The 51113-nt window shown below is 63.3% G+C and carries 37 protein-coding genes and 1 pseudogene (1 of these 38 only partly in view); 8 read left to right on the top strand and 30 right to left on the bottom strand.

The genetic code is table 11. The features are described 5' to 3' along the window. Window positions 1-121, top strand: a pseudogene (locus ACYVL5_RS08105) (IS1595 family transposase); the annotation flags it as partial. Window positions 122-631: 510 nt separating this feature from the next. Here the strand turns inward: ACYVL5_RS08105 and ACYVL5_RS08100 are convergent. From ACYVL5_RS08100 to ACYVL5_RS07995, 22 genes are all read right to left on the bottom strand, one after another. Beyond that, on the bottom strand, window positions 632-5494 hold the full coding sequence (locus tag ACYVL5_RS08100) for a hypothetical protein (RefSeq protein ID WP_460595055.1): 4863 nt from the start codon (window positions 5492-5494) through the stop codon (window positions 632-634). A 108-nt stretch (window positions 5495-5602) separates the two neighbouring features. Then, entirely contained in the window at window positions 5603-6499 is an 897-nt protein-coding gene (locus ACYVL5_RS08095; RefSeq protein WP_460595054.1) for a cytochrome C, read from the bottom strand. 450 nt (window positions 6500-6949) lie between these two features. Continuing rightward, the gene (locus tag ACYVL5_RS08090; protein ID WP_460595053.1) at window positions 6950-11794 is read right to left on the bottom strand and encodes a hypothetical protein; all 4845 of its coding nucleotides are present in this window, start codon (window positions 11792-11794) and stop codon (window positions 6950-6952) included. 109 nt (window positions 11795-11903) lie between these two features. Then, window positions 11904-12776: a cytochrome C gene (locus ACYVL5_RS08085; RefSeq protein ID WP_460595052.1), complete on the bottom strand. Its 873-nt coding sequence runs from the start codon at window positions 12774-12776 to the stop codon at window positions 11904-11906. Between the two features lie 645 nt (window positions 12777-13421). Beyond that, a complete protein-coding gene (locus ACYVL5_RS08080) occupies window positions 13422-15347 on the bottom strand; it encodes a cytochrome C (RefSeq protein WP_460595051.1) in 1926 nt (641 codons plus the stop codon). A 5-nt stretch (window positions 15348-15352) separates the two neighbouring features. After that, window positions 15353-16462 carry an NHL repeat-containing protein gene (locus ACYVL5_RS08075; protein WP_460595050.1) on the bottom strand — a complete coding sequence of 370 codons (1110 nt, stop codon included), beginning with the start codon at window positions 16460-16462 and terminating at the stop codon, window positions 15353-15355. Next, the gene (locus ACYVL5_RS08070) at window positions 16462-18357 is read right to left on the bottom strand and encodes a hypothetical protein (protein ID WP_460595049.1); all 1896 of its coding nucleotides are present in this window, start codon (window positions 18355-18357) and stop codon (window positions 16462-16464) included. The genes ACYVL5_RS08075 and ACYVL5_RS08070 overlap by 1 nt, the downstream gene beginning before the upstream one ends. Window positions 18358-18418: 61 nt before the next feature. After that, the gene (locus ACYVL5_RS08065; protein WP_460595048.1) at window positions 18419-18997 is read right to left on the bottom strand and encodes a cytochrome c3 family protein; all 579 of its coding nucleotides are present in this window, start codon (window positions 18995-18997) and stop codon (window positions 18419-18421) included. Window positions 18998-19082: 85 nt separating this feature from the next. After that, window positions 19083-20312 carry an NHL repeat-containing protein gene (locus ACYVL5_RS08060; protein ID WP_460595047.1) on the bottom strand — a complete coding sequence of 410 codons (1230 nt, stop codon included), beginning with the start codon at window positions 20310-20312 and terminating at the stop codon, window positions 19083-19085. Between the two features lie 78 nt (window positions 20313-20390). Continuing rightward, entirely contained in the window at window positions 20391-21716 is a 1326-nt protein-coding gene (locus ACYVL5_RS08055; protein ID WP_460595046.1) for a cytochrome c3 family protein, read from the bottom strand. 596 nt (window positions 21717-22312) lie between these two features. Then, window positions 22313-22942 carry a hypothetical protein gene (locus tag ACYVL5_RS08050; protein ID WP_460595045.1) on the bottom strand — a complete coding sequence of 210 codons (630 nt, stop codon included), beginning with the start codon at window positions 22940-22942 and terminating at the stop codon, window positions 22313-22315. Window positions 22943-22999: 57 nt separating this feature from the next. Continuing rightward, a complete protein-coding gene (locus ACYVL5_RS08045; RefSeq protein WP_460595044.1) occupies window positions 23000-23695 on the bottom strand; it encodes an ABC transporter ATP-binding protein in 696 nt (231 codons plus the stop codon). A gap of 132 nt (window positions 23696-23827) precedes the next feature. After that, entirely contained in the window at window positions 23828-24988 is a 1161-nt protein-coding gene (locus tag ACYVL5_RS08040) for an ABC transporter permease (protein ID WP_460595043.1), read from the bottom strand. Between the two features lie 90 nt (window positions 24989-25078). After that, window positions 25079-25555, bottom strand: a complete 477-nt coding sequence (locus ACYVL5_RS08035) for a Fe-S-containing protein (protein WP_460595042.1) — start codon at window positions 25553-25555, stop codon at window positions 25079-25081. A gap of 51 nt (window positions 25556-25606) precedes the next feature. Beyond that, a complete protein-coding gene (locus ACYVL5_RS08030; RefSeq protein WP_460595041.1) occupies window positions 25607-26011 on the bottom strand; it encodes a heavy-metal-associated domain-containing protein in 405 nt (134 codons plus the stop codon). Between the two features lie 245 nt (window positions 26012-26256). Then, window positions 26257-26715: a hypothetical protein gene (locus ACYVL5_RS08025; protein WP_460595040.1), complete on the bottom strand. Its 459-nt coding sequence runs from the start codon at window positions 26713-26715 to the stop codon at window positions 26257-26259. A gap of 44 nt (window positions 26716-26759) precedes the next feature. Further along, window positions 26760-29897 (bottom strand): efflux RND transporter permease subunit, encoded by a 3138-nt coding sequence (locus ACYVL5_RS08020; RefSeq protein WP_460595039.1) that lies wholly within the window; start codon window positions 29895-29897, stop codon window positions 26760-26762. 96 nt (window positions 29898-29993) lie between these two features. Continuing rightward, window positions 29994-30377: a GxxExxY protein gene (locus ACYVL5_RS08015; RefSeq protein WP_460595038.1), complete on the bottom strand. Its 384-nt coding sequence runs from the start codon at window positions 30375-30377 to the stop codon at window positions 29994-29996. 110 nt (window positions 30378-30487) lie between these two features. Continuing rightward, complete coding sequence (locus ACYVL5_RS08010; RefSeq protein ID WP_460595037.1) at window positions 30488-31888, bottom strand: efflux RND transporter periplasmic adaptor subunit; 1401 nt, start codon at window positions 31886-31888, stop codon at window positions 30488-30490. Window positions 31889-31960: 72 nt separating this feature from the next. Next, window positions 31961-33229, bottom strand: a complete 1269-nt coding sequence (locus ACYVL5_RS08005; RefSeq protein WP_460595036.1) for a TolC family protein — start codon at window positions 33227-33229, stop codon at window positions 31961-31963. A gap of 179 nt (window positions 33230-33408) precedes the next feature. After that, window positions 33409-34506, bottom strand: a complete 1098-nt coding sequence (locus ACYVL5_RS08000; RefSeq protein ID WP_460595035.1) for a two-component system sensor histidine kinase NtrB — start codon at window positions 34504-34506, stop codon at window positions 33409-33411. A 16-nt stretch (window positions 34507-34522) separates the two neighbouring features. After that, the gene (locus tag ACYVL5_RS07995; RefSeq protein WP_460595034.1) at window positions 34523-34717 is read right to left on the bottom strand and encodes a ferredoxin; all 195 of its coding nucleotides are present in this window, start codon (window positions 34715-34717) and stop codon (window positions 34523-34525) included. A 371-nt stretch (window positions 34718-35088) separates the two neighbouring features. On the opposite strand from ACYVL5_RS07995, the gene ACYVL5_RS07990 reads away from it, so the two are divergent. Then, window positions 35089-35892: an alpha/beta fold hydrolase gene (locus ACYVL5_RS07990; protein ID WP_460595033.1), complete on the top strand. Its 804-nt coding sequence runs from the start codon at window positions 35089-35091 to the stop codon at window positions 35890-35892. A 227-nt stretch (window positions 35893-36119) separates the two neighbouring features. Next, complete coding sequence (locus ACYVL5_RS07985) at window positions 36120-37322, top strand: hypothetical protein (RefSeq protein WP_460595032.1); 1203 nt, start codon at window positions 36120-36122, stop codon at window positions 37320-37322. Window positions 37323-37620: 298 nt separating this feature from the next. Here the strand turns inward: ACYVL5_RS07985 and ACYVL5_RS07980 are convergent, their stop codons facing one another. After that, window positions 37621-38382 carry an NRDE family protein gene (locus tag ACYVL5_RS07980; protein WP_460595031.1) on the bottom strand — a complete coding sequence of 254 codons (762 nt, stop codon included), beginning with the start codon at window positions 38380-38382 and terminating at the stop codon, window positions 37621-37623. A 47-nt stretch (window positions 38383-38429) separates the two neighbouring features. Further along, window positions 38430-39110 (bottom strand): PilZ domain-containing protein, encoded by a 681-nt coding sequence (locus ACYVL5_RS07975; protein ID WP_460595030.1) that lies wholly within the window; start codon window positions 39108-39110, stop codon window positions 38430-38432. Between the two features lie 314 nt (window positions 39111-39424). Between ACYVL5_RS07975 and ACYVL5_RS07970 the strand changes: the two genes are divergently transcribed. After that, window positions 39425-40726: a transporter permease gene (locus ACYVL5_RS07970; protein WP_460595029.1), complete on the top strand. Its 1302-nt coding sequence runs from the start codon at window positions 39425-39427 to the stop codon at window positions 40724-40726. Window positions 40727-40833: 107 nt separating this feature from the next. Here the strand turns inward: ACYVL5_RS07970 and ACYVL5_RS07965 are convergent, their stop codons facing one another. The 3 genes from ACYVL5_RS07965 to ACYVL5_RS07955 all read right to left on the bottom strand — a co-directional run bounded on the left by ACYVL5_RS07965 (window position 40834) and on the right by ACYVL5_RS07955 (window position 43275). Beyond that, a complete protein-coding gene (locus ACYVL5_RS07965; protein ID WP_460595028.1) occupies window positions 40834-41310 on the bottom strand; it encodes a GreA/GreB family elongation factor in 477 nt (158 codons plus the stop codon). Window positions 41311-41328: 18 nt separating this feature from the next. Further along, complete coding sequence (locus tag ACYVL5_RS07960; RefSeq protein WP_460595027.1) at window positions 41329-42072, bottom strand: surface-adhesin E family protein; 744 nt, start codon at window positions 42070-42072, stop codon at window positions 41329-41331. A gap of 198 nt (window positions 42073-42270) precedes the next feature. Then, window positions 42271-43275 carry a PilZ-like domain-containing protein gene (locus tag ACYVL5_RS07955; protein ID WP_460595026.1) on the bottom strand — a complete coding sequence of 335 codons (1005 nt, stop codon included), beginning with the start codon at window positions 43273-43275 and terminating at the stop codon, window positions 42271-42273. 197 nt (window positions 43276-43472) lie between these two features. Between ACYVL5_RS07955 and ACYVL5_RS07950 the strand changes: the two genes are divergently transcribed. From ACYVL5_RS07950 to ACYVL5_RS07935, 4 genes are all read left to right on the top strand, one after another. After that, a complete protein-coding gene (locus ACYVL5_RS07950) occupies window positions 43473-43781 on the top strand; it encodes a cytochrome c3 family protein (RefSeq protein ID WP_460595025.1) in 309 nt (102 codons plus the stop codon). Window positions 43782-44019: 238 nt separating this feature from the next. Then, the gene (locus ACYVL5_RS07945) at window positions 44020-46023 is read left to right on the top strand and encodes a molybdopterin oxidoreductase family protein (protein WP_460595024.1); all 2004 of its coding nucleotides are present in this window, start codon (window positions 44020-44022) and stop codon (window positions 46021-46023) included. A 137-nt stretch (window positions 46024-46160) separates the two neighbouring features. Further along, on the top strand, window positions 46161-47099 hold the full coding sequence (locus ACYVL5_RS07940) for a chemotaxis protein (RefSeq protein WP_460595023.1): 939 nt from the start codon (window positions 46161-46163) through the stop codon (window positions 47097-47099). A 20-nt stretch (window positions 47100-47119) separates the two neighbouring features. Further along, a complete protein-coding gene (locus tag ACYVL5_RS07935; RefSeq protein WP_460595022.1) occupies window positions 47120-48142 on the top strand; it encodes a glycosyltransferase family protein in 1023 nt (340 codons plus the stop codon). On the opposite strand, the gene ACYVL5_RS07930 is transcribed toward ACYVL5_RS07935, so the two are convergent. The 3 genes from ACYVL5_RS07930 to ACYVL5_RS07920 form a co-directional block, all read right to left on the bottom strand. Further along, entirely contained in the window at window positions 48123-48845 is a 723-nt protein-coding gene (locus tag ACYVL5_RS07930) for a response regulator (protein WP_460595021.1), read from the bottom strand. The genes ACYVL5_RS07935 and ACYVL5_RS07930 overlap by 20 nt on opposite strands. 280 nt (window positions 48846-49125) lie before the next feature. Continuing rightward, complete coding sequence (locus ACYVL5_RS07925) at window positions 49126-49995, bottom strand: diacylglycerol/lipid kinase family protein (protein ID WP_460595020.1); 870 nt, start codon at window positions 49993-49995, stop codon at window positions 49126-49128. Window positions 49996-50200: 205 nt separating this feature from the next. Beyond that, window positions 50201-51113 carry the 3' end of a Lon protease family protein gene (locus tag ACYVL5_RS07920; protein ID WP_460595019.1) on the bottom strand. The gene runs 1523 nt beyond the window's last position, so 913 of the gene's 2436 nt are visible here — the last part of the coding sequence; its start codon lies off the right edge, out of view — the gene reads right to left on this strand; its stop codon occupies window positions 50201-50203.

Genomic DNA, 51113 nt, shown 5'->3' with positions numbered 1-51113 from the left:
TCAGTACCGCTTTAACCGTCGTTTCGATCTTGCTGCTATGCTTCCCCGCCTCGCTGCTGCCGCTGCCCGGACTGGCAGCCGACCAGAGCGGTGGTTACGCCTAGCGGAAGATTGGCGCTAATCAGGAAAAGGAAAGGTAGTAGGAATAACTAGATAACGGATCGGATCTCTAGCAACGGACTGAGAGAACAGTTTCCCCTCTGGATAAAGCTCCCAACCGTGTACTCTCTAACCGGCCGACGGCGGACAAAAAAAGGCCCCGCTCCTTCCGGGGCGGGGCAATCGCAAAAGGTGAAGCTTTTCTGCTGCAGCTGTTGTGGCAGTGTCCGGTGTTGATTGAACACTGGGATTTGATTTAATTCCTGCAGGATACAGGCCATTTTGGACCAAAGTTAATTTCAACGCACCATTTTTGTCATTCTTTTGTAATTTGGAGGTTTTATGACTGTAATGCAATCTGCCTTCTTTCAACAACCACGCCTCGCTGCCGAGAGATGACGTTCTTTCGCGTACCATCTACGCCAAACCGCGCAAAAGCCCGCCCGAGCATCACTCCCACAGCCAACCGAGCGAAAAAAACCCCGCCTCTTTCGAGGCGGGGCCATTACATACGGATTAGAAGGTTAATGGACTACCTTCTAGCGCCGTTCCTGATCAGGTACCCCTTCAGGGCAGTGATGCTCACGCTGGAGCCGGACTGGCCTGCCGCGATCCGGTCGGAGTTCGGAGCGGAAATCGCGGTGGAGTAGTTGGTGAAGTTGATGATGTTGTTCGGATCGGCGGCGACGGTCCTTCTGTCGGCGTCGATGCCAGCCTGGCCTTTCTGCAGGTACACGAGGGAGTCGGTGATGAGTGCACGCATGAAGGCGCGGTTGTGGACGTGGGAACCCTTCTCAGCTTTGAGCAGTTTGAGGTTGAGTGCTGCACCCATGGTCTGCTTGCCGGTGACGGTTACGCTGTTCGGGTTGGCGGTCCAGTTGGTGGCGCTGGTGCCGAAGGCCGCGTCGGTGAAGAAGTACGGGTTCTTGTCGTTGTTGAAGTACAGACCGTATTTCTCGAGCTCGTAGGCGAGCAGGTCGAGAGACCTGTCGACCAGTGCCTTCTCGCCGATGGCGACTTCTTCCATGTCCTCACCGCTGTGGCAGCCGAAGCAGCCGTTCGGCGCGGTGTTGGTACCCCAAGTGGCCTTGGCAGCTTCAAAGGCATTGAAGGTGTGGGTGTTGGTGGGTCCGAGGTGGCAAGCCACGCACTGACCTTTGTTCCCGGAGCCGCGGATGTTGCCGGTGTTGGCGGCTTTCAGGGTGGAGGTGGTGTAGTTGTCCATACCAAGCTTGCCGTGGCTCCAGTTGGCGTTACGGCCAACCTTGCCGGCGGCGCCGTAGGTGTTGTAACGAACACCCGAGGTGTAGAACTGGAAGCCGCCTTTGCCGTAGAAGACAGCGGCTGCGGCAAGGTAGTGCGGGTTCTTGAAGCCGGTGTTGCTGAAGTCTGCAGTCGAAGCGTTGATGGAACCGCCGTTTTCGCGGCCAGCGTGGCACGGGATGCAGACGTTGGACTCGCCCATGTTCTCGTAGGCGGTGTAGGCAGGAGCGGTCAGGCTGAAGCCGCCCTGAGCTGCCTGGTAAGTGTTGCTCATGGTACGGATGCTGGTTTTCCAGCTGGTGCTGCTGTGGCAGGCGGTGCAGCCCAGGACCTGTTTGGTGGTGTCAGCAGCGTTGCCGATGAAGGCCGGGGTAGCGATCTTCCCGCCGTTGGCGTTGACGCTGCTCATGGCGTTCACGAAGCCCTTGGTGGTGTGGCACGGGGTGCAGCCGGAGCGGCTGGAGAGGTTGAGGAAGTTGTAGTCGGTCCATGCCAGACCGTTGATGTCGCCGTGAGCGGACTCAGCGTAGTTGGCGTTGATACCTTTACCCTGAACACCGGAGATGTTCGGGAAGGCAGCCTTCGAAGCGGAGTAGCCCGGGCTGTCGGTGCCGTGACCGTAGCCGTGGCAATCGTTGCACTGCGAGCCGGCAACTACGAACTGAGCCTGGGTGAAGGTCTGGCCAGGGACGTTGGTAGCGGCGGTGTTGTAGTGCGGAGCACCCTGGACACCCGGGATGGCTTCGCCGTTGAGGTTGTTGGTGGTGGTCCCGAAGTGGCAGCCGAGGCAGCCCGGGTCGTTGGTGGCGGTAAGTGCGTTAGCCACGTCGAGGTTGGCGTTGTACAGAGCGTTGCCATTGACACCCATGGCCTGGACGGTCGCTGCGGCAGAGCCGTTCAGGGTGTTGTCGTCGAGGATGTCGATGGAGTCGGTCAGCAGCCTGCGGGCGTAGGACGGGTTGTGGGCGTAGGCAGCCGGGTCGGTGGTGTTGAAGAGGTACCAGTTGAACCAGGCACCCATGTTGCGCTGAGCAACGACGTTGTCCTTGGTGCCAAGGCTCATGTCGAAGGCTTTGCGCTCGGCCAGCGGAGTGACGCCGTCCTGGGTGATCCCCTTCTTGACGAGGAGGTTGCCGAGGGCGTCGACCAGTGCCTTGAACTCGCCCTTCCGGGTGTTCAGGTTCTGGTAGGTGAAGTCGCTCGGGTGGCACTTGGCGCACGCGGTGCTGGTGATGGAGGTGAAGTTGCCGTTGGCATCCTTCGCGCCGATCTCCAGGTTATGGGTTGCCCCGGCGGTGTTCATGTGGCAGCCAACGCAGGTGCCCTGGGTGACGCCGGTGTTGTTGTAGCCGGTGCCGGTGCCGTAGTTACCGATCCTCTGGTGGCGGGCACGATCCTGGTAAGCGAAGCCGTTGTTGGTGGAGCCGTTCTGGACGGTGAACTCGTAACCACCCATGCCGGCCACGATGGCGGCAGGCTGTGCGGCGTGCGGGTAGATTGCGCTGCCGGCGGAGTACTGCTTGAAGTTGCCGAGAGCGAACACGTCTTTGATCTCCTGGCCGGAAGCACGCTGGCTGTGGCAGGGGAGGCAGAGGTTGGAGTTCTTGTTGTCCGGCAGGGTCAGGGTGCTGTTGACCAGCACGTTGTTGGCCAGGGCGTTTTTGTAGCCGTAGCGAGCCATGTACTTCGCGCCGCCCAGGTGCTGGGAGGTGAAGTTGGCCAAACGCAGGGTGCCTTTGTCCACGCTGTTGTGGCAGGCGGAGCAGACGATCGGCTCGGAGGTGTTGTCGGAAGCGAGGCCAACCGGAGCGATGTTGGTGAAGCCGGAGTCGACGAACTGGGCGAAACCGTTGGCGGTATGGCAACGGACGCAGTTACGCTGGCTCGGATCGACCTGGTAGTTGACGCCAGCAACACCCATGGTTTTGAAGTTTTCGCTCGGGCTGCCGTCGAAGGCCGGGGTGGTGGTGGAGCCGTGGCCGCCTTCGGCCCAACCGGCGTTGATGGTGTTGTTGTGGCTGTGGCAGGAAGCGCAGGTGGTGCGCGGGGTCATGTAAGCAGTGGTGTTGTCGGTCTTGAAGTGCGAGGCTTTGCCGATCCCGTTGGAGCTGAAGATCGAGTAGGCAGAACCAGGAGTGTGGCACTTCTGGCAACCGGTAGCCAGGCCAGCGGTGTGAAGCTGGTTGGCGGTGGAGAGGTTAGCGAACTCGGCCTCGAGGGAGTGCGGGTTGTGGCAGGCGATGCAGGATTCGCCGGTCGGGCCGCCGATACCGTCATAGATGGCGTAGGTGCCGGTGTAGTGGCTCGATTTCTCGAAGAGTGCGACGCTGAAGCCGTGCTTGCTGCCGGTGTGGCAGGTGTAGCAGGTAGAGCGTGCGGTCGGGAGGTTGGTGCCGCCCGGGTTGTGGGTGTCGTGGCAGGCGATGCAGCCGTCGCCGCCAGGACGGGTGTAGGTGATCTTCTGGCCGCTCGCGCGGGAAGAGTAAGCGACGTAGCCGATGGAACGGCCGTTTTTCACGTAGCCAGGCACGTTGCGGGAGGGACCCATGCCAGGTTTGAAGTGGCAGCGGAACGCGCAGGTGGTGGCTGCACCGAACTCGGTGGTAGTCCAGCTCTCGTTCGGGTTGATCTGCTCCGGCACGGCGCCACCGGCAAACTCAGGACCGTACTCGAAGGAGTTGTTCCAGTGCTTGGACCCGAGGAACTCGTCGGTCGGGCCGCCGTGCTTGCCACCGGAAGCATGGCAGACGGTGCAGGTGGTGTCGAAGTCGAGGATCTGGACATCGTGGGCAACCGCGGAGGAGTAAACCTTCTGGGTGAAGGCCCCGCCAGTTACCAGAGCGCCGGAGTGGCAGGTAGCGCAAGACGGTGCGGCATTGCTCTTGAAGTGGCACTTCTGCGAGCAGCCAGCGTTGGCGCTGGTGTTGTTTGCGTTGGTCCAGTGTGCGGACTGGTTGAAGGTAGCCGCAGTCGAGTTGGCGTGGCAGGTGGTGCAGTAGATGGAACCGTCAGCCTGCTGCATGGTGAAGCGGTTCACGGTGCTCTTGGTCACGTCGCCCGGCATGGTGCTGTGGCAGGAGACGCAGTCGATTGCATTCTGCTTGTGGACGGAGTTGCTCCACATGGTGGCGGTTGCCTGAACCTGAGCCGAAGCCTGGGCGTGGCAGGTGCTGGTGCAGCCCTGCATCTGGCCGGTGTTGTCGGTGCCCGGGGTGTAGCCGAGGGTCAGCGGCCCGGTGACGGCAGAGATGGTCACCACCACGGAACCTTTCCAGGGAGCCGAGGTGTTGCCCTGGGCGTCGATCATGGTGACGGCGCCGTGGCCGGTGCCGGTCAGGGAAAGGGCGGTGATGCTGTTGTAGGGAGCCATCGGGGAAACGACCAGTTTCACGTCGTTACCGTAGGCAACCTTCGGGTTCACCGGCAGGATGCCGTTGGCTGCGGAGCCGGTGTTGGTGGTCACCGTGTTGACCAGCTTCTTGTAGTTGGCGGTGACATTGAAGACTCTGCCTGCCTGGGAGGGATCCACGTTGACGGTGTAGGTTCCGTCGGCGGCCGGGGTCAGGGTGGACAGAATGTTGGTGCTGTTCTTGTAGATGCTCGCCACCTCGAAGCCGGTGGAAGCCTTGACGGTCACCGGAATCGTCGTGGTGTCGGAGTAGTTGTACATCTTCATCCCGTAGCTGCCGATCGACGGCTTGCCGGCAACCGAGATGGTGCCGCCGGCGCTGCCGTTTTGCAGCTGGAGCTGCCAGGTCTTGCCGGCGGAGGTGTTGGCGTTGAGCCCGACGAAGCCCGCGAAGACTTTCACGGTGTGGTTCGGGGTCGTGACCGGGATGGTAAAGGTCGCGGTCGGATCGGCAACTGTCTGGACGACGTTGTCGACGGTAACCGTCGAGATCTTGTAGTTAGCGGCCGGCTGGACGTACACCGGAACCGCATTGGCAGTCGTGAAACTGCTGAATTTGATGGCCCCGACACCGGAAAGTGCGGTGCCGTTCGCAACCTTGATGCTACCACCGAGGGAGGTAGTTTTGGTCTCCACCCAGTAGGTCGAGAAGGCTGTGGCTGCCCACGCCCAAACGACCGCTACAAGGGTGAGAGAGACCATTGTTGCCAGTCCTTTTCTCATGTCGTAAGTCCCCTTTAAATTAGAAATTCAAATCGCATCAAAAGTGCCCATTGAACATGTGGTCCGTTCGGGGCTCTCAAACCGGCAGGGAGCGCCCCGAGGGTCCTACTACTTCACGTGGCAGGAGAGGCAGATGAGCGACTCGCTCTGCTTGGCGTAGAGGAAGTAGTTCGGGGCCGCCATGGGGTACGTGGTGCCGCCGACGGTGAGGTTCTTCGGACCGTCGGTGAAGTTATCCTGGGTGGCGTTCTCTTTGTTGTGAACCTCGTGGCAGGTGGCGCAGGTCATGATGTTGGCGCCGTAGAGGTTGTCGACGATGCGCTTGCCGCCCACGTTACGCTGAACGTAGTTGTACTTGCCCTGGGTGGTGTTTTCCACGGTGATGGAAAGGGCGTACCCTTTGTCGGCGGAGACGATCTCGGTGTCGCCGGTCGGGTTGTGGTTGGCGTCGAGGGCGCCGTTCTGGGAGTTGGAGTTACGCCAAGCGGCCAGTTCCACGTAGTCGAACCCGATCGGGTGGGTCTGGGTGAGGTCCTTGCCCAGCGCCCCGCGGCCCTGCTGGTTGGTGTAGGTGGTCACGTTGGCGATCGAGGTGGTTGCCTGGCTGGCGTCTTTGCCGAAGGCGGAGTTGTGCTCGTCAACGGCGATGGCGCCGTCATGGCAGCTCATGCAGAGACGGCTCGGGCCGGCCAGCGGATCGGTGATGGTGAACTCGCCGTTGTTGGAGTTCATCGGGGTGGCCCAAGCATAGGGGGTGTAGGTGGTGACATCGGGAATGTCATGGTTCCACAGCGGGAGGTTGTAGCCGCCATCCGAGGACTGGGCGTGGTGAGGGGTGTGGCAGAAGACGCAGACTCGGGCCATCGAGTCTGCCTGGCTCCCAACCACCAGCGTCATGTCGTGCAGGGAGCCGTTGACCCCCGTGGCGGCCGGAAGACCGCCAAGAGCGGTACTAGCTGCCGCAAGACAACCAACTGCTGCGACTGTTGCCAATACTTTTTTCATGTTGCCTCTCCTTTTGTACTACTGAAGATATGAAACACTGACAGCACTTTGTGCAAAAATTGATCCCTCCGGGTAATCTCTGTGTAATTTTTATCGACAGTCATGTTCGTTTTTTGTTTAACGTTCCGTCATTTTTACGTAATTTTTTGTACAGCGATACGTAATCGGCATGAGGCAGGAGAGGGCGCCGGCTCATACCAACGGCTTAGGTCAGGCTATTTCACCGGGATGAAGGTTATTTCACGGAAGGGGGCGGCGGTCATTTCGCGGAAACACCGGTTAAGGGATCGACGGCAAGCGAGGTGGCGGGAGAGAGAGGCAGAGGAGAGGTGGGGATGGGGTAAAGGGGAAGGGACGCGTAGCGGAAAGATCATCGCTGATCGGCTATAAAAAAGCCCCGCCTCTTGCGAGGCGGGGCAGGTACTGCATTGCAGAAGACTTCAGGAGCTACTACGGACGCTCAAGCGGAGAGTTGGCGACGGCGTCGTAGTTGTTCCAGTTGCCGTAGGTGCGGTTCCAGTTGAAGAGGAACAGCGAGGCTTCGGTGGTGCCGGTGCCCATCACGTCCAGGTTGCTCTGGATGATGCCGGTGGTGGCGTTGGCGGAGCCGTCCTGGGTGTAAGCAACGGAGCCGATGCCGTACACGGCGGGCATCATGGTGGTGGCGGTAGCGCTGACCGAGAAGTTCATGGCGCCATCATCGAGGAAGTCGATGGTGTCGTACAGCGAACGACGGGTAGCGGTACGGGCGTGGGCGAAGGCAGCCTTGTCCTGGTAGCTGTAGAGGGCCACGTTGTAAGCGGCACCCATGAGCTTGGCGGCGGCGGCGTTGGTCAGCCAGTAGTTGCCGTTGCCGTCGGTCTGTACTGCGGCACCGAGGGACTGGGCGATGGTCGGGTTGGCGGTCAGCCAAGCCTTCCTGGTGTAGTCGGTGACGGTGGTGATGCCGTCCATTTCCTTGGTGTTGTCATCGACGGTGGTGATGCCGTAGTTCTGGGCGAGCAGGGTGCTGGCCAGGGTGACGGCGCTGTTGTAAGCCTCTGCCTGAGCATCGAGGAAGTAGGTCTGGAAGTCGCTGAAGGTGTTGAGTGCGTGACCGTTCTCGCTGGTGTGGCAGTTGATGCAGACCTGGTTGAAGGCGTCTGCGTTGATGTCGAGGCTGTGACCGCCGTCTGCGCGGTGAGCCAGGGAGGTGCCGTTACCCTGCATGTGGCAGGTGACGCACGGACCGCCGGTGGAGAGGACGCCAGCGGCGAGGCCGTGGCCGACAGCGGTGGAACCGAGCAGCCTGTGGGTGCTGGTCACGCCACCGGTCAGGTCGAGGCTGGAGGTGACGGTTTTGGCGTAGGTGGTAGCGGTACCGACCGAGGTGTAGTTCTTGAGGGTCGGGTAGGAAGCGCTAGCCGAGGTGAAGGAAGCGAAGGCGACCTTCATGTACATCACGCCGGCGACCGGGAGGTTGTGCAGGGTCGGACGGCTCTTCACGTTGGAGATGGTGAAGTTCGGGTTAGCAGCGATGGTAGCGATGTGCTGACCGGTGCCGCGGCCGGAGTGGCAAGTCACGCAGAGGTTGGAGTCCTGGACATCCGGGAAGTTAGCCTGGGTGCGTGCGCGGTAGGTCAGGTGGGTGCCGTTGTCGACAGCCGAGATGTTGTAGAAGATGACTGCGCCAACGCCGGAGGTGCCGTTGCCGGTACCAGCGGTCTGAGCGATGCTGCGACGGTCGTTGCCGGTCGGAAGCGGGCTGACGTGGCAGGCGTTGCAGTTGAGCGGGGAGTTAACCTTGCCGGCGTCGGTCCTGGTCAGCGGAGCAACGCTGGCGTAAGCGCCACCGTTGGTGAACTGGAGGAAGCCGTCCACGGTGTGGCAGCGGACGCACTCAGCGCTCGGGATTGCGGTCCCGTTGTAGGGGGTGGCGCTACCGCGGGTGGAGGAGGAGAGGCTTGCGCCCCAGCCGGCTTCCGAGGTGAGGCCATGGTCGGACTCGGACCAGGCGACGCGAGCGGCAGCCTGGAGAGCGGTTTCGTTCGGGTTGTGGCAGTCGGTGCAAGAAGCAGTGCTGATCATGTACTGGGTCTTGGTAGCACCGGCGGCGTAGTGGTTGTTGGCGTTGTTCAGCGCGGTGATGGCGGCATCCTGGGTTGCGGCGCTGAAGCCGGGGAAGTAACCGTCAGCCGAAGCGTTGTCGTAACCGAGCTGGCTGATGGCGTCGGCGACCGAAGCGGTGCTCGGAGCGCGCAGGGCGTTGATGGTGTCGTTAACGAGCTGCTTCAGGTACTGCGGGTTGTGAGCGTAGGCACCTTCGTCGGTGGTGGAGAAGGCCACGCCCCACAGGAGCTGCAGGTTGTAGTAGGCGCCGACGAGGTCGGCGAACTTGGCGGATTTGCCGGTGAAGGAAACGCCGGAGATGCCGCGCTTGTTGTCAGCCCAGCTCCACTTGTAGCTGGTGGTGCCGTACTGGGTCACGGTAGCGCCGGTGACGATCGGGGTACCGTAGACGTTGTTGCTGGTCTTCATGACTTCGGCCAGGGCCACGACGGCGGCCTGGAAGTTAGCCTTGGCGTCGTCGAGGGAAGCGCCGTTGAAGCTTGCGCTGTGGCAGTTAGCGCAGAGGGTCGGCAGGCTGCCGTCCGCCTTCACGATGGAGAACTCGTGCTTGCGGTAGGTAGCGGTTTTGCCGGCCTCACCGGTCTGGGTTTTGAAGTCCATGTGGCAAGAGACGCACGGACCCGGGGTCGGATCGGTGGAAGCGTTGCCGTTGACAGCGGTCACCACGCTGTTCACGCCGATGGTGGCGTGGCCGTTGGCGGCGGTGGTGTAAGCGGAGAACTTGTAGCCGAGCTTCGCGTCGAGGATGGCGGCCTGGTACACACCGTGCGGCAGGCTCGGGGTCCCGGCGAAGGTAAGGGTGGTGTAGTTGGCGTAAGCGCCCAGGGCCTTGATGGCGGAACCGTCGGTTGCGCCGGTACGGCCGGAGTGGCAGGGTACGCAGACGTTGGAGTAGCCGAAGTTGTTGAACTTGGCCTGGCCCACGAACTTCTTAACCTTGGAGACCGAGTAGTTGTAGTACATGGTGTACGGGGTCTTGGCGGCGCGGATGGAGTTCGGGTTCCAGTTGTTCGGGTTACCTTCGGGGAGACCAACCTCGGCCTCGCCGCTGATGGCGCCTTTGCCGGTCACGTGGCAGGCGCGGCAGGTGATGACCTCGCCGGTGGCGTCGGCTTTGTTAGCGAAGCCCCAGGCGCGGAGGTCCTGGAAGCCGGACTGAACGAAGTTCACGAAGCCGGTAGCGGTGTGGCAACGTACGCAGCCGTCCTGCTTGACGTTGGCCGGGGTGTACACGGTGGCGGTAGCAGCGGAGTAGCCGGCGAACTTGAAGCCGTCGATGGCTTTCCAGCGGCCGTTCGGATCGGCGTGCATGGTGGTGGCGTATTCGGCGTTGATGTAGTTGTTGTGGCCGTGGCAGTCGGTGCAGCTGTTGTTCGGGGTCACGTACTGGGACTGGACGTTGACGGTGACGCCGGTCAGTTGGGCAGCGGAGTACCAGCCGGCGTTAGCGCTGAAGCCGTGCAGGTAGTTGCTGTTGTCGGCGGAGCTGGCAGCGGAACCGCTCTGGTTGACGTGCGGAGCGACCATCTGGCCGTTGGAGCTGAAGATGCCGTACGGACGGCCCGGGGTGCGGGCGTGGCAGCTGTCGCAGGCGCCGGCAGTGGTCTTGGCGTAGGTGGTGGCGTCGTAGCCCGGGAAGGTGGCCTTGGTGCTGTGCGGATCGTGGCAATCCTGGCAGGCGACTTCCTTATCGCCGTACATGTAGTACGGGTTGAGGTAGTGAGCGGACTTCTGGTAAGCGGCGGTCGGGGTCCCGTGGTGCGAACCCTGGTGGCAGCGCCAGCAGGTGGATTCCATGGTCGGGGTGTACGGATCATGGGCGACGCTGTTGGCGGAGTAACCGGCGAAGGTGCCGTCGGCGTTGATGTTGTTGTCGGTGCCGGCAGCGTTGCCGCGGTGGCAGGTGGCGCAGCCAGTCTGGTTGGCGCTCTTGAAGTGGCACTTGTTGGTGGCGCAGGTGGCCAGCTGGTCGCCGGCAACGGCGCTGTCGCCGTTGTTGCGGAGGTTGGTCCAGTGCGGGCTGGTCAGGAAGCCTTCCACGTTGGCGTCAGCGTGGCACTTGGAGCAGACCACGGTGGAGCCGATGGTCATGGTGGCTTTGTTGACGGTGTCGCTGGTCCAGGGACCGGGCATGGTCTGGTGGCAGCTCACGCAGTCAACGGCGTTACGCTTGTGGTTGGAGGCGTTCCACTGAGCCGGAACGGCCTGCACAGCGGCGGAGGCGGAGAGGTGGCAGGTGTTGGTGCAGCCGCCCATCTGGCCGGTGTTGTCGGTGCCGGCCGCGTAGGAGATGTTCAGCGGGCCGGTGACTTTGGAGATGGTCACCACGACCGAACCTTTGAAGGGAGCGGCGGTGTTGCCCTGGCTGTCCACCATGGAGATGGCGCTGTAGGCGGAACCGGTCACGGTGATGCCGGTGACGGTGTTGTAGGGAGCCATCGGGGCCACGATCAGCTTGACGTCGTTGCCGTAGGCTACTTTCGGGTTGACCGGGAGGATGCCGTTGGCAGTGGAGCCGGTGTTGGTGGTCACCACGTTGACCTGCTTCTTGTAGTTGGCGGTCACGTTGAACACCTTGCCGGTGACGGAGGGGTCAACAGTGTAGGTACCGCCGGTGGTGGCGAAGCCGGACTGCAGCACGCCGTTGACGTACAGGCTCGACACGTAGAAACCGGTGGAGGGAGCAACGGTGACCGGGATCGCGGTGGTGTCGGAGAAGTTGTACATCTTCATGCCGTAGCTGGCGACGGAGTGGCCAGCGGCAGAGATGGTCCCGCCAGCGCTGCCGTTCTGGATCTGCAGCTGCCAGGTCTTGGCGGCGGAGGTGGTGGCGTTGGCGCCCACGAAGCCGGCGACGATCTTCACGGTGTGATCCGGAGTCTGCAGGCTGTTGTAGGTGTATGCGCCAGTGGCCGGCACGGTCTGAGCGACGTTGTCGACGGTGACGGTGGAAATCTTGTAGCCGCTATCCGGGGTAACGGTGACCGGAACAGCGTTGGCGGTGGTGAAGCTGGTGAAACGGATGGCGCCTACACCGGCAAGTGCGGTGTTGTTGGCCACCTTGATGCTACCACCAAGGGTGGTAGTCTTGGTCTCTACCCAGTAGGTCGAGTAGGCGGTGGCAGCCCACGCCCATACGACCGCTACCAGGGTAAGACAGACCAATGTTGCCAGTCCTTTTCTCATTTTATCTATCCCCTTTTCATAATAAGTAAGATCTCGGGTTCTTTTTGCTTGCCGGCCTCCCTCCGGGTGTCCGAAGGAAAGGCGAGCGGGCCGCCTAGGCGGCGCACCATTACTTCACGTGGCAGGAGAGGCAGATGAGCGAGTTGCTCTCTTTTGCGTACAGGAAGTAGTTCGGAGCGGTAACGGTCTGGCCGAGCTGGGTCCTGCTCACGCCATCGGTGAACGGGTCCTGGGTGGCGTTTTCTTTGTTGTGGACCTCGTGGCAGGTGGCGCAGGTCATGATGTTGGTGCCGTAGAGGTTGTCGACGATCTTCTTGCCGCCGGTGGCGCGGGTAACGGTGTTGTACACGCCCTGGGTGGTGCCGGTGGTGTCGACGCTGGTAGCGTAGGTGTGGTCGGAGGTCACGATCTCGGTGGACTTGGTGCCGTCGGCATTGGTGATGCCGTTGGTGGAGTTGGCGTTACGCCATGCAGCGATCTCGTTGTAGTCGAACCCGATCGGGTGGGTAGCGGTGAGGTCTTTGCCGAGAGCAGCGCGGCCCTGGCCGAAGCCGGTGTCCACGTTGGCGATGGAGGTGGTGCCGGTGGTGTTGCCCAGAGCGGAACCGTGCTCGTCGATGGCGATGGCGCCGTCATGGCAGCTCATGCAGAGACGGCTCGGGCCGGCCAGCGGGTCGGTGATGGTGAAGGTGCCGTTGTTGGAGTTGAGCGGGGTGGCCCAGGCGTACGGGGTGTAGGTGGTGGTGTCCGGAATGGTGTGGTTCCAGAGCGGAAGGTTGAAGCCGCCGTCATTGGACTGAGCGTGGTGAGGGGTGTGGCAGAACACGCAGACTCGACCCATGGAGTCGGCGGTCGGACCAACCACCTTAGTCATGTCGTGCAGGGAGCCGTTAACCCCGGTGCCGGCCGGGAGACCGGCGATGGCGGTACCCGCCACGGCGAAGGACCCGAACACTGCTGCTACTGCTAATACCTTTTTCATTCGTGCTTCTCCTTTGCATTGAATTGAATGCTATTGCATTCATCCCTCACGGGAATCGTAACCTCATGAATATTCGGAACTACCGACCTGCTCCTGACTCTTCCGTTGCTCCCCCTTTCCTAAATTTAACTGCGATCATTTCAACGCTATTGCTAGTGGTCCGTCTGGCTGTGCCTGGTGCGGGGTTACGCAATGCGCCACCCGTCACGTTTTCGTAACAGCAACTTGCGCACCACATTCGACGTTACGAAGTCGAAACGTTGTAACGGAAAGGAGTATGAGGGGCATTATAATGATGGGTTCACCGGTTATTTCCCTGTGGTTCATTTAAGTGGCCTGGCATTGTCATTTACCGGTCATTTTCGACCATTTCGGCCCCGTTCCGGCCGGGAGAGGACGGCCCGCGGAGCACCCGGAACTGCCCATGACGGGGGTGATTCGGCGATATAGCGATGGGAAGCTTGGTGTTTTCACGAGATGGGCATCCGGGGAATAACGGTGGGGAGCCGGAGCCCGCCGGTGGGGGCTCGGGGCTCATCGGTCCGACGGGGTGGACCGGGGTGGACCGGTGAAATCGCGCACACGAAAAAGGGCCTTCCCGGCTGGCGGGAAGGCCCTGGTTTCGGGCAGGGGTAGGGCTAGGGGTCAGCGCAGGCGGGGGAACACCAATCCGCGCCTCATCTTGAGCACCCCCGATATCGGGCCGTAGGACTCGGAGTTGCCGGGAGCCTGGTGGCAGACTACCACGCAGGTCCCGTTGCCGGGGGTGGTGGTCTCGTAATAGGGGTTGGTGAAGGTGTCGGAGGCGGCGTAGTCCCGGTCGAAGTTGATAAGGTGCGCGTTGTTGACGGCGTTTACCTTCGGGTTGCTGATCGGGACGCCGTGCGGGTCATGGCAGGCAAAGCAGGGTATCCGCCGGGTCACCACGTGGCTGAAGTGGTGGTTGGTCACCCCGGTGCTGAAGGCCGACCCGTTGCTGATGACGTAATTCTCCGAATGGCAGCGGAAGCAGACGGCATAGAGGGCGCTGCTGTAGGGCTCGCGGGTGGAGGGATCGGTCGACCCCAGCGGCATGTAGTAGCGGGCCATCAGGATGTGGACGAAGTTGGAGCCGTGCGGGCCGTTGGGGCCGGTCCCCCCCGCCTTGGTTCCCTGGTCGCTGTTGTGGCAGTCGGAGCAGTAGATCCTCGGCATCGGCTGCAGGTTGCTCAGGAGGCTCGCCGAGCCGATCTTGCTCACCCCGGTCACCGGGTGGTAGGAGGGGTTGGCCGTGTTGAAGCGCTGCTGCTGGTCGGGCTCGGGCACCATCCGGTTGGGCATCGGCTCGGTCTGCCCCGAGAACTGGGCGGCGGAAGGGCCGGAATGGCACTTGAAGCAGACGTCGAACTCGGTCTGCGCGTAGTTCCCCGCCGCGTCCACCCTCACCCCGGCCAGCCGCCCGTCGATGTTGGGAGGGTTGGAAAGGGGCGCATTGGAGCCGTTCACCTGGTGCGGGTTGTGGCAGTCCACGCACTGCACGTGGTAGTGGGAGGCCGCCACCGGCAGGGACTCCTTCTCGTCGTGATCAAGGAGCGGGTTCGGGTTGTGGACGTTGACCGGGTGACGGTAGAGGGTGGTCGGGTCGAAGAGCGGCTTCACGTTCACCGAGGTGGTGGCGGTGGCGCTCCCGTTGTGGCAGGAGGCGAGGCAGTTGTCCTCCATGTTGGCCCAGCTCAAAAGGCGTACCGGACCGGGTGCGCTGTGCACGCTGTGGCAGCTCAGGCACTGGTGGCCGAGGGTGGGGTCCTTGGTGTTGTTGTGGGTGGTGGCCGCCCACCCGGCCGGCTGGTGGCAGGCCACGCAGAGCGGCGAGCCGGTCATGTAGTTGGGGCTGGCCGGGTTGTCGGAGCCGTTGTTCATGACCAGGAAGTTGCCGTACTCGTTGTCATGCGGATCGTGGCAGGCGGTGCATTCCAGGTTGATCCCCTTCTCGAGCCGGATCTGGGGGGGGAGGTTGGACGGGGAGACCAGGTGGCTCGCCAGCGCAAGCGTGTCGGTGTACTGGAAGGAGATCGGGTGGTCATCCCTCAGGTCGGTGCCGAGGTTCGCGTTGACGGTGGCGTTCAGCGCCCCGGAGGCCCCCGCGATCTGGTCGTAGGGCATGTAGGTCTGGTCGGAGAGGTGGCTTCCGACGTACTTCGACAGCGCGAGCGTGCCGTCGTGGCAGCTCAGGCAGAGCCTGGAGGCGCCGGTCGGCTTGTCCGGCTTCGGGCTCGCGTTCAGCGTCGAGGACTGGTTGTACGGCTGGTAGGGGGTGGAGTCCGGCGACAGCGAACGGCTCCAAAGCGGCGTGCCGCTGATCGCGTTGTGGGGGACATGGCAAAAGACGCAGACCTGGGTCTCGCCGGCGAAGGTTACCCCCGGGCGCCCCGAGGCCCGGCCCCGGCCGCCGGAGGCGGAGAGGTTGTGGGGGGAGTCGAGCACGCTCATCTTGCCGTGGGCCGCCCCGGCGGCACCAAGGACGGCAACGAGAGCCAGCGCGGGGAGACAAAGCCGCCGGGCCAAGGTCGTGAAGCTACGCTTTGAATCCATGGTTGTTACCTCTTGGGCGCCGCGGCTACGCCGGAGACCGCGGACGATTCCCGCTCGGGCGCCACGCGCCTGAAGATCTGGATCCTCTGGTTAAAGGTGTCGGTGACGAAGATGTACTCCCCCCGGATGCAGATCCCGGAGGGCATCCAGAAGGCGCCGTCCTCGGTCCCGACCCCGCCGAAGGTGAAGAGGAACTGGCCGGTGTCGTCGAATATCTGCACGGCGTCCAGCAGGGCGTCCGCCACGTAGACGTTCCCCTCCGGGTCCACCGCTATCCCTTTCGGCTTATTCATCTCTCCGCTTGAGTCCCCCATGGCGCCGAACTGCCCGACCTGCAGCCCCTCGGGGGTGAAGATCCTGATCTTGTAGTTGAGCGGGTCGTTGACGTACACCTGCCCCTTGCGGTCGACGGCGATGTCGGTCGGGAGGTTGAAGGGGAGGATCCCCACGCTCCCCGGGGTGTCGCCGAAGCTCCAGCGGACCTTCGCGTTCTCGTCCACGGCCAGCACCCGGTGGGCGGTGGTCTCCGAGATGTACAGCAGGTGGTTGATGCTGTTGTAGGCGATGCCGGTCGGGCGCGCGAGCTTCCCCATGAACAGGGAGAGCTGGCCGGTGGCCAGGTCGTAACGGTAGACCGCCCCCGCCTCGGAATCGGTGATGTACAGCCGCCCGGAAGCGTCCTCGGCAAGGCCGATGGGGGAGATGAAGGCGCGCCCCTGGTCCTTGGTGATCCGCCGGTACTGCCGCTGCCGGGTATCCATCAGGTGCACCACCCCCGCCCCGGTGTCGGCCACGATGAGCCGGTCGGCGGCGTCGTAGAGGACGCCATACGGCTTGAGGAACTGGTGAGGATCGGGGCCGGCGATCAACTTGACGATTCTCTTCCAGAAGGAGACCCCGATCCCGGCGTCTTCCGGCGTGGAGATGCTCTTCACCCATTCGATCTGGGGGGCCATGGGGGCTTCCGGCCACTGGGGGCCCGGCTTGGAGCGCTGCAGCAGCGTCGTCTGGCTGGTCGCGCAGGCGGCGGTCAAAAGGAAAAGCCCGGCCAGAGCCAGTCGAAAAACAAGACTCCACTGCCGGAAGGTTCTCGGGGCACGGATACCAGGTTCCACTAGAAAAACCTCGTCACGGAGCAGGTGACATTCCTGTCCTGGGTGCTCGTCGAGCCGGCCAGGCGGTAGATGTACTGGCCGCTCAGGGTGAACTGCAGCTGGTTGAACATCCCGTTCAGGGCGCAGCGCAGCGACATGAAGTCGGCGTAGCTCCCCGAGCCGCGGGTGTCGTTGATGGTGAGGGCGGAGTAGGCGCTGATGAAGCCGAAGATCCGGCGGCTGTAGTTGGCCGCCAGGCTCGCCGAGTTCTGCCCCGAGTTGTTGGTGCCGTGGGAGCCCTTCAAGACCGCGTAGGTGTCCCGCAGGGAGAACCCCAACAGGGCGTTGTCGTCGGTACGCCAGTTGTAGTTGGTGTAGGCCGAGGCGTGGTAGGAATCCTCCTGGGTGGAGGAGATCTCCCCGTACTCGGCCCCCGCCTGGAGATCCAGCCAGTTGGCGTCGGCGCGCAACAAAAGGGCGGTCGAACGCGAGAGCCCCTGGCTGGTCGCCTGCCCGGCCAGCAGGGTCTGCTCCTGGGTCGAATAGCTCGCCGACAGGTTGTAGCGCCCACCGGCCAGGGCCAGGTTCGCGAAGGTCCCGTAGGTGCCGGTGCGGTAGCGGATGGAGTTGTTGACCGCCACCGTGTAGGAGATGGCGATGTCGGAGCCGGGGAGGATCTGCCCGGCCGTCAGGATCTCGATGGTGCCGAGCACGAGGTCCACCCGGTAGTCCGCCCCCTCCTGGTAGATGATCAGCTTGTCCGCGCTGGTGACGGTGATCACCGCGGTCAGCTGGCCGGCCACGTTGGGCTTGATCTTGTCCCCCCAGTTGACCTTGCTATGCACCTCGTCCCTCACCGCGAACTGGGAGAGGGGGAACTGCTGACTGGAGTAGGCGAGTGCGCCGTCGAAGGTGAGCATGAGGTTCGCCTGCGCGGGAAGCTGCTTCATGTAGATGACCTTCCCGCTCCCCGAGTACGACTCGGTCGAGCCCCCGAGGAAGCGCCCGTTGGTCATCGACCCGGAGACGCTGGTGAGGAGGCTTTGGTAGAGCCGGTGGGAGAGGGAGCCGGAGAGGGTGTTGCTCCGCTCGGTCTGGTCCTCGTTCTGGAAGTTCAGCGTCGAGTTGTAGGTGTAGCTCTCCCCGAACGTTCCCTGCAGCGCCTTGCCGAGGGCGGTCCCGAGCTGGCTGGTGAGCGAGATGTTCCTCTGCGGGATCCCCTGCACGCGGCTGTCGTTGATGTTCAGGTTGGTGGACAGCCGGTACTGGCGGGCCTTGTCGAAGGCCAGGTCGTTGCCGAAGGCGAGCGAGTAGCCGGTGGAGGTGCTGGTCCCCGCCTCCGTGTTGGTGGTGGTCAGCGAGAGGTTGGTGTTGCTCACGTCCTGGTAGTCGTGGTGGAGGAGAATGCCGGCCGCGTCGGTCGCGCTGTGGGTGTTCTCGTCGCGCCCCTCGGTATCGGAGGTGCTGTGGAGGTAGAAGAGCTGAAGCGGAACCTTGGAGTTCATCAGGGTGGCGCTGACCTGGTTGTTGTTGCTGGTCACCGCGTAGGTCGGCTGGTAGCCGTTACTGATGTAGGAGGTGGTGTGCGAGCTGCCGAACGAAAACGGGTGGTAGGTGAGGTCGAGGCCGCTTCCCACGATGCTGTATTCGGCGTCGAACAGCTTCAGGTTTTCCTGGCTGAACTGCTGGGAGTAGGTGAGCCCGCCGAGCATCTGGAGACTCAGGAGGTGCGGGTCGAGCACGGCGCCGGTGGCGTTGATGGTGTACTTCTCCATCAGCGAGTTGGAGATCGAGCTCGAGTTGCTCGGGCTTATGTGCTCGGCGTAGCTGTAGGAGACCCCGAGGGACTGGTTGATGTCCCCGAGCATCAAGAGGCTCGGGTACTGGATGACCTCCTCGTTGCGGGCCGCGAGCACTGTGCCTTCCCCGAGGAGCCACAGTGCCAGACAAAGATAAAGGATCCAGGGCCGCATGCCGCTATTTGAGGAAGTACTTCGCCTGGCCGGAGTGCGGATCGTGGCAGTCCATGCAGAAGAGGCCGGTGGCGGTGACCTTGTCGTGCATGGCCTTGGCCTGCCGCGGCTCACGGTGGCACTGCACGCAAAGCTTCGCGCGCTCGAGCTTCATCAGCGACTTGTTGGGGGAGGAGTGGGGGTCGTGGCACTCGAGGCAGGCGCCGACCGCCGCCGGACCGTGGAGGAAGTGCCCCTTGAGGATCTTCGGGTGACACATGAAGCAGAGCTGGTCCTTGGGCCTTTTCAACCCGGAGTCCTTGGACTTGTCGTGGCAGTTGTCGCACTTCTTCTGCTTGTACGGGGGGTGGGCGGACCCCTCCCCTTCACCCGCGGCCGAGGCGGAGTTCTTCTTGAGGGCGGCCTCCTTCTCCTCCTGGAGCTTTCTCAGGTGGTAGTCCTCGCAGTACTGCTCAGCGGGCGGCATGGCGGGCACCCCGTCGAAAATGGTCGAGGTGACCTTGTGGACGGTGACCGGGTCACACCCCCACAGGGCCGCCGAGGCGACCAACATTCCGAACATAGCTACCAGCGTCTTCCGCATCAGCACTCCGATTCCCGAATCCATCACAGCACCCGCCGCGGGGGACCATCTCGCCCCCCGCGCGGGTGTTCACTCTAGCCTATCGTTACTTGGCGGCCGGGGCGGCGGCCGGCGGGGTAGCCGGTCCCTTCTCCTCAGGCTTCTTGGCCTTCTCCTCCCCCTTCTTCTCCTCCACCTTCCCTTTCTTGGCCTTGTCTTCCGGCTTCTTCTCCATCTCCCCCATCCCGTAGAAGGCGAGCGAGTAGTTGATGGGGCTCGCATACTGGTTGGCGACGATCAGCACCTGCTGGAGCTTGAATCCCGGCGCCGCGTACTTCTGGAACAGCGGGAGGTTCTCCTTGGTGACCACGATGCCGGCCGGGAGGTTGAGGGAGCCGGCGGGAAGCCCCGGGCGGCCGAAGAAGCCGAGCAGCCGGCGCTGCGAGTTGAAGACCTGCACCACCTGGTGCCCGGCGTCGACGATGAAGATGTTGCCGTCGTCGTCCACCGTGATCCCGCGGGGGCGGGTGAACTCGCCGAAGCCGTCTCCCATTTTGCCGAACTCGGAGAGGAGGTGGCCGTCGAGGTCGTACTCCTTGACCTTGCCGTTACCGATATTGACGACGTGGATGTTCCCCTTGCTGTCGACGGTCATGCCGTTGGGGAGCGCCATGTTCTTGCTCTTGTCCGGGTCCCTGCCCAGGGTGGAGATCAGGTCACCGCTCTTTCTCTCCATCACGAAGATCTCTCCCAGGCGGTTGTCCAGGGCCAAGAGGTAATCCTTGTAGGCGTAGACGGCGATGATGCTGTGGGCGTTGAGGTTTTTCCCCATCGCCTTCACGTACTTGCCTTCCGCGTCGTAGACGGCGATGTCCTTTCTGCCGTTGTCGGCCACGTAGACGTAGCCGTCGTCGTCCACCGTCACGCTGATCGGCTTCTTGAGCTCGGCGGCCCCGATCTCCTCGTTGAGGTTCTTCATGGTCTTGTTGACCATGTCGATCACCACGATCTGGGAGGCCCCGATGTCGCAGACGTAGATCTTGCCGCCATGCACCGCCACCCCGTACGGCTTGGAGAGCCGGACCACGGTCTGGGTCCCCCCGGTCAAGAGCCGGGAGAAGATGCTCTGCTTGCCGGTCAGGTCCGCCGAGTTGGAGATGCCGGTCAGGTACTGGATGTGCGGGTCGTCAGGCGGGGGCGGGAAAAACACCGGTCCGGTCTGGGCGTTCTTGGTCTCGGCGCACCCCGCCAAAAGCGCCACGAGCAGCAGCAGGACCGGCAGTCTCAGGTCCATCGACTTCCACGACTTCACAATGCCACTAATCCCCTTCACCATGTTTCTTGCTCCTTTGCAACACATGCTTACTGCTGGGGCGGTCGGCAGAAAGTCGGCCGCCATCCAGCGCCGATGTTACTAGTAGGACTCGGGCTTGAACCGGTCATACTTCAGTTTGCGGTGGCAGCCGGGGGCACAACTTCCTCCGGTGGGAGTGATGACGAAGTTAATAGGGATCTTCCACTCGCCGAACTCCGCCCCATTCTTGTTGATCAGCTTCGGCCCGTCGGAGGCGTGCGGCTGATGACAGATCCGGCAGGTGCGCCCTTTGCGGCTGACCACGTGCACGTAATGGAGGTTGCGGTTCCCGTTGCGGAAGTTGGTGTAGATGGTGGTCTCCGGGAAGCGGAGGAGGTTTTTCTCGTGGCACTTGAGGCAGGCGTCGTAGGCGCCGTCCTGGTACGGGTAGTAGAGCTCGCTCGGGTAGTTGCCGGGGAGCAGGCGGAAGTAGGCCGAGCCGTGCGGGTTGTGGCAGGCCTTGCAGCTCCCCTTCTTGATCGGCCCGTGCAGGTAGGGCTTCCCTTCGATCTGCTTCTTGATGTTCTTGAGCGGCGGCGTGCCGAGGTTGTCGACGCCGTGGCAGCCGAGGCAGACGGTCATCTGGTCGGCGGCCAAAAGCCCCTTGGCCTTGCCGTAGTGGGCGGAATGGCAGTTGGCGCAGGCCCCCTCGGAGATGACCGGCTTGTGGGGGACCTTGACGGCGGCCAGCGAGGCCGCCATGCTCTTGTGGCAGCCGAGGCAGAGCTCGGGCATCTTGTTCTTGAGGAACATCTTCACGGGGGAGCCGTGGGGGTTGTGGCAGGCGGTGCAGGCGTCGTCACGGACCGGCGGATGGACCACCGGGGCCGCATTGAAGGCCGCCGCGAAGTCGGCATGGCACTTCAGGCAGACATCGCGCACCGGCCCCTTCATGAGCGCCTTCTCGTTCGCTTCGTGCGGCTCGTGGCAGGTGTTGCAGGAGCCGACCGCGGCCGGGCCGTGCATGTACTTCTGCTTGAACGGGTCCGACTCGTGGCAGTTGAGGCAAAGGGGAGCGCGGTCCTCGCCGGCCTCCAGCAGGAAGGGCTGGTTGGAGCCGTGGGGACGGTGGCAGGCGGTGCACTCGCCGTCCTTGACCGGGGAGTGCTGGAACTTCTTCTTCCCGAAAGCGTCGTGACAGCCGAAGCAAAGGGACGGTTGCTTGGAGGAGAGGCTGAAGCTCTTGGCCCCCTTGACCGGGTGCTCCTTCACCAGTTGCTTGTGGCAGCTGGTGCAGTCCTCCTCCTTCACCGGGGCGTGCGGCTTCTTCAAGGCGGTGATGTCGACGTGGCAGCCGGCAGTGAGGCAGGAGCCGGCGTGGGCCGGACCGGCGAGGCACAGGACGAGGAGGGTCAGCACGATAGAAATTGCAACATGACTTTTCATTGAATGTCATCCCGCCCGAAGTTGTGATAGTGGCCCGCCCGCTGGAAGTTTCCTGCGGAGGATACTGCCACAAAGCGATGCGCAAGTTGCTCAGGAGCCCCTACTGGCTCGACGCGTAAAAAAAGGGCCTGAATAGTCATGCCCCCGTGCCTTTGCCCCTCCGGCAGAGTGAGTAGCGCCGGACACCTGCTCGTGTGCCTGTCACCGAAAAAGTTTCGCCAGAGCATATGCCAACTCAACGTTGGAAAGCCAGCAAAATCCTCAGGCTATTTATCAGATTCGCCATTTTTTTTCAACACGAAATGCTTGCCAGGCCCGGCTAGCTGCCTGAAATCCTGACAAAGATCGGGAAACCAGGAAAGGGTTTATTATCCATTATTTATTAAGTCGTCTACCATTAACACCTTTACAGGACATTTGAAAAGGGAAAATTCTGTGGACGGGCTCGCCGTGTCAGAAGCGGCGGTGAAAAGGCCAGCGGATACCGCGGCCTTCGGGCGGCTATGAGCTAACGCCCCCGCGGAAGAGACAGAAGTCGTTATTTTAGTAGGATTAATGGCCGGCGCGATGGGGAGGAAGACGGTGCTGCCGCGGGGTCATCCTTCGGGATAGTCGGAGAGCGCCAGGAACGTCTCCTTGAGCTCGAACGAGAAGATGGCGAACATCCGTTCCACCAGGCGGCCGGTGGGAACCGGCGGGTAGAGCGGCACCGACAGGCGGTAGATGAGGTCGAGCAGCCCGTCGTGGGGGTTCTCCTCCAGGAAGAGGGCGCCGTACTGCAGGACCGGGGCGAAGAGGAGCGCCTCTTCCATGACGGCGTCGTCCTCGCTGAAGTAAGGGAGGATCATTTCGAGGGAGAAGCAGAGCCCGGAGCCGCCGGCGTCCTCGGTGATGCTCAGGAGAACCTCGTCCTGGGGGGAGCCGAACTCCTGGGATTCGGGGGAGATGGAGCCTGCGGGGATCACCAGCACCTTGCCGTGCACCGGGTCGATCCCGTAGGGGGCGCTGCGGAGCTCGAGGAACCGCTCGAGGAGGCGGTACCCCTTGCTCTGCATCCTACCCATGCCGCGGTAGAATGCGGGGCGGAAGGTGTCGCGGTTGGCGATCAGATCCTCCAGGGGGATGAACTCCTGCTCCCCACCTGCCGGTCTCGCGCTCCTGATCTCGGCGTTGTTAACTACCAGTTTCAGGTGCGTTCTCTTCCGCTCGTCCTTGTCTTTACTCATGAGTGGTGGGTCTCCCGTGACATATGCCTTTGTAATACACCGCGGGAGAGACGGGTGTCAAGCAATCCCTCCTCCCCCCTGGTCGATGGCCTCGACCACCCCGTCGCGGATGTGGATGGTACGCTCGGCGTAGCTGCAGTTCTCCGGGTTATGGGTAACCATGACCACCGTCTGCCCCCCCTCGTTGAGGGAGCGGAACAGCTCCATCATCCGGTTCGAGGTCCCGGTGTCGAGGTTGCCGGTCGGCTCGTCGGCGAAGAGGATGTCCGGCCGGTTGACGATGGCGCGCGCGATGGCGACCCGTTCCTGTTCGCCCCCCGAGATCTGGCTGGGGAGGCGGTCACCCTTGCCGGCAAGGCCCACCCGGTCGAGCGCCTCGCGGGCTGCCGCCTGCTTCTGTGCCGGCTTCCAGGGAGAGATGGCGAGGGGGAGCATGACGTTCTCCAGGGCGGTCAGGTAGGGGATCAGGTTGAAGGACTGGAAGACGAACCCCATCCGCTGGCTCCGGAAGTCGGCCAGCCTTTCCCCGGAGAGCGCGTAGAGGTCGACCCCGGCGATTTTGACCGTGCCGTCGGTGGGACGGTTGAGCCCCCCCAGCACGGAGAGGAGGGTGCTCTTTCCCGAGCCGGATCTCCCCATGATGGTGACGAATTCCCCCTCCGCGATGGAGAAATCGATCCCCCGCAGGGCGGAGACCGTCTCCTCCCCCGTCGTGTAGCTCTTGCTGACTCCGATTACCTCGATAAGCGACATATCTCACTTCCTTATTGGACTTTCCCGTCGGCCAAAGGCTCCTCCCTTTGGCAAAGGCTCCTTCTTTGGGAGAGGTTCCCCCGTGGACCTTCCCATCCCTCCCCCCTTGCTCAAGGGGGCAGGGACCATCCGTCAGAGCGCCCTGAGCGCCTCGGTGGGATCGAGCTTGCTCGCGTGGAGGGCCGGGTAGAGGCTCCCCAGCAGGGACAAAACGACCGACAGGGCGAGCGCGGCTCCGGCCAGGGTGCCGTCCACCACGAGGTGGAGCGCCTTGCCGTCGGACATGAAGGGAAGCGCGAGCCTTGCCCCGCCGATCCCCGCGGCGTAGCCGATGACACCGGCCAGGATTCCCACCGCGGCGGCCTCCACCAGGATGATCCGCATGATGTGGCTCTTCCGGAAGCCGATGGCCCGGAAGACCCCGATCTCGGTGGTCCGCTCGTTGACGCTCCCCATCATGGTCACGAAGACCATCAGCGAGCCGATGAAGACCACCACCGCCGCCATGGCGTAGGAGAAGCGCTTGAACTGGTCGATGGCCTTGAGCCGCCCCTCCACCACCTGCTGGATCGCGCTCACCCTGGTCCCCGGGAGCTTCTCGGCCAACTGCTGCACCATGTCGGCGATCGGGCAGCCGGAGCAAAGGGCGGCCACCTCGATAAGGCTCACCCTCCCCTCCTTGCCGAGGATCCGCTGGGCCACCGGCAGATCGACGAAGACCAGCGAGTCGTCCTGGGAGCCGGTCTGGTCCAGGATCCCGGTCACCCTGAAGCTCTTCCCCTTGATCTCGAGGGTATCCCCGGTCATCAGGTTGAGCACCTTGGCGGCCTCGCTCCCGACCAGCAGTTCGTCCGGCCCCTTGGGGGGTTCCCCGAAAACCTTCCACCACTGCTTCATCTTCAGCTCCTGCGGGAACTGCACCCCGACGAGCAGCACCTGGTGCCCCCCGGCCTGCACCCCACCGAGAACCTTGGGAGCGATGGCGGAGATGTTCTTGTGGTTGGCGATGGTCTTGATGACGGCCAGGTCGGATTCCTTGATCTCGGTCTGGTCGAAGCTGACCCCTCCCAGGCTGATCCCGCCGTAGGTGAGGGAGAGCCCGTTTTGCTGCGGGGTGATCAGGATGTTGGCCCCGAACTCGTCCATCTTGCGCTCGATGTCGGCCGACATGGAGCGGGTCAGGGTGAGCAGGGTCACGATGGTGGCCACGCCGACCACGAGGCCGACGGTGAGAAAGGCCATCTTCGCCTTGCGGCGGCGGAGGTTGTTGAAGGAGATGTTGTGGAGTTTCACGGCAGCACCTATCTCTGATTGGGATCCGATCCTCTTCCACTCCCCTGGGCCCCTTCGAGGGGAGGGGCGGGGTGAGGATGGGGTTCTACCTTAAAAAAGCCGCGCCCCGCCTTTGAGGTCGCTCACCTTGATGCGCACCGTCGAGGCGTCCACCCTGGCGGGAAGGTAGGAGGGATTGCACCCGCCGTCAGCCTGGGCACCGATCTGGGTGATCGGGAACTTCTTGTTGCAGTTCTTGCAGATCATGTTCCCCCCCTGCTGGACGTACCCCTTCTTTTCGTGGTAGCAGACGTCGCAGGCGTCGAAGGCGCTGTGGATCTGGCCGCCACTCCCCTTCACGATGAAGAAGTTCAACTCCTTCCCCCCTTCGGAGTACTTGAAGAAATGGGCGTTCCCGTCGTTGACCTTGGCCAAGGGGACCGACACCACGCCGTTGGCCGCCTTCACCTTCTGGTACTTCCCCCCCAGGCCCGGGAACTCGAAGGCCCAGACCGCCGTCACCACCGCGACCACGAGGACGACCGCTAACACGCCCAGCTTGATTCCGTTTTTGCACAACCTTTCCATGTGTTGACTCCTTGATGTGATGCAGAATGCTCTTCTACGTTTCCCGACCATCTATTCTTTGCCGCTGCAGATCCTTTGGCCGCAACAGCCGCCGGTCTGCCGGCCCACCTCGTGACCGGCCACCGCCTTGAACTGCTGCGGAGAGAGGACCCTCTCCACCCGGCTGCAGAACCCGCTTTCACGGACCTTCCTCGCCAGTTCCCCGGGGGCGACCTGCTTCGAGTCGTAGCCAGCCATCACCCGCCCCTTTTCGAGATCGACCTCGATGGCGGCCACCCCGGCCTCGGTCTGCAGCGCCCGGGTCACCCGCTGGACGCAGCGGTCGCAGGTGATCCCGCTGGTCTTCAGCACCACGACCGCATCGGCGCAGGCTCCCAACCGGACGTAGCGGCCGAAAACGGCCAGCACCAGGAGGACCAGGCCAACCAGGGAAAGATTGATGACTTTGTTACGCATGGGGAAACTCCTGTTCGCGGGAAGCCCCGGCCGAACCCAACGAGCCGGATAGATTCAAGGAGCGTGCCCATGGTCTCTAGAACGCCGAAACGGCGTGAATGGCGGGTTGGTGAGAGGGGAAGCGGAGAGCGGCGCAAGGCGGGTGAGGAATAGTCTTCAAGGGGAAGTAGCATTTTCTACAACGGTGGGGGGCCTGCGGATCCCCCCCTCCCCCGGAGTCGGGGAGGGGGGTGAACTGCCGCCGGCTACTTCACGGTGTACCAGAACTTCGCCGAGCGGGTCTTGCCGTCTTTGAGCTGGAACTTGGACATCACGCCGTACTTCCCTTTCTTGGCCATGTCGAAGTCCCCGCCGAAGTGGCCGTGCATCGCCATCAGGTCCTTGGTCTGCTCGCTTTTGTCCGGCCCGAGCACCTTGACCTTCACCTTACCATCGGTGATCGCCTTGCCGGTTTTGGCGTCGACGAAAGAGACCGAGATGTGGTGGGTCTCCTTGACCCCTTCCGGCATCTCCATCCCCATTTCCTTCATGGCCTCTTTCATGGTGGTCACCTTGAAGGTCGCCTTGACACCGTCGACGACCTCTTCGTGGGCGGCGTGCCCCTTCATGGCGCCATGCTCCATGTTCATGCCCGAATGGTCCATTGCCCAGGCCGGTGCGGAAAGGGCCAACGCTGCTGCCAGTACCATTGCCATTTTTCTCATCTGCTGCTCCTTTTCGTGTCCTTGGTTTGTATTATCGTCTCCGGTCAGTGCTTCATCCCGGAGTACTTCAGTTTCCCCTTCTTCAGATCCCGCTTCTTCATCAGCACGAAGATCACCGGCGTCATGATCAGCACGTGTACCGCCGAGGAGATCATCCCCCCGATCATGGGGGCCGCAATCGGCTTCATGATGTCGGCGCCGGTACCGGTGGACCACATGATGGGAATGAGGCCGATGAGCGCCACCGCCACCGTCATCAGCTTCGGCCTAAGCCTCAGGACCGCCCCCTCGTAGGTGGCGTCGTAGATGTCCTGTTCGGTGCAGGTTCCATGGATGAGCTTACGGTCCAGCGCCTCGTGCAGGTAGATGACCATGACCACCCCGGTCTCCACCGCGATGCCGTAGAGGGCGATGAAGCCGACCCAGACCGCTACCGACATGTTATACCCCAAAGCCTTCACCAGGTAGACCCCCCCCACCAGGGCGAAGGGGACCGAGAGCATGACCATGCTCGCCTCCAGGGCGGAGTGGAAGGTGAAGTACAGGAGCACGAAGATGATCACCATCCCCGCCGGGACCAGGACCTGGAGCCTCGCTTTGGCGCGCACCTGGTTCTCCCACTGCCCCGACCAGGCGACGTAGTATCCCGGCGGAAGCTTCAGGTTCTTCTCCAGCACCTTCTGGGCCTCGGTCACGAAGCCCCCCATGTCGCGCCCGCGGACGTTCAGGTAGACGAGCGACCTGAGGAGCCCCCCTTCGCTGGCGATCTCGGGCGCGCCGGTGGAGAGCTTCACCTTGGTCACCAGCGAGAGCGGGATCTGGGAGCCGTCCTTGGTCATCACCAGCATCCGCTGGATGGAGGGGATGTCCCCCCGGAGGTCGCGCAGGTAGCGGAGCCTGATCGGGAAGCGGTCGCGCCCCTCCACCGCGGTGGTAAGCTGCATCCCTCCGAGCGCCGTCTCGATCACCCCCTGCACGGTCCCCACGTCGATCCCGTAGCGGGCGGCCGCCTCGCGGTCGACGTCGATGTCCAGGTAGTTGCCGCCGGTCACCCGCTCGGCCACCACGTCCGCCGCCCCCGGCACGGTCTTCAGGATTCCCTCCGCCTGCACGGCGAGATCCTTCAGCACCTCCAGGTCCTTGCCGAAGATCTTCACCCCGAGATCGGTCCGGACCCCGGTGGAGAGCATGTTGATCCGGTTGATGATCGGCTGGGTCCAGCCGTTTCTGACGCCGGGGATCTGGAGCTTGGAGTCGAGCTCCGAGACGATGTCCGCCTTGGTGACGCCGGGGCGCCACTTATCCTTGGGCTTCAGGATGATGATCGACTCGAACATGGAGACCGGCGCCGGGTCGGTGGAGGTCTCCGCGCGCCCCACCTTGCCGAGGACGTAGGCCACCTCCGGCTGCTCCTTGATGATCTTGTCCTGCACCTGGATGATCCTTTTCGCCTCGGTGATGGAGATGTTGGGGAGCGTCACCGGCATGTAGAGGAGGCTTCCCTCGTCCAGAGGGGGCATGAACTCGGAGCCGATGGACAGGAACATCGGGATGGCGATGGCGAGCGCCAGCACGTTCAGCAGGATGGTGGTCTTCTTGTACTTCAAGACCCAGCGGATGACCGGCGAGTAGAGCTTGATGAAGAAGAGCGAGACCGGGTTGGAGCTCTCCGGCGGCATCTTTCCCCGCATGAAGTAGTACATGAGGACCGGCACCAGGGTGATGGCGATGAGCGCCGAGCCGACCATGGAGAAGGTCTTGGTGAAGGCGAGCGGGTGGAAGAGTTTCCCCTCCTGCCCTTCGAGGAGGAAGACCGGCACGAAGGAGAGCACGATGATGGCGAGCGAGAAGAAGATGGCGCGGCCGACCTGCTTGGCGCTCGCGATGATCACCTCGAGCCGCTTCTCCTTGCGCTCCTCAGGCGGCATCTCCGAGAGGTGGCGGTAGCAGTTCTCCACCATGATGACCCCGGCGTCGACGAGCACCCCGATGGCGATGGCGATGCCGCCGAGACTCATGATGTTGGAGGTGACCCCCATGAGCTTCATGGTGATGAAGGAGATGAGGACCGCGACGGGAAGGGTCAGCACGATGACCAGCGCGCTCTGGAAGTGCAGCAGGAAGACCAGCACCACCAGCGACACGACGACGGATTCCTCGGTGAGCGCGTGCTTCAAGGTATGGATGGCCCGCTCGATGAGGTCGGAGCGGTCGTAGCGGGCGGTGATGGTGACGCCGGGGGGAAGCCCCTTGGAGAGCGCGGCGATCTTCTCCTTGACCCGTTCTATGACGTCGTTGGCGTTCTCGCCGTAGCGCATGACGACGATGCCGCCCACCGCCTCCCCGTCGCCGTTCAAGTCGAGGAGTCCGCGCCGGACCGCGCCCCCCAGCTGGACGGTGCCGAGGTTCTTGACGTAGATGGGGGTGCCGAAGACGCCGGAGCCGACCACGATGTTCTCCAGGTCGGATACCGACTTGACGTAGCCGGTGCCGCGGATCAGGTACTCGGCGTCCGCGTGTTCCATGAGGCCGCCGCCGACGTCGTTGTTGGAGCGCTTGATGGCGTTCATGACGTCGTCGGCCGAGACCTTGTAGGAGAAGAGGCGGTTGGGGTCGAGGTCGATCTGGTATTCGCGGACGAAGCCGCCGATGGAGGCCACCTCCGCCACGCCGGGGACCGTGTTCAGCTGGTAGCGGACGAACCAGTCCTGCAGCGTGCGGAGCTGTTCGAGATCGTAGCCTTTCCCCTCGATGGTGTACCAGAAGACGTGGCCGACACCGGTGCCGTCCGGGCCAAGCGTCGGGGTGACGCCGGGGGGAAGGAGCGAGGCTGCGTAGTTGAGGCGCTCCAGCACGCGGGTCCTGGCCCAGTAGATGTCCGCCTTGTCGTCGAAGATCACGTAGATCATCGAATAGCCGAAGGCCGAGGAGGCGCGGACCGCCTTGACCATCGGGAGCCCCTGGAGGTTGACGGCGAGCGGATAGGTGACCTGGTCCTCGACCACCTGGGGAGAGCGGCCGGGGTAGTCGGTGAAGACGATGACCTGGTTATCCGAGAGGTCCGGGATGGCGTCGACCGGGGTGTGGTAGACCGCCCAGATCCCGGCGGCGATGATCAGCGCAAAGACCATCAGGACGACGACCCGGTTGCGGGCGGAATATTCGATGATTTTCTCGATCATAAAAGCCGAACCTTTTGAACGCGGATGACGCGGATTGAGCGGATTTACGCGGATAAACCTTTAAACGCAAAGCCTGGTAAAGGGGAAAATCAAAAGCTAATCAACCTCAAAAGCGCCCTTGGTGTAAACCAACCGTTGGAACTCCGGCTTTCGTCCGAAGTTCAGAAGCAGCCCGACTTGCTTCCTGGTGGCTTTCAGATAGTTCGTAAGTTGTGCTATGTGCTCCTGCCTGAGCGACTCCGCCGCTTTCAATTCCACAATAATGTGGTCGTCGACGACGAGGTCGGCGAAGTAATCGCCCACGACAACGTTTTTGTAAAAAACATGGATGGGGTGTTGAGGAATCACGCTAAACCTGTGCTCAGTCAGTTCCAGAGCCATAGCGTTCAGGTAGACCTTTTCCAGGAAGCCGTACCCGAGGGAGTTATAGACCCTGAAAAAGCAGCCGATGATCCGTTCCGTCTCAGCCTCAAGGAGCATGACACCCTCCCTCAATTATGGGTTTAAGGTGTTCCCTAAAACGTTTTTGCCTTTGCCTGATCCGCGTGAATCCGCTCAATCCGCGTCATCCGCGTTCCAAGGTCTTGGTTTTACATCTTCATATCGTTCATATCCATGCTGTCCTTCTTCTTCCCCGGTGCTGCCGGTGCCGGTGCTGCTCCGGGGGCGGGTTTACCCATGTCCATCCCCGGCATGCTCCCCTGGGTGCCGGGCCCCCCTCTCAACTTGCTTTCCGAGTCGATCAGGTACCCCCCGGTCGCGGCCACCTTCTCCCCGACGCTAAGCCCGGAAAGGATCTGGATCTTGTCGTTGGTCTTCGCCCCGACCTTCACCTCGCGCGGCTCGAAGACGCCGGCACTCTTCTCGACCCAGACCACCTGCCTCATCCCGGTGTCGATCACCGCCTGGGCGGGCACGGTCATGGTGTTCCCCAACGACGACTTGAGCGCCGCGTTCACGAACATGTCCGGCTTCAGCATGAGCCCCGGGTTGTTGAGCTCCACCCTCACCTTCACGGTCCGCGTCTTGGGATCGAGGAAGGGATAGACGAAGGAGACCCTTCCGTTGAAGGTCTTGCCGGGATAGGACTGGGAGGTGATCGCCACCCCTTCCCCCACCTTCACGGAAGGAAAATCGTTCTCGTACACCTCGACCTCCACCCAGACCCGCGACAGATCGGCGATGGAGAAGAGGGGATCCCCCATGTTCACGTACTGCCCCTGCTGCACGATCTTCTCGATGACGATGCCGGAAAGCGGCGTGTAGATCGGGATGCGGATGTTCGGCTCCCCCGACTTCTCCAGCGAGGCGATCTGGCTGTCCTTCACGCCGAGGAGCTTCAGCCGCTGCCGTGCGGAGGCCACCAGCCCCTGCCCTCCCTGCGAGATCGACTGGATCGGGGAGTTCTTCAGCTGATCGCGGCTCTTCAGGGCCAGGAGGTATTCCTGCTGCGCCGCCACCAGGTCCGGCGAGTACAGTTCGGCCACCGGGCGGTCCTTGGAGACGTAGGCCCCGACCGTGTTGATGTGCAGGCGGTCGATCCTGCCGGCGGCCCAGGCGGTGACCTTGGCCTGGCGGGACTGGTCGTACTGGACGATGCCGACCGCGGCGATCTCCTTGTACATCGGGGATTTCTTCACCACCACCGTCTCCACGTTGGCCATAACCTGCTGGGTCGGCGAGAGGGAGACCTGGCCAAGCTGCGCCGCCTGCTGCTTCTGCTCCGGCGTCTGCGCGGTCGCCTCCTGCGCCTGGTTCACCTTCTTTATGAGCTGCATGCCGCAGATCGGGCAGACGCCGGGGGCGTCCTTGATGATGAAGGGATGCATCGGGCAGGTGTAGAGGACCTTGGAGGAGGTCTCCAGCTTGGCGGTGCCGTCTCCCTTGCTCCACCCCGGGACCTTCTGCAGTTTCCCGCTCTTATACATCCAGCTTCCCACCACCAGGGTCAGCGTCACGACGGTCAGGGGAATGGCGATTTTCTTGTTCATGATTGCTATGGCCTCGCTTTCGATCGCGAATTATCAGAATGTTTCCATTAACCTATCGGGTACCGTTCGGCTTTACTCCAGCTCTTTTCCCACCAGCGCCTCCAGCTGCGCCCTCTTCACCTGGTAATCCGCCACCGAGTCGTAGTACTCCCGCTCGTAGTTGAAGAGGGTCACCCGGCTGTCCAAAAGGGTCAGGAAGTCGACCTTGTTGACCCGGTAGCCGATGGTGGCCGACTCCAGCGACTGCTCGGCCTGGGGGATGATGCCGGTCTTGTACAGCTCGATCAGCTTCTTTCTCCGCTCCATCTGGACCAAGAGGTCGGCGATCCCGCTGGAGATGATGTTGCGGGCGGCGTTTAGGTCCTCGGTGGTCATGTTGATCTCCGAGGTGGACTCCGCCTGCAGCGCCTGGCGCCTTTCCTTGCGGACCGGGAGGTTGAAGGTCACCCCCAGCGAATACATGTCGTCGCCGTTACTCCCCATGGCGCGGTCGCGCTGCATGTACTCGAACGAGACGTTGAAATCGGGGTAGGACTCCATCCTGGCGAGCCGGTAGGAGCTCTCCCAGCGCTCGATCATGGTCTTCAGGTTCTTCAGGGCCGGACGGTTCTGCTCCGCCAGGTCGACCAGGGTCTTGGCCGGGGGGAGGTTGTCTTTCAGGACCGGCTCCGGGATGGGCCCCACCGGCTGGGTCGCCGGGCGATAGAGGAGGGAGTTGAGGGCGATCTCCAGCGACTTCCGCTGCTGCTCCAGCGAGATCTGCATGTCGAGCATCTTGGAGCGCTCAAGCTGCGCCTTGTAGACGTCCTGCTGGGCCCCCTGCCCCACCGAGTACTTGGTCTCCGCCAGGGTGATGAAGGTGTCGAGGACCCCGATGTTCTTCAGGACGATGGCCAGCGAACGGTCGGTGAAGTAGAGCTGGTAGTAGGCCTCCTTCACCTGGCGGATCAGCTCCAGCGCCTTCTCCTCGTGGGTGTAGTGAAAGGCCTCCGCCTCCTTGTTGGCGACCTCTTCCCGCAGGGCCCGTTTCCCGAAGAAGGGGAGCTGCTGGGAGATCCCGATCACCTTCTGGGTCATGGCGTCCTTGGAGAAGTTCAGCGGATCGTTGATCAGGCCGTTCTGGATCTTCAGCATCAGCATCGGGTCGTCGAGACTCCCCGCCTGCCGGGCGCGGCTCTTCAAGGTTCCCACGTGGATGGCGGCGGATCTGAGGTCGGGATTATTGGAGATGGCGGCGTCGAGCAGCTTCGGGAGACTCTCCGGCGGCAGGGAGTCCTGGGCGGCGAAGGCCGGCGCGGTCAAGAGCACGAAGAACAGGATGACAACGATTCTGGCAGTCATGGAGACTCCTGGAGGTTCAAACGATCTTCCCTGGACTAGCAACGGGTATGCCAGCAGCGGAAACTACCGAAAGATGGCGGAACTGCGCGAAAGGAGTAAGAGAAAAGAAGAATATCCTACCGGTCGCTGCGGAATATTCTACAAGAGGGGGAAGCCCATGCAAGCCCGCCAGACGACTTTTAGTGGCTAAGGGGGAGGGAAATTCTGAAACAGGCGCCGTTGCCGGAAACGTTCTCGGCGACGATGGTGCCGCCATGCCCCTCGATGATCTTCCGGGTGATGGGGAGCCCCAGCCCGGTGCCGTTTCCCTTGGTGGTGAAGAAGGGCTCGAAGATCTGCGGGAGCGTTTCGGCGGGGATGCCGGGGCCGTTGTCGCAGAAGCGGATGTCGACCGAGTTCCTCTCCTCGTAAAAGAAGGTGGAGATGGTGACCCGGCCTCCGGCGGGCGCGGCCTGGATGCCGTTGAGGATGAGGTTCATGAAAGCCTGCCTGAGCTTTTGTCCGTCGGCGATCACCTCCGGGATATCGGAGGGACGGAGCTCGATGGCGACCCTGCGGGAACGGGCCTCCGCGGAGAGGAGGGTAACGATGTTGGCAAGCTCGTCGTTGATGTTGCAGGGCCCCTTGCCGGTCGGCTCCGGGCGGGCCAGGCGGAGAAAATCTTCCACCACGCCGTTTAGGCGGTCGGATTCCTTCACCAGGATGTCGAGGAACTCGACCCGGTTGTCTTCGGAGGCGCCCCCTTCCATGAGAATCTCCGCGGTGCCGCGGATGGAGGCCAGCGGGTTGCGGATCTCGTGAGCGAGCATGGCGGAAAGCTCACCGAGGGCGGAAAGGCGCTCGGCGCGGCGCAACTGCTCTTCGATCTGGATGATGAGGTCGGATTGGCTCTGCAACTTTTGGTAGGAGGCTTCGAGCCCCTTGGCGGTCTCTTCCAGCTGCTCCCGGCGGGAGCGCTCCTGCTGGGACAGGAAGCCGGTAATCCCCCCGACCACGTTATAGAGGACCACCTCCAGGTACTTCTCCATCTCCATGGCGAGATGTCCGCCCCACTGAAAAAGGATGTGCGGGGCGTAGCAGATGGTGACCAGGATGGCGCAGCCGATCCCCCCCCGGAACCCGAACCAGTAGGCGGAGAGGATGATCGGGATGTAGTAGAGGCGCTGAAAGATGTCGTGCAGCATCGCAAGCCTGAGCGGGGTCAGGTAATGCAGGAGACTGATCCCGACCACGCAGACGAGGAGGGCGACGACTCTGAAGATCTCCGATCGCTTCATTGCGCTCCCGAAACTCCTATTCGACCCAGGAGATACAGGAAACCGGGCAGAGATCGATTGCCTGGGACTGTATATCCTCTTCCGGGGCACCGGCCGGGTTATAGACTTCCGATTTTCTCTGGGGATTGAAACGGAAAACTTCCGGGCAGTTCTTCATGCAGATCCCGCAACTTATACATTCATCCTGGTCGACCCAAGGTTTTCTAGCCACGAACGCTCCTTTCCACTTCACGAAGCTGTGTGTATACACAAGGAGGACACTATACCGCAAATTCATCGGGCATGAACAAATTTTTTCAGTGATCCCGCACGCCTCGAAGTCCCCTCCCCGTCCCCTCCCCATCCTCACCCTGTCCCTCCCCTTGAAGGGGAGGGACAGGGCACCTTTCCCCGTCTACACTACCGCCCCCTCCCCTGGAACCAATGATCACTCGGCTCCTAAGCCCTCTTCCCCTCCTCCACCGGCTCTCCCTCCCCTTCAAGGGGAGGGCTGGGGTGAGGATGGGGTGAAGGAGTCAACCGGGTAATGCTTGCTTTTGCCCGTGCCGGCAGGTATTGGTGAAGTCATCCAGGGAGGCTTCCATGAACAAGTCACTTCCATCCTATTTCAGCGTAGGCGACGGCCCCGCGGTCATCCTTCTCCACTGCACCCTCAGCTCCAAGAACCAGTGGCGAGCGCTGGCCTCCCTTCTCCAGGGGAGCCACCGGGTGATCGCCCTCGACCTCTACGGGTACGGCGACACCCCGATGCCGTCCGTTGCCGCCGCGGATTTCACCCTGGCCGACGAAGCGGAGCTCGTGCGGGCGCTGGCGGACGAGTTGCTGCCGGGAGAACGCTTCCAGCTCGTCGGGCACTCCTACGGGGGAGCGACGGCTCTTTGCTTCAGCCGGCTCTTTCCCGAGCGGGTCACCGGGGTGACCGCTTTCGAGCCGGTCTCCTTCCACCTCCTCCCCGAAGGAGACCCCGCCCTGGCCGGCTCCCGCGACTTCATGCAGCGCATGCGGGACCTGGTTGCCGCCGGGAAGCCGCAAGACGCGGTGGAGGCTTTCGTCGACTACTGGGGCGCCCCCGGCACCTTCGCGGGTTTCCCGGCCCGGGTGCGTAACGACTTCGCGGCACGGGCGGAAAAGCTCGTCTTCGATTTCCACGCCATTACCGGGACCCCCTTCACGATTGACGACTACCGGGAGCTCCCGATGCCGGTCACCGTGATCGCCGGAAGGTCGAGCCGCCCCACCGCCCTCAGGGTCGCCGGTTTGCTGGCCGATTCGGTCACCACCTGCCGCCTGCTGCAGGTCGACACCGGCCACATGGGCCCGGTGAACGATCCCGAGCGGGTCAACCCGGTCATCGCAGAGAGCCTCTCGGCGCGGCTGGAGGGGTAATAATCCGTCATTTATTGACAGAATCGATCCAAACAGGGTACATTACCGCTGGAAATCGCCCACCACTACGCTGACGTACCGCTTATTCTCACCACGCTGAAGTCGGTTGGCCACTGCCTCATCAACTGAAACTACACCATCATGCGGACCCCAGGCGGCACGGGCAGGCGGTATTCCCGGCAGGCCATGGCCTGTGTGCGCATCTAACACCAAGTAAGGAGTAACCCGTGAAGCACCTGTGCGCGCCCCGTCATCACCAGTCGATGTCCGTGCTGCTGCTTGCCCTGCTGGCCTGCCCCCTGGCCCTGACCGGCTGCAAGGAAGAGAAGAAGGCAGCGGCAGCCCAGCAGCTTATGGCCCCCGCCGAGGCGGTCAAGCAGGACACCCCGTCCTCCGCCAAGGCTGCGGCCCCCGCCCCGGCCAATCCGGCCGCCGCCGCTCCTGCCGGCCAGCAACCGGCGGTCGCCGCCGGAGCAGCCGCCATGGGTAACGCCACCAGCGCGAAGGGCCCCAAGAAACCCAAGGGTAAAGGGGCCAAGGGAAGCGCCGAGCAGGCGACCCCCTCCATCAAGTACCGCGCCGGTGAGGACCCCGACTTCGCCGCCCGCAAGGGATGGCCGGTGAAATTCCCCGCTCCGCTTCCGGGCTCCCTCCTTCCCCAGAAGAGGATCGTCGCCTACTACGGCAACCCGCTCTCCAAGAGGATGGGCGCCCTCGGCGAATACCCGAAGCCGGAGATGCTGCAGCGCCTCAAGCGCGAGGTGAGCCGCTGGCAGGCCGCCGACCCCTCCCACCCGGTCCAGCCGGCCCTGCACCTGATCGCCGTCGTGGCCCAGGGTGAGCCGGGCAAGGCGGGGCTCTACCGGATGGTGATGCCGGACAAGATCATCAATGATGTCTACAGCTGGGCCAAGGAGGCCGGTGCCATCCTCTTCATCGACATCCAGACCGGCCACGACAACATCCGCGCCGTGCTGCCGCGCTTCGAGTGGCTGCTGAAGAACCCCGACGTGCACCTCGGGATGGATCCCGAGTTCAACCTGATCAAGAGCAAGGCGCGCCCGGGGAGCAAGATCGGCACCTACGACGCCTCCGACATCAACTACGCCTCGAACTACCTGAAGGACATCGTCAAGAAGTACAACCTTCCCCCCAAGGTGCTGATCGTCCACCGCTTCACCCGCAACGGCGTCACCAACTACCGCAACATAGCCCTGCGGCCGGAGGTCCAGATCGTCATGAACATGGACGGCTGGGGCGCACCGTGGCTCAAGCGCGATTCCTACAAGGACTACATCGTCTCCGAGCCGGTGGAATTGACGGGCTTCAAGCTCTTCTACCACAACGACACCAAGAAGGGTGACGCGCTGCTGACTCCCGCCGAGGTGCTCAAACTGAACCCGAAGCCGCTCTACATCCAGTACCAGTAGGCGCGGCAGGTTTTTAAAAGAGAAAAAGGCGGCTCCGCTCGGCAGATGATCCTAATTCATCCGCCGGCGGAGCCGCCTTTTTGCATTTATAGGATGGTCGTGCGGAACCTAAAAACCTGCCCTCACCCGGCCTTCGGCCACCCTCTCCCCCAAGGGGGGCGAGGGTAAACGCTTGATCCTCGACGCCCCCGTAGGGTGGGCGGCCCCCTGCCCACCAGTCCGACGGTTTCTCCTCCCCAGCAGTCCGACGACTCCCGCGTGGGCACGGGGTGCCCACCCTACGTCTGCCGCTCTAACGTCAGGCCGGCCGGTCGAACTTCATACTCACCTCGCCGACATCGTCGCCGTTGAAACTCCGCTCCACGAAGACCGCCTGCCCATCCATGTCCACCATGATCACCGTCGAACAGCGGGTCCCGTAGCGCTCGCTCTCGATGAAGATCGGCGACAACAGCCGCTCCCATTCGAGCCCCACCCCGGTGTCCGGAAGCTCCTCATCGGGAGCCTTGGTCCGGTCGGCCAGCACCGCGAAGAGCTCCTCCACCGAAGGGTCCTCCCCCGCCAGCACCCGCCCCAGCCCGGCCTTGCCCCGCTCCACCTTGGGCCATGGCGTATCCAGCAGATGATTGCTGATCCCGAAGATGCCGGAGGTAAGGGGAGTGACCAGGTCGCTCTTGTTCGAGTAGTGATAGAGTCCGCAGGCCTCGCCGACCACGAGGTTGAAGCCGCAGTAGGGAACGCCGGCGCCGCGCAGCGCCTGGAGGTAGCGCTCGGCCCCCTTATCCCCGGCGAGGAAATCGGAGACCAGCTTTCCCCGGGTCGGCGCGTCGGGCGGGTGCACGTGCGGCTGGCGATAGTTGGTCAGGGCTGCTATCCGTCCGGTATCGGTCACGCCGAGCCAGGTTCCGCCGTGGAGGAGATCCCGCCCTCCGAAGAGGCCGGGGGCGTCTTGCCAAAGGGAGGCTCTCGCGGTCGGGCGGTCGTAGAACTCGTCGCGGTTGGCGGCTATCACCAACGGATAGCGGGGATGGGCCGAGCAGGCAATCAGGAGGGTGCACATCGGAAGTCGGTCTCGTTTGGTGGTGGTTCCCCCGGCTACGCCAGGGGTCAGAAGTTGAGAATGGAATTGATCGATTTCTGCTGGGCGTCGGTCACGCTGTCGAAGCTCACCCCGACGCCGGGGATGCTTCGGGAGATCCCCCATGGGTGCGACCAGCGGACGGTGGCGGGAATGGGAGTCTGGTCCCTGAACTCGGTGAAGCGGAGCCAGATCTTGTCCCCCTCCTGAAGCTCCTGCATGAAGTGGAGATAGATCCCCCCCTGGGAGATGTTGACGCAGAACGACTTGGTGGATTCCGCGAACCCGGCATCGGTGGAAACGAGGACGTTGAGGACGACCTCACGCCTCTTGTGGCGGCGCAGACACCTGGCCGGAAAGGCACGGCACCTGCTTTCGATGAAGTAGTTGAGGACGGAACCGGTATCGGGAGAAAAGGTCTGCTCAAGCGGGCTCAGGGCGATCTTCCTGTGCTTCTTGTCCCACTTCACCCTCAGGATCGGGAAGATGTTGAAACACTCATAGGCGACCTGCTTCTCTTCCTTGCTGCAACGAACCAGGGTGAGGATGTCTACCAGCAGTCCGTTGATAGGACGGTCCATTGCGATCTCGGCCATCTCGTTGAAAGAGGCCGCTATGTCACACATGACGCCGATTTCGGCGAGGGCCTTACTGTAGGCACTCCCCGCCTCAACGTCATTCACTACGATCAGCACCCTGAGATTTTCCATCCGCGTCTTCTGTCCTGTCTCTTCTTTTCCCTGTGGTTCCGGATCAAAGGCCTTCCGCCGCGACGACCTGCTACACTATAGCGTCTGGCTCTGGAAGGTCAATCGTCATGTTGGCAGCCTCACCGCCCCACGCCGGTGGCAGATACCCATCCATCCCACATCGGCACCACGGCCGTGAACTGAAGGAGATTGGAGTAGGAAAAAGCCTGACTCCCACCTTATACTTGCCTTGATCAGGGAAGGGATGGTATCAACGGTCAACCGTCCGATGGGACGAACCTGGACTCCAGGTCGAGGAAAGAAACGGGGTATTGATGTTCGATCAGCAGCTTTGGACGGGGCTTTTGGGGCTCCTGCCGCTTCTTGTCTACGTGGTGCTCGTTTTCCGCGACGTGGAGATCCTCACCGCCACCGTGATCTCCGTGGTGCTCGGGGCAATCCTCAGCCACCAGAGCGCCCTCTCCTTCGCCGCCGCCCTCGCCAACAGCATGAGCTCCTTCCTCGCCCTGGTCGGCCTCATCATCATGCTCGGACGGGGGCTCGGCGAGGTGCTGAGCGCCACCAGGGTCTCCCACACCATCGTCCACCGCATCATCTTCACGGTCGGGGTCGACAGCGAAAACAAGGCCATCGCCGGCATCATGCTCGCCTGCCTCACCATCGTCGGCCTCCTCGGCACCATGGCGGGGGGCAACGCCATCATCGCCCCCATCGTGCTACCCATCGCCGCCGCCGTCGGCCTCTCCCGGAGCACGGTCGCCATCATCTTCCAGGCGGTCGGCGAGGAGGCGCTGATCCTCGGCCCCTTCACCCCTCCCGTCATCACGCTCCTCGGGCTGACCAAGATATCCTACGGGGCCATGCTCCTCTTCGTCTCCGGTCCGGTGGCGCTGGTAACCATCACCGCGACCTGGTTCATGGTCCGCCGGATCCAGCGCCGGACCAAGGATATCCACCCCTACGAGAAACCGGAAGGAATCGAGCTCTTCCACCCGACCCGGCAAAGCCGCCGCGCAACTCTCGCCTTCGTCGGCTGCTTCCTGGCCGCGGTCATCTACGGCATGGCGGTCAAGGCGCCGACTTCCTTCGTCATCATCATCATGCTCGGGCTTTCGCTGGTCACCGGGTTGGTGGGGGGACTGAAGCTGGATGAGATCCTGAGGCTGGTGATCAAGGGGATGGCGGGAAACGTCGGGCTCTTCCTGCTCTTCCTGCTCCTCGATCCGTTCATCGTGTTCGTCGAGCAGGCGGGGGGATTCGCGGCCCTGGCCAAGCTGATCAGGCCGATGATGGAGTTGGGGGGAAAGCCGGTCATCGTCATCACCGGGGGGCTTTTGGGAGCCTTCGGGATCTCCGGCGCGACGGTGGCCACCCTGAAGCTCCTTCACGAGATGTTCAACCCGCTGCTATCCCGCTACGCCGTCTCGATGCTCGCCTGGTCGCTCGCCCTGGTGGTCGCCACCCGGGTCAACAACTTCGTCTTCCCCGGGGCCAACATGGTGAGTTCGCTCGGCTTCGCCGAGTCCGAGGACCTGAAGTCGATGATAAGAAACGGCTGGCTGGTGGCCACCTGCCAGATCACCCTGCTGATCCTCTTCAGCCTCTTATTCGCCTAACCCTTCCGTAGGGTGGGCACCCCGTGCCCGCGCGGAAACGGATCAAAAAGGGGACTGGCTCCGCCAGGTGCCTGTCCCCCTTGTCCGACCGTTCCCCCTCGAATCTTTTACTTCCCCGGCTTCGAAGAGGTGATGGCGGTGATGACCACGGTGAGATCACCCGCGGGACGCTTCACGGTCACCTCGTCATCCACCTTCTTCCCCAACAGGGCCTTGCCGACCGGGGAGTCGACGCTGATCCTTCCGAGGCTTACGTCGAACTCGTCGGGCCCCACCAGTTGGTAGCAGCGCTCGTCGCCGTTCTCGTCCTCGTAGGTCACCCAGCAGCCGAAGCTGACCGAGGTGGGATTGAGCGGCGGATAGACCACCTTCACCACCTTCAGCCGGTCCCCCAGGTGCTTCAGCTCCCGGTCGATCTCCCTCAGACGCTTCTTGGAATAGATATACTCGGCGTTCTCCGAGCGATCCCCTTCGGCGGCGGCGTCCGCCATGTTCTTCACCATCCGTGGGCGTTCGGTCTCCCAGAGAAAGTCGTAGCGTTCCTGTAATTTCTTGCGCCCTTCGGCGCTGATCATGTTGGTCATCGTATGGCTGTTACTCCGTTATTTCGTTTCGCCGGAAGGCTGGGCCGGCGCGGCGGGAGGGATTGCCGGAACCGCGGCCGGCTCGCCCGCCGCTCCCTCGGCCACCGCCGGGGGAACCTGCCCGCCACCCGCCGGGGTGGCCGGAAGTTCGGCCGGAAGCGCGGTCTCAGGATTGGCCGCCGGAGGAGTCGGCTGGGCTACGGGTGCCCCGAGGGTACCCCCGTCCGGCGAGATGGCCGGCGGAGGATTAGCCGCGCCCTCGGAGGAGAGGGTGGGAGGAGGCGACGCGGGTGCGGTGGCGGCCTTGGTGGAGCGCTGCTCTTCATCCTCCGATTCGCGGGAGGCGTTCTGCTCGCCCGTGCAGATCTCGTCCTGGGCCATCTCCAGCACCGACTCGGGGGGGACCGGCTCGAAGACCGGTTCGCCCGAGGCGAGCGTCTTGCCGAGCTCCCTTCTCCCCTTGTCGAACATGATGGTCCCGCGCACCCGGTAACTCGACACCGCGCAGTCGAGCTCGTAGTTGGTCAGGATGTAGGCGAGGTTCGAGATGTTGTACTCCCTGCGGTAGTACTCCTTGTCCTTGGCGACCGACTTGATCCAGAAGACGTAGACGTTGTCGGGAAGCGGGTGAACCGACTTGCGGTCCAGGTAGTACTTTAGGTCGCCATCCTCGGCAAAGTTGTACCAGCGCTCCTCCCCGTAGGTCAGACCGCTCCACGCCATCAGCAGCAACATCGACAACGTTATCGTCCGGACGTTCATGCCACCCTCCTGTGGGCAAATGAAGCAGGGGCTTATGCGGGGCTCATGATAGACCACTTTGGTGGTGAACGCAACCTTCGCTCCCTTGTTTGTCATCCCCTCGCCCCTCTCATTCTATACCCTCGCCCCTTCAGGGGAGAGGGTGGCCGCAGTCCGGGTGAGGGAAGATTCTAAAGAGGGTCAGGGTGAGGGAGTTTTCTAATGGTCCTCGTGGCGGTACTGCTTGAGGGATTTCTGGTAGGTCTGCTGGATCTCGTTGGGAGGGCCCTGCTTGATGTAGTCGACGCACTTCCGGACCAGGAAGACGGTCACCAGGAATACGGCCACGACGAGGATCCCCCGCACCGCCTTCTCCCTTTTGGTGAGCGGCTCGGGGGGAGGGGGCTCGGCGAACCCGAAGTCGCGGCGGTCGGCGCGGTCGCGCAGGAAGGCCATCTGGGTGGCCGAGATGTGCTGGAACAGCAGGTCGCGGTCGTGCTCGGCCAGCATGACGAACGACATCCCGGCCCGGCACCCGGCCTTCCCCCTGACCTTGGCAGGTATCACGTGGATCACCCGGGCCACCGTGTGGATCAGCCGGGGAGGCGACAACGGGAGGTGGATCTCCATCGCCACCAGGTCGTCCGGGTAGGCATGGTGGGCGAGGAGCAAGGCGAGCCCTCCGCCGCCCAGGTTGACCTCCCAGTTCGGCAGGTCGCGCCACTCGAGCGGGACCGTGGGGCGATAGCGGGCCCGATGGGCGGCGATGACCACCTCGTCGAACCCCTGGAACTTCATCTGCTCGATCTCGCGGCGCTGCTTCCAGTCGGCCTCGACGGAGCCGTAGGCGGCCTCCTTGATGATGGCGTACTTTATCCGCAGGTCGAGGTTGATGCGGAAGAACTGGCGCCGCTCCTTGAGAGTGAAGGGACCGAACAGCCGGATCCGCAGCACCTTCTCGCTCTGCTTGTGGACGATGATCCCGCTGCAGGTGTAGAGCTCGTTCTTGATCCGGATGCTGACGTCGAGGATGTACCCCTGGTCGATGTGCACCTCGGCCGGGAGGACGTCGCGGGAGATCTGGACCAGCAACTCGTCCCCTTGGAACTCCCCCACCACCGCCCAGTCCCGGAAGACCCCGCCACCGGAGAGCGGGATGCCGACCTCGATGCGGGACCCGGGGCTCAGGAATTCCCGATAAGCGTCGTAGTAATTCTCCACCATGGCTGCTCCCGGCTCATAACAACAGCGGCATCGTCCATATCATTAAACTGCACGACGGCGTGATTGCAACAGGTTACCGGAAGAAAAGGGGCTTCGACGCCATTTTCATGAAGGAAAGCCCTTGACTCTTCCCGAGCCTGTGCTATCACAGGATGGTCCAAGTTTTCTCATTTAATTTAACAAGGGAGGTATTCATCATGAAAAATCATGTGGCGAAGGCAGCGGCTCTCATCCTGGTTCTGGCGGCATCGAGCGCTATGGCGGTTCCCGCCGGTAAGTCCGTGGAGTGGCAGACCTCCAACGGCAAGGTGGTGTTCAGCGGCGACGTGCACGCCAAAAAGGGTTTCAAATGTGCCGACTGCCACTCCAAGATCTTCAAGATGAAAAAAGGTGCCGATCCGATCAAGATGTCCGACATCTACGCCGGCAAGTACTGCGGTGAGTGCCACAACGGCAAGAAAGCCTTCAAAGCGATGGGCAACTGCGCCAAGTGCCACAAGAAGTAAATCTTTCGAAATGCGCCCCGGCTCTGCTATAGTAGCCGGGGCGCGCACCCTGCCCAGGGGGCGTGCCAGTTGAAGGCGCCGCTGACGGCAGGAGTTGAGCAGTTCCCTCCTCGATTCCCCCAGCCGGCCCGCGCCGGCCCCCGCGCAACGATTCGCGCCGCCAGCCGGGCAGGACGGCGGTGTCCATCGCCCCCATAATCCAAAAATCCGACATATAAACGACGCAAGGAGAGTAGCCATGAGCGTTACCAAGAGATCGGTCTGCCCGTTCGACTGCCCGGACACCTGCGGCCTGTTGGTCGAGGTCGAGGGGGGGCGGGCGGTGGCGGTCAAAGGCGACCCCGACCACCCGTACACCCGCGGCTCCCTCTGTCCGAAGATGCTCCACTACGAAAAGAGCGTGCACTCGCCGCTGCGGCTCACCACCCCGCTCAAGAGAACGGGAGCCAAGGGGGCAGGTGAGTTCGCCCCCATCTCCTGGGACGAGGCGGTGGCAACCATCGCCGGGCGCTGGCAGGAGATCATCGCCACCCACGGCGCCGAGGCGATCCTCCCCTACTCCTACGCCGGGACCATGGGGATCGTGCAGCGAAACGCCGGGCATCCCTTCTTCCACCGCCTGGGAGCCTCCCGCCTGGACCGCACCATCTGCTCTCCCGCCAAGGGGGCCGGTTGGCAGGCGGTGATGGGGAAGACGCCGACCCCGCATCCCGACAGCGCCGGCAAGAGCGATCTCCTCATCCTCTGGGGGATCAACGCCGCCGCCACCAGCATCCATTTCCTCAACGCGGTCCGGGAGGTCAGGCAGCGGGGAGGCGAGGTCTGGCTGATCGACACCTACCGGACCCCGACCGCGGCCGCCGCCGACCGCACCATCCTGGTCCGCCCCGGAAGCGACGCCGCGCTGGCCCTCGGGATCATGCACGTGCTCGCCCGCGAGGGGCTCGTGAACGAGCGGTTCGTGGCCGAGAGCGTCCTCGGCTACCGTGAGTTCCGGCGCGAGGTGCTCGGCACCTTCACCCTCGCCGAGGCGTCCCGGCTCACCGGCCTCTCCGTCGCCACCATCGAGGAGCTGGCCCGCGGCTACGCGGCGGCCCGGGCCCCCTTCATCCGGATCGGGAGCGGACTTTCCCGCTACGGCAACGGCGCCATGACGGTGCGCTGCATCGCCTGCCTTCCGGCGCTGGTGGGGGCCTGGGAGCACGACGGGGGAGGAGCCTTCCCCGACACCTCCACCGGCGGAGCCTTCGCCATGGAGCACGTCCTGCGCGAGGACTTCATCACCACTCCCACCCGCATCGTCAACATGAACCGGCTCGGGGAAGCGCTGAACGGGCTGAATGATCCCCCCGTGATGAGCCTCTACGTCTACCACTCGAACCCGGCGGCGGTGACCCCGGACCAAAACGCCGTCCTCAAGGGGCTTTCCCGCGACGACCTCTTCACCGTGGTACACGAGCGCTTCCTGACCGACACCGCCCGCTACGCCGACATCGTCCTCCCCGCCACCTCGTCGCTGGAGCATAGCGACATCTACCGCGCCTACGGGACCTACTGCATCCAGAGGGCCCGTGCCGCCGTCGATCCGTTGGGAGAGAGCAAGTCCAACTGGGAGGTCTTCTCCCTTTTGGCGAAGGCCTTGGGCTTCGAGGAGGAGCCGTTCACCCTGACCGCCGACCGGCTGATCGACCGCCTGCTGGAGCTTCCGTCGCCCTTTAGGGAGGGGATCGACACCCGGGCGCTGGCCGAGGGGAAGGGGGTGGAGCTGACCGTCCAACGCGACGGAGGGTATCTCACCCCCTCCGGCAAGATCGAGATCCTCAACGGGAGCCTTCCGGAGCCGCTCCCCTGCTACCTTCCGACCCACGAGGAGGAGGGGAAACTCCCCTTCCGGCTGATGACCGCCCCCAACCCGTTCGCCCTCAACGCGACCTTCTACGACCAGCCTGAGCTGCGGGAGAAGCAGGGGGGGATGCGCCTGCAGATGAACCCCTCCGACGCCCACGCCCGCGGCCTCAAGCAGGGGGAGCGGGTGGTGGCCTTCAACGAGCTCGGCGAGGTCCCCTTCTTCCTGGACGCCACCGACCGGGTCCCCCCCGGGGTGGTGGTGGCCGAGGGGGTCTGGTGGATCGCCTACGCCCCGGGAAACCGCTCGGTGAACGCCCTCACCTCCCAGCGGCTGACCGACCAGGGGGGCGGGAGCACCTTCTACGACAACCGGGTGGACGTCCGCCCCGAGTAGCTCCTCCCCGTCCCAAACGCCGCCCGGGCCCTCTCCTTGGGGGAGTGGCGCGTTGCCGACATTTTCCCTCATGCTTTCTTCAGCGCTGCCGATGTAGAAAGAGAAAGCGCGATCAAAGCACGAAAGTGGGGGGCGGTATGGAGGCTAACAGCAAGATCCTTCTCGAAAGCGGTACCAACGAGCTCGAGATAGTGGAGTTCAGGATCGACGAGGTCGATGCCAAGGGGAACGTGGTTCCCTGCTATTTCGGCGTCAACGTCGCCAAGGTGCGGGAGATCATCCGGCTGCCGAACCTGCGCAAGGTGATCAACGCCCACCCCGCGGTCTGCGGGATGATCAAGCTGAGGGAACAGGTCATCACCCTGATCGACCTCTCCCGGTCGCTCAACAAGAACACCGACGGCATCGCCGCCGACCGGGTCATCGTCCTCGAGTTCAACCGGATCGTGGTGGGGATGCTCGTCCATTCGGTCTCCCGCATCTACCGGATCTCCTGGGAGAACGTGGAGCCGCCGGTCAAGGCCATCCACGACGCCAACATCACCGGCGTGGTCAAGATGGAGGACCGGATCATCCTGATCCTGGACTTCGAGAAGATCGTCAGCGAGCTCTCCTTCGGCGAGGCCCTCTCCCGCCCCAGCGAAGAGCTCCTCGCCAACGCCCCGGCCAGCCGGAGCGAAAGGACCATCCTGGTCGCCGACGACTCCAAGTTCATCCGCAGCACCATCTCCAGCTCCCTGCGGGACGCCGGCTACCAGGTGCTCGAGGCCGAGAACGGCGAGGACGCCTGGGCGCAGGTGACCAGCATCCGCGATCGGGCCGCCCAGCAGGGGAGCCCGATCTCCCAGCTGCTCAGCATGGTGATCACCGACATCGAGATGCCGCGCATGGACGGCCTGCACCTCACCGCGCTGATCCGCAAGGAAGCGGCGCTCGACAAGATGCCGGTGGTCCTCTTCTCCTCGCTCGCCAGTGACGACAACAAGGCCAAATGGAAGAACCTGGGCGCCAACGACATCCTGACCAAGCCGGACCTTCCCAACCTGGTGGAGCGGGCGGACAGCCTCGTTCTCTGACCCATCCCCTTGAACTTTCCGTGGTGGTCCCGCTCTTCAACGAGGAGCGGGCCATCGCCTCCTTCCTGGCCGGACTCTCCCTCCAACAAGCGATCGCATTCGAAGTCGTCCTCTCCGACGGCGGCTCTTCCGACGGCACCCTCGCCGAGGTCTCCCGGCTCGCCCCCGGCCTCCCCTTCCCGGTGAAGGTGGTGGCGGGGAGCAAGGGGCGCGGCGCCCAGCTCAACCGGGGGGCCGCCGAGGCCCGCAGCGGGATGCTCCTCTTTCTGCACGCCGATTCGGCCTTCGGCGACCCCCTCTCCTTCCGCAAGGGGGTCGATGTCCTCGAGCGGGCCGGGCGCGCGGGCGCGCGGCCGGTCGCCGGCCACTTCCCCCTCACCTTCGCCTTCCCCGGCCCCCCGCCGCTTCCCTACCGCTTCTACGGCGCCAAGGCGGCCCTCGACCGCCCGGGGTGCACCCACGGCGACCAGGGGTTCCTGATCCCCCTCCCCCTCTTCCGCGAGATCGGCCCCTTCGACCCGGAGCTCCCGCTCATGGAGGACGACGTGCTGGCGGAGCGGATCCGGCGGGAGGGGCAATGGGTCCTGCTCCCCTCCCCCATCGCCACCTCGCCGCGGCGCTTCCTCGCCGAGGGGCTCCTCCCCCGCCAGACGCTGAACGCCATCCTGATGGACCTGGCCGCCGTGGGACGCCTCGACCTGATCGAATCGCTCAGGGAGACCTACCGGAGCCAGGACCAGACCGGCCGGCTCGATCTTTTCCCGTTACTGGAGGATCTTCAGGTGCGGATAGCGGGGCTCCCGCCGGCGGAGCGGAGGGATCTCTGGAAGAAGACGGGGAGCTACGTGCGGGAAAACGCCTGGCAGATCCCGTTCTTTCTCGACGTGGCCATGAAAAAGGCGGCCGGCGGCGAGGGGGGAATCTTCCTCTCGCTGCACGACCGCCTGGTGGGGAGGGTGCTCGACAATCGGGTGGCGGATCTGGCCGCCTCCTGGCTGGTACGGCTCTGGTTCCGGCTGGTCCTCAGGCGGTGCCGTCGATGATGGCGCCGTCGGCCTGCAGGTAGGACTTGAGGCGGGGGGCCTCCTCCTCGCCGAGGTCGACGAATTCGATCCCGAAGCCGGCCGGCAGGGTGGACTTGATCCGCCCGTTCTCCTCGTTGAGCCAGGCGACCCGCCCCTTGACCTCCAAAAGGAGCGGGTTCTCCCCTTCCAGGTAGAAGGCCACCTTGACCGGCGTGTCGCGCACCACCTTCTGATGGCTCGCCACGAAGATGCCGCCGTCGCTTATGTCGAGGGCGTTGGCGCTCAGGGAGCTGTTGCCGAGCAGGACGAGGACGGGGAAATGGCAGGGGAGACGGAGACCGCGGCGGTCGACCGAGCTGGTGTAGCGGCGGGCCATCTCCAGGAACTCCCGGCGCTGGACCGGCTTGGTCAGGAAGTCGTTGCACCCGGCCCGGACTGCCTTCTCGCGGTCCTCGTCGTGGCCGGCGGTGGTCAGGATGATCACCGGGGTGTCGCAGATGAAGGGATCGGCCTTGATGGCGGCGCAGCACTCGAGCCCGTCCATCTCCGGCATGTGCATGTCCATGAAGACCAGGTCGGGAGCCTCATTGCGGATGACCTCCAGCGCCTCGACCCCGTTGGAGGCGGTGAAAACGTCCACCTCCGAGATCTTCAGGAAGCTCTTCTCCAGTTCCAGCACCAGCCTGGTGTCGTCGACCAGCAGTATCTTCGCTTTCGCCACCTGACCCCCCCGTCACCCGGCACGGCGCCGCCGCACCCCGTTGAATTTTCCGATCGGCCCGAACTCTCCCCGAACTCCCCCCCTTTGGGAAAGGGGTGGCCGGGGGGATTTCACCACGCGGCCTCCGACTTCGCATCCCCTGGTCCCCTTTTTCAAAAAGGGACTTCCCGGGAGAGCGCCCATCGTCAACCGGATTGAATTTGTTGGCAATTAACCAACATTGCCCGGGCTTTGTCAACGCAAAATTAATGATTCGGCGGGGTTTCAGCATTAATCTGAGCTAGACGATCACCCGCATGAAGTCATCGAGGGAACGGAGCCTGAGCGGAGCGCAGCCGAAGTAGTCGCCGTCGCACTGGACCGCCTTGTTCCCGGAGATCTCGAGCTCGTCGGCGGTAAAGACGGTGACCCCGCTCCCCTCGGCGACCCGGCCCGCGAGGAGCAGGAGAAAGAGCTTGAAGTAGCCGGTCCTCCCCCCCTTGATGCAGATCACCTGGAATCCCCGGGCGAAGAGGTCGGCCTGGGGGGCGAGCATGAAGTCGCCGGCGTAGCGGGCCGCGTTGCAGACGATCACGCTGTGGCACTCCACGCTTTTCCCTCCGCCGGTCACCGTGAGGCTCCCGCGGTCCCAGTCGCGCATGACCCGGAAGGCGGAGAGGGCGTAGGCCCCCTTCCCGAAGCGCTTCTTCTCGGCCAGCCGCACCCCCTCGACCACGGCGCCGTCCACCCCCACCCCGGCCATCAAGAGAAAGCGCCGGGGCTCCCCGCCGCAGGAGATCTCCCCCACCGAGACCGGCCGCGAGCTGCCGGCCACCACCCGGGCTAAGGCGTCCTCGATGGTGGCGATCTTCAGCTCGCGGGCCAGCACGTTGGAGGTCCCCATGGGAACCACCGCCAGGGTGGCGGCCCCGGGAGCGAGTCCGTTGAGGATACCGTTGACGGTGCCGTCCCCGCCGGCCACCACGATGAGGGGATCTCCCTCCTCCGCGCAGAGGCGGGCGGCGAAGAGGGCGGGATCCGCCGCGCTCGCGGTGGGGAGGAGCTGGGGCTCCAATCCCCCCTCTTTCAGGGTGGCCATGATCCGGTCTACTTTTGGTTGGGAATAGCTTCCGGAGGTAGGATTGACGATCACGAAACAGCGGCGGGCCAAGCGGTCACCTCGAAGATGAAGTATTATTCCCTCGCCTCTTTAGGGGTCTATTCCCCTCGCCTCCGGGAGAGGGGCGGGGGTGAGGGAGGTTCTAAAATCTACCCTCACCCGGCCTCCGGCCACCCTCTCCCGAGGGGAGAGGGTAGGTGGAAAAGAGTGAGAGCGATTTAAACACCGGCAGATATACCCCATTTCCCTTCCGATCTCAATCGCCTTTAGCACCCTCGAGTTTTCCCGCCTCCTTCTCGGCGTTGGCGAACTTGTGCATGCTCTCCAGCATTTCCCGCAGGCGCCGGTCGACCAGGAAGTTGACGCTCCCCTCCGGGTAGCGGCCGGCTTCTCCCGGCTCGCCGGCCGGCACCCCGGTGAGGATCTCGATCCCCTGGTCGATGGTGCTCACACTCCAGATGTGGAAACGCCCCGCCTCCACCGCCTCCACCACCTCGTCGTTGAGCATCAGGTTCCGCTCGTTCAGGGAGGGGACCATCACCCCCTGGCCGCCGGTCAGCCCCTTCGCCTTGCAGAGGGCGAAAAAGCCCTCGATCTTCTGGTTCACCCCGCCGATCGGCTGCACCTCCCCGTGCTGGTTGACGCTCCCGGTCACGGCAATCCCCTGGCGGACCGGGAGCCCCGAGAGGGCGGAAAGGAGCGCGTAGAGCTCGGTCGAGGAGGCGCTGTCCCCCTCGATCCCCTCGTAGGACTGCTCGAAGCAGATGGAGGCCGAGAAGGAAAGCGGCTTGTCGTTGCCGAAGCGTCCGCGCAGAAAGCCGGTAAGGATCAGCATCCCCTTGTCGTGGATCGGCCCCGAGAGCTTGACCTCCCGCTCCACGTTGACCATCCCGGCGCGGCCCAGGGAGACCCGGGCGGTGACCCGGGAGGGACGCCCGAAGCTGTAGTCGGCCATGGTGAGGACGGAGAGCCCGTTGATCTGGCCGACCACCGAGCCGTCGGCGTCGCAGAGGATGGTGCCGTCCGCCAGGTACTCCTGGATCCGTTCCTCGATCCGGTTGGAGCGGTAGATCTTCTCGTCGATCGCCTTTTTCACCCATGTGTGGTCCACCACCTGGGCGCCCCCCCGGCTGGCCCAGAAACTCGCCTCGCGGATGGTGTCGGAGAGC

The sequence above is a fragment of the Geomonas sp. Red276 genome (assembly GCF_054784495.1).
Note: the sequence above shows the minus strand (reverse complement) of the source record. Positions and strands in the feature narration are given on the sequence as shown.

What these genes read in the sequence shown, in the direction of transcription:
- ACYVL5_RS08030 (WP_460595041.1), bottom strand. Translation starts at nt 26,011, where the DNA reads ATGCGTAACAAAGTCATCAATCTTTCCCTGGTTGGCCTGGTCCTCCTG.
- ACYVL5_RS08045 (WP_460595044.1), bottom strand. Translation starts at nt 23,695, where the DNA reads ATGTCGCTTATCGAGGTAATCGGAGTCAGCAAGAGCTACACGACGGGG.
- ACYVL5_RS08080 (WP_460595051.1), bottom strand. Translation starts at nt 15,347, where the DNA reads ATGGATTCAAAGCGTAGCTTCACGACCTTGGCCCGGCGGCTTTGTCTC.
- ACYVL5_RS08015 (WP_460595038.1), bottom strand. Translation starts at nt 30,377, where the DNA reads ATGCTCCTTGAGGCTGAGACGGAACGGATCATCGGCTGCTTTTTCAGG.
- ACYVL5_RS07950 (WP_460595025.1), top strand. Translation starts at nt 43,473, where the DNA reads ATGAAAAATCATGTGGCGAAGGCAGCGGCTCTCATCCTGGTTCTGGCG.
- ACYVL5_RS07990 (WP_460595033.1), top strand. Translation starts at nt 35,089, where the DNA reads ATGAACAAGTCACTTCCATCCTATTTCAGCGTAGGCGACGGCCCCGCG.
- ACYVL5_RS08025 (WP_460595040.1), bottom strand. Translation starts at nt 26,715, where the DNA reads ATGAGAAAAATGGCAATGGTACTGGCAGCAGCGTTGGCCCTTTCCGCA.
- ACYVL5_RS08000 (WP_460595035.1), bottom strand. Translation starts at nt 34,506, where the DNA reads ATGAAGCGATCGGAGATCTTCAGAGTCGTCGCCCTCCTCGTCTGCGTG.
- ACYVL5_RS07975 (WP_460595030.1), bottom strand. Translation starts at nt 39,110, where the DNA reads ATGGAAAATCTCAGGGTGCTGATCGTAGTGAATGACGTTGAGGCGGGG.
- ACYVL5_RS08035 (WP_460595042.1), bottom strand. Translation starts at nt 25,555, where the DNA reads ATGGAAAGGTTGTGCAAAAACGGAATCAAGCTGGGCGTGTTAGCGGTC.
- ACYVL5_RS08095 (WP_460595054.1), bottom strand. Translation starts at nt 6,499, where the DNA reads ATGAAAAAAGTATTGGCAACAGTCGCAGCAGTTGGTTGTCTTGCGGCA.
- ACYVL5_RS07965 (WP_460595028.1), bottom strand. Translation starts at nt 41,310, where the DNA reads ATGACCAACATGATCAGCGCCGAAGGGCGCAAGAAATTACAGGAACGC.
- ACYVL5_RS08005 (WP_460595036.1), bottom strand. Translation starts at nt 33,229, where the DNA reads ATGACTGCCAGAATCGTTGTCATCCTGTTCTTCGTGCTCTTGACCGCG.
- ACYVL5_RS08020 (WP_460595039.1), bottom strand. Translation starts at nt 29,897, where the DNA reads ATGATCGAGAAAATCATCGAATATTCCGCCCGCAACCGGGTCGTCGTC.
- ACYVL5_RS07945 (WP_460595024.1), top strand. Translation starts at nt 44,020, where the DNA reads ATGAGCGTTACCAAGAGATCGGTCTGCCCGTTCGACTGCCCGGACACC.
- ACYVL5_RS08100 (WP_460595055.1), bottom strand. Translation starts at nt 5,494, where the DNA reads ATGAGAAAAGGACTGGCAACAATGGTCTCTCTCACCCTTGTAGCGGTC.
- ACYVL5_RS08060 (WP_460595047.1), bottom strand. Translation starts at nt 20,312, where the DNA reads ATGGTGAAGGGGATTAGTGGCATTGTGAAGTCGTGGAAGTCGATGGAC.
- ACYVL5_RS07940 (WP_460595023.1), top strand. Translation starts at nt 46,161, where the DNA reads ATGGAGGCTAACAGCAAGATCCTTCTCGAAAGCGGTACCAACGAGCTC.
- ACYVL5_RS08065 (WP_460595048.1), bottom strand. Translation starts at nt 18,997, where the DNA reads ATGCGGAAGACGCTGGTAGCTATGTTCGGAATGTTGGTCGCCTCGGCG.
- ACYVL5_RS08085 (WP_460595052.1), bottom strand. Translation starts at nt 12,776, where the DNA reads ATGAAAAAGGTATTAGCAGTAGCAGCAGTGTTCGGGTCCTTCGCCGTG.
- ACYVL5_RS07970 (WP_460595029.1), top strand. Translation starts at nt 39,425, where the DNA reads ATGTTCGATCAGCAGCTTTGGACGGGGCTTTTGGGGCTCCTGCCGCTT.
- ACYVL5_RS08055 (WP_460595046.1), bottom strand. Translation starts at nt 21,716, where the DNA reads ATGAAAAGTCATGTTGCAATTTCTATCGTGCTGACCCTCCTCGTCCTG.
- ACYVL5_RS07980 (WP_460595031.1), bottom strand. Translation starts at nt 38,382, where the DNA reads ATGTGCACCCTCCTGATTGCCTGCTCGGCCCATCCCCGCTATCCGTTG.
- ACYVL5_RS08010 (WP_460595037.1), bottom strand. Translation starts at nt 31,888, where the DNA reads ATGAACAAGAAAATCGCCATTCCCCTGACCGTCGTGACGCTGACCCTG.
- ACYVL5_RS07955 (WP_460595026.1), bottom strand. Translation starts at nt 43,275, where the DNA reads ATGGTGGAGAATTACTACGACGCTTATCGGGAATTCCTGAGCCCCGGG.
- ACYVL5_RS07960 (WP_460595027.1), bottom strand. Translation starts at nt 42,072, where the DNA reads ATGAACGTCCGGACGATAACGTTGTCGATGTTGCTGCTGATGGCGTGG.
- ACYVL5_RS08090 (WP_460595053.1), bottom strand. Translation starts at nt 11,794, where the DNA reads ATGAGAAAAGGACTGGCAACATTGGTCTGTCTTACCCTGGTAGCGGTC.
- ACYVL5_RS08050 (WP_460595045.1), bottom strand. Translation starts at nt 22,942, where the DNA reads ATGAGTAAAGACAAGGACGAGCGGAAGAGAACGCACCTGAAACTGGTA.